This is a genomic window from Achromobacter sp. D10 (genome assembly GCF_035282245.1).
In the GTDB taxonomy this organism is placed as follows: domain Bacteria; phylum Pseudomonadota; class Gammaproteobacteria; order Burkholderiales; family Burkholderiaceae_B; genus Achromobacter; species Achromobacter insolitus.
The window spans coordinates 619,708-674,707 of record NZ_JAYJLE010000001.1 but is presented as its reverse complement, the minus strand read 5'-3'; the positions used below and the strand labels follow the sequence as shown (position 1 = coordinate 674,707).

The following is a 55,000-nucleotide window of genomic DNA, read 5'->3' as shown; positions in this document are numbered from 1 at the left end:
CGTCGTCGGGAAAATGCCAGCGGTTGCCCGAAAACGCTTCCGGCGCGGCCCACGCCGCCACGACTTCGCCGATGAAGAGATCGTAGGCCTGCTGGTTGTGCGGTTCGGGCACGACGCGGCATTCAAGCCAGCCCAGGCAGCCGCTGATGAGCGGAGCGCCGATCTTGCTGGCGGGAAAAGTCGTCAGGCCGCTGGCCTGGAACTTATCTTCGTCGCGGCCGGAATTCGTGCCCACCAGCAGCGTGGCGCGGGCCTGTGCCCGCGACGGGATGCACAGCGCGAATTCGCCCGACGCTTCGATCAGGCCGCGCGTGTAGGTGTTCTTATCCACAACCACCAGCATCTTGGGCGGACTGAAATCCAGTGGCATGGCCCACGCCGCCGCCATGACGTTGCGCGCATCGCCGTGCGCGCTGGTCACCAGCACCGTGGGACCGTGGTTCAGCAGAAGATAGGCGCGGGACAGTTCTACGGGTTCGATGCTGGACATGCGGCGCTTCCTAGAACATGCCGTTCTTGTTGGCCGGATTCTCGGGGATTTCCTGGCTCACGTCCCAGTGCTCGACGATCTTGCCGTTATCCACACGGAAGATGTCCATGACGGCCTGGCCGCGGTCTTCCGGCGAATCGCGCCACAAGTTGTGGATAACCACCAGGTCGCCCTCGGCGATCACGCGCTTGATCTCGACGATGGACTGCGGGTGCTGCTCGAAATACGCGGGGAAGAAATCCACCAACGGTCCGACGCCGTCCTGCATGTAGGGATTGTGCTGCGTGTAGTTCGGGCTCACGTACAGGCGCACGGCCTCGTCGATGTCGCGATCCTGGAACATCATGCGAAAGAACGCCACCACGAGGTCCTTGTTGGACTGAGGCGGCGCGGCGCTTGCAGGCACGGCCGCTACGCACGAGACGGCAACCAGCATACAGAGGGCCAACGATTTCAACTTCATACGCATACGGAGCAAACTCAGGTGTCGGAACGCCGGCTGGCGGTGTGCCAGTTTACAAACAAAAACATGGATTCCGGCCCTTACCCCGAATGAAAAAGAGGCCTCTCATCGAGGCCTCTTCCTGCTTGCAGGCTGCTGTCGGCTGACCGATCAATAGCCGACGGTATAGCGGCGGCGCGAGTGCTTGGGCGCTTCAAGCTCATCGACCAGCGCGATGGCGTAGTCTTCCATCGAGATCCAGCTCTTGCCTTCGTCATCGGCCAGCAAGGTGTCGTCGCCCAGCCGGAACTTGCCGGTGCGCTCGCCCGGCTCGAACAGCGCGGAAGGCGACAGAAAGGTCCAGTTCAGCACTTTTTCTTGGCGCAAGGCGTCAAGGAAGACCACGCCGGCGCGGGCCTCGGGCTTGTAGGCGTCGGGGAATTCGGGAGTGTCGATCAGCATCTTGCCGGGCGCGACCAGCAGGCTGCCCGCGCCGCCCACCACCAACAGGCGCGGCACGCCCGCATCCTTCACCGCGCTCAACAGCGGCTTGGCATCGGAAGACACGAAGCGGGATGCGCTGATGACGGCGTCGTGGCCCGTCAGCAACGAAGTCAGCGCTTGCGGGTCGGTGGCGTCACCCTGCTTGACGGTCAGGCCGGGCTGAGGATTCACGTCGGACAGGTTGCGGGCGATGCCCGTGACCTGATGACCGCGCTTGAGCAATTCGTCAGCCACGCGCGAGCCCACGCGGCCGGTAATTCCGATCAATGCAACTTTCATGGTCTTGCTCCTTGGGAAGGGAAAGCCCGGGCCGCCGCGACTTGCGGCGTTACGCGCCCCGGCTCAGGCAAAGCCATACTATTCGTTCAAATCCGATCAAAAAACCCGTAAAACTGGACGAGTTTTTTGCATTTTGTGCATCAATAGCGGGAAAGCGCGGATGGAACGGGACAAAGCGGCGGTCTGCCGGGGCGGACCACGCCTGCCAGTGCCAGTGTGCTCCCGGCGGCCCCGGTTGAACAGGGGCCCCCGGGAACAGGCATCAAGCCGCGGCGCGGCGCGCCTGGTAGACCTGCAGATGCGCATATGCCGTGCGCAGCGCGGTCGCGTCCACGCCCAGGGTGCGGGCGCGGCGGACCATGTCGCCAACGATGTGATCCGCCTCGACGGGCAGGCCCTGGCTCAGGTCGCGGAACATCGAGGCCGTCATCGGTTGGGTGCGGTCGGTCAGCAGCTTGCGCGCCGACGCGTCCGCTTCCGCGCGCACCGCATGGCCCGAGGCGGCGGCAACCGCCTGCGATTCCTGCAGCAGCCCGGTCAGGATGTCGATGCCGTCGTCGGTGGAAGCGATCTGTCCGACCGTGCCGCGCATCAGGCAGGTGGCCGCGGCCAGCGTCGTCAGGAACACGTATTTTTCCCAGATGTCCTGGTAGATGTCGGTGCTCAGGCGGCTGACGTATTCGCCGCCGGCCAGGGCCTGTTCCAATGCTTCGCAGCGCGCGCTGCGGGCGGGGCCGGCGCGCTCGCCGAAAACGATGCTGGCATGCTTGCCCAGGTGCACCACCTCGCCATCCGCGCCCAGCGTGGCGTTGATCTGGCACAGGCCGCCCAGCACCCGGTGCGGCTCGAACTCGCGGTCCAGCACGTCGTACTGAAGCACGCCGTTCATGATGGGTAGCACCGCGGTATCCGGACCGACCGCGGGGCGGATGGCCTCGATGGCGCTGGCCAGGTCATAGGCCTTGCAGCTCAGCACCACCACGTCGTAGCTGCCTTGCAGGGTCTGGTGCGTGACCAGCTGAGGATGCAGCGTGGCGTCGCCCAACGGGCTTTTGATGCGCAGGCCCTGTTCGCGGATCCGTGCGGCGCGCGGCTCGCGCACCAGAAAGGTCACGTCCGCGCCCGCCTGGGCCGCGCGCCCGCCGAAATACCCGCCGGTGCCGCCGGCGCCCAAGAACAAAATCCGCATGCCTGTCTCTCCGTGTTGGCTGCCCGCCGTCCGCGCGGGCTCATGGCGGAATTATGCGCCTTGCGGGGGCAGCGGGTGTTCGTGCTCCTGCCAGGCTTGGTAACCGCCGCGCAAGGCCCAGGTCTTGGGATAGCCCGCGGCGCGCAGCCGCGACGCCAGCAGCGCGGCCGACACCTCGTTGGGGCAGGCGCAGTACACGACGATGTCCGAATCCAGCGCCTCGGCATTTAGTGACGGCAAGGGCGCCTTCAGATCCACGGCGATGGCGCCGGGGATGCGCTGCTCTTCGCGCAACGCTTCGGGACGCACATCGAAGACCAGCGCGTTGCGGCCGTCCTGGCGCCATTGCATCAGTTCGTCCACCGACAGGCGTGGAATCACACGCAGGCTGCGCAGCAGGATACGCCGGCGCAGGAAGCGCGCCAGGATGTACAGCGCCAGCACGGCCGCAAGCACGCCCAGTCCCATCGCGCCGTAGGTGCCCAGGATCTCCAGGACGTCATTCACCACGTTATGGAACAGGCCGCCCAGCAGCAGGGCCGAGCCCGACCAGATCAGGGATCCAACCAGGTCGTAGCCCAGGAAACGACGGTAGGGCGTGCCCGTCAGTCCCGCCATGACCGTGGACAAGGCGCCCGCGCCCGGCAGGAATTTGCACACCAGCAACGCGCGCACGCCGATGCGCAAGTACAGGCGCTGCGTCTGCCGGATGCAGGAATCCTGCGATAGCGACATCTTGCAGATCACGCCCAGCAGGCGCGAGCCGTAGCGCTGGCCCGCCGCATACCAGAGGCTGTCGGCCAGCAGGCAGGCGACGGTGGCGGCCAGCCAGGGAGTGAGCCACCCGCCCGCGCCAGCCAGCGCCCCCGCGGCGATCAGCATGGGGTAGGCGGGCACCGGCAGGCCGGCCTGCTCGACCAGCACATTGGCGAACACCAGCCACCCGCCGTACTGTTCCAGCAGCAGTTGTATATCTTGCATCGGGTCTTCCAGCTTGCCGCGCCACGCGCGCGGCTCATGTATGCGATTTTAGGCGCGCGGACCCTGGATGGGGGGGCTGGCGGCCGCAACGGGGCGTTCCACGCGCGTCCTGTCCACCCCGTGGGACGGCGCGCACCGCCGTGGTGCCACCAATCCCCGCCAGGGTGCCTATAATCCTGCCCGGCCATCAGGTTTCCCCGACTTGTCGCGGGAACGCCCCATGGCATACAACTTGCTTCGCCAGGGCTGGCTGCGAACCCGACCATTCGGATGGGGCGCGTCTCCTGGCGCTCCCATCCGATGACCGATCCCACGCCTTCGTTTCCGTACGCTAGTCCCGGCACGCCTGCCGGCGACCGTCTTATGGAACCGGGCCGGGGCAACGCGCGCGCTCACGCCGCGCGCGGGCCGGCGCCAAGCGCGCATCGTCTCCAATCCCTATCCCTTTCCCTTTCCCTCCCCGCGTAGGAGTCACCCGCATGAAAGCCTTTTCCACCCCGTCCGTCGCCGGCATCGCCCGCCGCGGCCTGCTCAAGCTGGCCGTGGCCGCCGCTGGCGCGCTGCTGTTCTCGGGCGCAGCCCAGGCCCAGGCGCCCGCCAAGACCAAGGTTGCCGCCATCTACACGGTGCCGGTCGAACAGCAATGGGTGTCGCGTATCCACAAGGCGCTGGTCGCGGCGCGCGATCGCGGTGAGATCGAATACACGTTCTCGGAAAACGTCACGAACGCCGACTACGAGCGCGTGATGCGCCAGTATGCCGAACAGGGCAACAAGCTGGTGGTGGGCGAGGCCTTTGCGGTGGAAGCCGCTGCCCGCAAGGTGGCCAAGGACTATCCGCAAACCGCTTTCCTGATGGGATCTTCGGGCAAGCCTCAGCAGCCCAACTTCTCGGTGTTCGACAACTACATCCAGGAACCCGCCTACCTGACCGGCATGATCGCCGGCGGCATGAGCAAGACCGGCAAGATCGGCCTGGTGGGCGGCTACCCCATTCCCGAAGTGAACCGCCTGATGCACGCCTTCATCGAAGGCGCCAAGGAAGTGAACCCGCAGAGCGAATTCACCGTAACCTTCATCGGTTCGTGGTTCGATCCCCCGAAGGCCAAGGAAGCCGCCTTCGCCATGATCGACAAGGGCGCGGACGTGCTCTATGCCGAACGCTTCGGCGTTTCCGACGCCGCCAAGGAACGCGGCAAGCTGGCCATCGGCAACGTGATCGACACGCAGCAGCAGTATCCCGAAACCGTGGTGGCCTCGGCGCTGTGGAGCATGGAGCCCACCATCGAAGAAGCGCTCAAGCAGGTGCGCGCCGGCACGTTCAAGGCCGATGACTACGGCCAGTACTCGCTGATGAAGCACAAGGGCTCCTCGCTCGCCCCCCTGGGCACCTTCGAAAGCAAGATCCCCGCCGACCTGATCGCCAAGGTGCAGGCCAAGCAGAAAGCCATCCTGGACGGCAGCTTCGCCGTCAAGGTCAACGACAAAGAACCCAAGTCCTCGGCACGATGAACCAAGCGCCTCTCGCCCTGCAACTCGCAGGGATCACCAAACGCTTTGGCAGCCTGACGGCCAACGACGACATATCGCTCACGCTGCGCCAGGGCGAAGTGTTGGCCTTGCTGGGTGAGAACGGCGCCGGCAAATCGACCCTGGTATCCATCCTGTTCGGCCATTACGTGGCCGACGCGGGCAGTATCGAAGTCTTCGGCCTGTCCCTGCCCGCCGGCCGGCCCGACGCCGCGCTGGCGGCCGGCGTCGGCATGGTGCATCAGCACTTCACGCTGGCCGACAACCTGACCGTGCTCGACAACATCATGGTCGGCACGGAATCGCTGTGGAAGCTGGCGTCCGGGCGCGGCAAGGCGCGGCAGCGCCTGGTCGAACTCGGCCAACGCTTCGGCCTGGGCGTGGATCCGGATGCGCGCGTGGGCACGCTGTCGGTCGGCGAGAAGCAGCGGGTGGAAATCCTGAAGGCGCTGTATCGCGGCGCGCGCATCCTGATCCTGGACGAGCCGACCGCCGTGCTCACGCCGCAGGAAGTGCAGGACCTGTTCGCGACCTTGCGCGGCTTCGTCGACGAAGGCCTGGCCGTGATCTTCATCTCGCACAAGCTGGACGAGGTAATGGCGGTGTCCAGCCGCGTGGCGGTGCTGCGCCAGGGCAAGCTGGTGGCCGAACGCGAGACCGCCAGCACCAGTCCCGCAGAACTGGCCGAACTGATGGTGGGCCGCAAGGTTGTCATGCCGCATGCGGAAGCCGTGGCCGCCGCCGAGCAGGCTGCGCCTGTGGTAACGCTGTCGCAAGTCACCGTGCGCGACGGCCGCGACGGCGCGACGCGCCTGGATAGCCTGGACCTGGTTATCCACAAGCATGAAATCGTGGCGATCGCGGGCGTGGCCGGCAACGGCCAGCAGGCGCTGGTGTCGGTGCTGACCGGCCTGCGCCAACCCACGGACGGCACAATCCGCCTGGGCCCCGAACATGCGGCTGCCCCCACAACGCCGGCCGGCTGGACCGCCGCGCACGTGGGCCGCATTCCGGAAGACCGCCACGGCGAAGGCGTGATCGGCGACAGCCCGTTATGGGAAAACGCCATCGTCGAAGACCTGAAGGACCCGCGCTTCGCGCGCTGGGGCCTGATCCGCGCGCGCGCCGGCCGCGCCTACGCCCAGGCCCTGGCCAAGCAGTTCGACGTGCGCGCCGCATCGCTCGACGTGCGCACGCGCAGCCTGTCCGGCGGCAATATGCAGAAGCTGATCCTGGGCCGCACGCTCGCGCGCGAACCGCGCTTCATCGTGGCCGACCAGCCCACCTGGGGCCTGGACATCGGCGCGGTTGCCTATGTGCGCGAACAGCTCCTGGCGGCGCGCACGCGCGGCGCTGGCGTGCTGCTGGTCTCCGAGGACCTGGAAGAGATCTTCGCGCTTGCCGACCGCATCGCCGTGCTTTGCGGCGGCAAGCTGATCGCCGTGAAACCGGTGTCCGAATGGACGCCCGCCACGGTGGGCCTGGCCATGACAGGCACACGGGGATGACAGCCCGTTCCCTTCCGCGCGACTCCACCTCCTATCGAGCATTACTCGCATGAAACTGATCCTGGAACGCCGTCCGGAGCCCAGCCGCCTGGCGCTGGCCGTGGCGCCCTTCGCGGCCATCGCCTTCACGCTGGCGGTCTGCACCCTTCTGGTGGCCTGGGCCGGCGCCCCCGTGGGCCGCACCTACGCCTTGCTGTTCGAAGGCGCGTTCGGTTCGCGCTTCGCGTTGTCGGAAACGCTGACCCGAGCCACCCCGCTGATGCTGACCGGCCTGGCTTGCGCCGTGGCGTTCCGCGCGCGCTTCTACAACATCGGCGCCGAAGGCCAGCTGTACCTGGGCGCGCTCGCCGCGGTCGCGGTGGGCGGCCTGCACGACGGCACAGGCTTCGACCTGCCCGTGCCGGCGCTCTTTGCCGGCATGATGCTGGCGGCGGCGCTGGCTGGCGCCTTGCTGCTGCTGATTCCCGCCCTCCTCAAGACCCGGCTGGGCGTGGATGAAGTGGTGACGACGCTGCTGGGCAACTTCATCGTGCTGCTGTTCGTATCGATGATGCTGGACGGCCCCATGAAGGATCCCATGGCCATGGGCTGGCCGCAGTCCGTGGCCCTCAATGGCGATCTGGAACTCGGCAAGCTGATCGAGCGCACGCGCGCCCACACCGGCCTGCTATGGGCGGCGGGCCTGGCGCTGGGACTGTGGTTGTTGAATCGCTACACGGTATTCGGTTTCCAGATGCGCGCGGTCGGCGCCAATGCGCATGCCTCCCGCTTCCTGGGGCTGCCCGTGAACCGCGTGATGCTGGGCACCGCCATGCTGTCGGGCGCGCTGGCCGGCCTGGCCGGCGCGATCGAAGTGGCCGGCCGCACGGGCTACGTCACGCTGGACATGTCTCCGGGCTATGGCTACACCGGCGTGGTGGTCGCCATGCTTGCCGGCCTGCATCCGTTGGGCGTGATCCTGGCCAGCCTGTTCGTCGCCGGCATGCTGGTGGGCGCGGACAGCATGAGCCGCGCCATCGCGGTGCCGAACTACATCGCCGACGTCATCGTCGCCACTTCGTTGCTCGCCATGCTGGTCGCGACGCTATTCGCGCAGTACCGCCTGCGCCGCAACCGGGCCTGAGGAGCGCGCCATGGAATGGATGGATCTGATGAGTTCTTCGGCGTTCTGGGTGGCGGTGCTGCGCCTGGCGACGCCGCTGATACTGGGCACGCTGGGTGTCCTGCTGTGCGAACGCGCGGGCGTGCTGAACCTGGGCATCGAAGGCATCATGGCCGCTGGCGCCTTTACGGGCTGGCTGGTGGTGTACCTGGGCGCGCCGTTATACGTGGGCGTGCTCGCCGCCGCACTGGCAGGCGCGGTGTTCGGGCTGCTGCACGCCGTACTGACCGTTCCGCTGGGCCTGTCGCAACACGTGTCGGGCTTGGGCGTGACGCTGCTGGCCACCAGCCTGAGCTACTTCGCATACCGCGTCACCTTCCCCAGCGTGAACACGCCGCCCACGATCACGCCGTTCGCCGAAATGAAATTCCTGGATGGCATTCCCATCATCGGACCGGTGCTCGCGGGACAGACGCCCATGACCTTGCTGGCCTTGGCCGCGGTCCCGTTGCTGGCCTGGGTACTGAACCGCACGCCGGTCGGCCTGGCGATCCGCATGGTGGGTGAGAATCCGGCAGCGGCCGAAGGGCAGGGCCTGTCGGTGACGCGCCTGCGCATGGGCGCCATCGTTGCCGGTTCGGCGCTCATGGGCGTGGCAGGCAGCTTCCTGACGCTGGCGGCATTCAACGCCTTCTTCTTCAATATGGTCAACGGCCGCGGCTGGGTCTGCGTGGCGCTGGTCGTGTTTGCCTCATGGCGGCCCGGCAAAGCCCTGCTGGGCGCGCTGATCTTCGCCTTCTTCGACGCGCTGCAATTGCGCATGCAGCAAGGCGGCGCAGCTCTGCCCGGCCTGCCGGAGTTGCCGTACCAGGTCTATCTGATGCTGCCCTACGTCCTGTCTATCCTCGCCCTGGTGGTGATGGCGCGCCGCGCCGCCTACCCGCAAGCGCTGATGAAGCCCTACCGCAAAGGCGAAAGATAGAGAAGGGCCCACCCCCGAAGCGCTGCGCGCTTCCCCCTCAAGGGGGCGTCGCTACGGACCGGCGGAGCCGGCTCCGTGCGACCCGGATCGGGTACGCCGGTTTGCTGTGGCGGGGGCGCAGTACCATGAACAACAGAAACCTTCCGCAAGGAATTCCATGCTCGATCTGATTCTTAGACATTGCACGCTGCCCGATGGCCGGCAGAATATTGACATCGGCATCGCCAATGGCCGCATCGTGGCGTTGGAGCCGGCGCTGAAGGCCGAGGCCGCGCAGACCGTGGACGCGGGCGGCCAGCTGGTGTCGCCGCCTTTCGTGGACGCGCACTTCCATATGGATTCCACGCTGTCCTTCGGACTGCCGCGCGTGAACCAGTCGGGCACGCTGCTCGAAGGCATCGCGCTGTGGGGCGAACTGAAGCCGCTCTTGACGCAGGAAGCGCTGGTCGAGCGCGCGCTGGCCTATTGCGACTGGGCCGTTGCCCGCGGCCTGCTGGCCATCCGCTCGCACGTGGACGTGTGCGACCCGCGCCTCCTGGCCACCGAAGCGCTGTTGCACGTGCGCGAGAAGGTCAAGCCTTACCTGGACCTGCAACTGGTGGCTTTTCCGCAGGACGGCGTGCTGCGCGCCCCCGGCGCCCTCGACAACCTCAAGCGCGCCCTGGACATGGGCGTGGACGTAGTGGGCGGCATTCCGCATTTCGAGCGCACCATGCAGGACGGCGCGGAATCGGTGCGCATCCTCTGCGAACTGGCCGCCGAACGCGGCCTGCGCGTGGACATGCACTGTGACGAAAGCGACGACCCGCTGTCGCGCCACATCGAAACGCTGGCCTACCATGCCCAGCGCCTGGGCTTGCAGGGCCGCGTGACCGGCTCGCACCTGACGTCCATGCATTCCATGGACAACTACTACGTTTCCAAGCTGATCCCGCTGATGCGAGAAGCCGGCGTAGCCGCCATTGCCAACCCGCTGATCAACATCACGCTGCAGGGCCGCCATGACACCTATCCCAAGCGCCGCGGCATGACGCGCGTGCCCGAGCTGCTGGCCGCCGGCGTGCCCGTGGCCTTCGGCCACGACTGCGTGATGGATCCCTGGTACAGCCTGGGCTCCGGAGACATGCTGGAAGTGGCGCACATGGGCCTGCACGTGGCCCAGATGACGGGGCAGGACGCCATGCGCGCCTGTTTCGAGGCCGTGACCACCACGCCCGCGAAGATCCTGGGCCTGGACGAAACCGGCCTCGCGGTCGGCAAGCGCGCCGATCTGGTGCTGCTGCAGGCGCGCGATGCCGTCGAGGCCCTGCGCTTGCGCGCCACGCGCCTGATGGTGCTGCGCGCCGGCCAGGTGGTGGCTACCACGCCGCCCGCCACGGCAACGCTGAATCTGCCCGGCCGTCCGGCGCAGGTCAGCTTCCAGACCCCGGCCCGCTGAACGCACCAGGCGCGGCGCGGCCGCGCCTCACTTCAGCGGCAGGCAGATGCGCGTCTGCAGCTGTGCGGGCGGCGTCGTGCGGGGATCGTTCAGGTACTGCTCGAACATGGGGAAGTCCGCCGGCACCTCGCCGCTACCCGGCAGCCATTCCGAAAACATCCAGTTATAGGGCTTGTCCATCTCGTTGTATGGCCCGGTGTAGGTCAGTATGGCGCAACGGCCTTCTGGAATCTCGAAGCGTTCCAGTTCGCTGCCCAGGTCCGCATCGGGCGCCACCGACATGCCGGCCATGGAGCGCAATTGGCTGGCCGGCACTTGCTCGGGGTCGTCGAAGTACACGCCGTAGCCAATGGAATCCGGCTGTGCGATACCGCGGCTGATAGCGAGCATGAAGGCTCGCGAAAACAGCGGGCCGATTTCCTGATAGCTGCCCCGATGCGGCAGAACCGCTAACGTCGCGCCGGGAAAGGTTTCGATCTTGATGGGATACATGCCTAGCTCCTTTGGGTCGAAGGGACGGGAGCGGGCCGCCCGGTAGCGCCCCGGCGAAATGCCGAAGGTCGCGCCGAATGCCCGGTTGAACGCCGCGTCCGACTCATAGCCGGCGCGCTGCGCCACCTCGCGCAAGGAAGCCTCGGAATGCCCCAGCGCCACGGCCGCGCGGTGCATGCGGATACGCTGCACGGTGGCGTTCACCGTTTCTCCCATCATGGCGCGGTAAACGCGATGGAAGTGATACGGCGACAGGCAGGCCAGCTCCGCCAGCCGGTACAGATCCGGATCGGCATCGGGATGGCTTGCCAGCCAGCGCAGGACGGGCTCAAGGCGCTGGCCATAGTGATTCAGGGTTGCGGGCTTCATGCGGTCTCCTTGGAGGGCAATGTAGCGAGCCGGCCTTTGCAGATTTTGCGCTTTTTAGCGCGTATCCTCGGCGCGGCCCTCAGCGTCCGATTTCCCGATTCCAGCGAGCGTTGAACGCAGGCCGGGATTCATTGATCTGATCCCAGTTCGGGATCCTGGCGTTCGACATATAGCCCTGGAAGCGCTGCAGCGCATCCGCGTGGCCGGCGGGCGCCAGCACATTGCGGTTGGACGGAAAGTGTCCACCCATCTCCAGCGCTTTCGTCTGCGCCTGCGCCGACAACAGGTACAGCGCCAGCTTTTGCGACAGTTCCGGTTCGCTGTTCCCGGCGACGACGCACTCGCCCACCATCAGGATCATCGCTCCCTCCCTGGGTTGCGCGTATTCCACGTGCACGCCCCGCCTCTTCAGGCGGGAAATGGCCGTGGGCGTCCAGGGAAACAGCGCAGCCCGGTCCGCCTGCACCATGTCCGCCAACCGCGCCGAATCCGGGATGTATTCGCGCACATTGGGTCCGATGGTGGCCGGCCATTGCGCGAAACCCGGTTCGTAGTTCCGGTCGTCGCCGCCCAGGATGCGGTTGACCATCAGGAACGCGTGCAGGCCGAAGGTGCTGCTGGCAGCCGACTGCACCACGACCTGGCCCTTGTACTTCGGGTCCGCAAGATCCATCCAGGAAGTGGGCGGGGCCCAGCCCCGCTCCGCGAACACCTTGGTGTTGTAGCCCAGACCGGTCATGCCGATATCGATGCCCGCGGCCATGCGGTCCTTCTTCAGCGCGGTGGGATACAGCTCTTTCAACACCGGATCTTCATTGAGCGGCGCGCACAGGCCCATGGATATCGCGCGCGCCATGATGCCGTCGTCCAGGAACATGAGGTGCAGCCGCGGCTTGTCCTTGTCGGCCTGTGCCCGCGCCAGCACCTCCGTGGACATGCCCGGCTCAACCACGATCCTGACGTTATGGGCGCGCTCGAATTCCGGAAACACGTGCTGCGAGAAGGCGCGCGCCATGTCGCCGCCGTTCATCCCGACGTAAAGCGTCTTCTGTTGCGCCACGGCTGCGGCCGACAACAACATCGCCAGTACAGCGCCCAGCAGCGGCATGCCCGCGCCCAGACGGCGCGGACCAACTTGTTTGTTACGCGTCATGGAGCTTCCGCATTTGCTCATGTGTCCTCCCAGGCCGGCGCGCCAACGAAAAAAGCCTGGCACTAATGTGTCCAGGCTTTTGTCCATGGCCCGCGGAACCATTCAGTTCGGGTAGGTTCCGGGCAGCAGTATGCTGCGGTCGCCGGGCTCGATCGAGCGACGGCCGCACAGCGCCATCGTCGTGTCCATTTCCTTGTACAGGATCTCCAGCACGCGGGTAACGCCGGCTTGACCGTATGCGCCCAGGCCGTAGAGGAAAGCGCGGCCGATCATGGCGCCGCGCGCGCCCAGCGCCACGGCCTTAAGGATGTCCTGGCCGGAACGCACGCCGCCGTCCATCCACACTTCGATCTTGGAGCCGACGGCGTCGGCGATCGAGGGCAGGGCGGCGATGGACGACATGGCGCCGTCCAGCTGGCGGCCGCCGTGGTTGCTGACGATGAGCGCATCGGCGCCGCTATTGGCGGCCATCTGCGCGTCTTCGACGTCCAGGATGCCCTTGATGATGAGCTTGCCGCCCCAGCGCTGCTTGATCCACTCAACGTCGTCCCAGCTCAGGCGCGGGTCGAATTGTTCGGCGGTCCACGACGACAGCGAAGACAGGTCGCTCACGCCCTTGGCGTGGCCGACGATGTTGCCGAAGGTGCGCCGCTTGGTGCCCAGCATGCCCATGCACCAGCGCGGCTTGGTGGCCAGGTTGATGAGATTGCGCAACGTGGGCTTGGGCGGCGTCGACAAGCCATTCTTGATGTCCTTGTGCCGCTGGCCCAGGATCTGCAAGTCCAGCGTCAGCACCAGCGCCGAGCAGCCAGCCGCCTTGGCGCGGTCGATGAGGTTGGCGACGAACTCGCGGTCGCGCATCACGTAGAGCTGAAACCAGAAGGGCTTCTTGGTCGCAGCGGCCACGTCCTCCAGCGAGCAGATGCTCATGGTGGACAGCGTGAAAGGGACGCCGAAATCCGCCGCGGCCTTGGCCGCCAGAATTTCTCCGTCGGCGTGCTGCATTCCGGTCAGGCCGGTAGGCGAAATCGCCAGCGGCATGATGACGTCGTGGCCCACCATGGTGGTGCGCAACGACCGGCCTTCCATGTTCACCGCCACGCGCTGGCGCAGCTTGATCTTCTGAAAATCGCTTTCATTGGCGCGGTACGTGCCTTCTGTCCAGGCGCCGGAATCCGCGTAGTCGTAGAACATGCGCGGCACGCGCTTCTGCGCAATGGCGCGCAGATCTTCGATGCAGGTGATCGTAGAAAGGTTAGCGGTCATGGAGTGGTCTATGGAGTGTTGGGGCGCCAGCTGCGGCTCGTTATTTTTAGACGCCGGGCCGCCAGCTGCGGGCAGCTCCAGCGATTGCGCGGGCCTCGCACGGCCCGCAACGCCGCCCAGTATACGCGCCGAGGCCGGCAAGCGTCGCTTGCCGGCCTCGTTCGCCCCCCTGTCGCAGGGACTCTTGCGGCCCCCTGCGCCCCCTTATCGCGGCCAGACCTTGGACACGGCCCGGATCGTCGCCCATGCCACCCAGCGCGGGCTTGTCAGTCGCGCTCCGGGCAGGCGCCGCATCACGTCCACGGCCAGGCCGCCGCGCTTGTGCCACTGCTTCTTGCGCGTCTGGCTGTCCGTCCAGCGGCCTTCCAGCCACGGGAACTCCCGGCGGCCCGGCTTGTAGACCGGCGGCGTGTTGTAGATCAGGATGTACGCCAGGCGCGGCGACTGCGAGGTATTGGGCCCGGTAAAGTGCAACGTGCGGGCGTCGTGAACGGTGATGCCGCCCGGATCCAGCGGTTCCGGCACCGCCTGGTCACGCGGAAAGTCGCCGCAGCACTCCAGCGGATGCAGGGTCTTGTCGCCACCCGGCGAGCGATGCTCCAGCACATCCCATTTGTTGGACCCGGGGATGAACTGCATGCAGCCGTTTTCCGTGGTGGCCGGCTGCAGCGCCAGCCAAATGCTGAGTTCGTTATAGATGAAGTCCGGCGAACGGAAGGCCTCGTCCTGGTGCCATGGCGTTTCCGGCCCGTGCGGGCCTGGCTTGAGCAGGGCATGCTCGCCGTACAGGGCCGCCTCCGGTCCCAGCAGCTGGCGGGCCAGTTCCAGCGTGCGCTCGTGGTACTCGGTCTTCAGAAGACCCGGGGCATAATGGCGCGGATCGTGCAAACTGGGAAACTTGGCGGGTTTGGACGGGTCGTCGCGGCTTACAAAGTCATACTGCGCGCCCTCGTTGTAGCCGGTTTTGTTCGCGAACAGGTCGAGCAGCGTCCTGCGGATGTAACCCACCTCGTCCTGCGGGCACATGTCCTTCAGGGCCAGGTAACCCTGCTCCCTGTAGCGCGCTGTCTCAGCTTCCGACAACAAACTGGTCTCTTCCATAATGGCTTCTCCAAGCTCTGGTAACGGGTGTTCCCGCTGGCACGTTTTGACATGAGCTCTAACGTATCGCCAGGGGCCGTCCGGGCCTATAGACCATCCGCCGTAGCCATTACCGCCTACGTACATCGCCGCGTGCGGCGCCTCATCCGAGAGAGAATCGATGCAAGACCCTAAAGCCGATACCCATATCGAGACCGTGCACGTCACGATCACCGGCACCGTGCAAGGTGTGGGATACCGCCACGCCACGGTCCGGCGCGCCCATATGCTGGGCGCCAAGGGCTGGGTGCAGAACCTGCCGGACGGCACGGTCGAAGCCATGGTGCAGGGCACCGCCGACCAGGTCGATCACATGCTGGAATGGCTGCGGCGCGGCCCGCCGGGAGCCAGCGTGCAGGAAATAACCACCCGCCGGGAGTACACCGATAAGCGTTACATCCGTTTCGAGCAATTGTGAGCTCGACGCGTCTGTTCGCCGTTATGGATTAGTCTGCTCGGCCGATACGGGTGGAGGGCTCAGCGCGTGCGCAGCCAGCGGCCGCCCAGCTGATTGAAAAGCAGGCCCGCCAGCACGCCGGCCACGCCCAGCCATTGCATGGGCTCCAGGCGTTCGCCGAAGGCCACGGACGCGGCCCACAAGCCCACCACGGGAACCAGCAGCGAAAACGGCGCGATCTTGGCGGCGGCGTGGCGCGTCAGCAACTGCGTCCACAAGGTGTAGGCCAGCAACGTAGCCAGCCCCGCCAGGTACAGCACAGACAGGATCTCGCCCCAGCCCATGCCGAGAATCATGCCCGTTACTGGCTCCCACCCGTCGATCAGCACGGCCAGCAACAGGAACGGCAGCACCGGTGCGGCGCTGCTCCAGGCGATGAAGGCGAACGGGTCGTAGCCTGGCGACTTGCGGCTGGCCAGGCGCACGATAATGTTGGACACCGCCCACATGAACGCGCCGCCCAAGGTCAGCACGAAGCCCAGCATGGTCATCTGGCCCGGCCCTTCACCGCGGCCGCCGGCAATGACCGCCAGCCCTAGCGCCGCCACGCCCAGCCCGATCCAGTGATGGCGTTGCGCGCGCTCATGCAGGATGGGGGCCGCCAGCAGCAGCGTGAAAAAAGCCTGCGTCTGGATGACCAGCGAGGCCATGCCGGCCGGCATGCCGAATTTCAAGGCGGTGAACAACAGCCCGAACTGGCCCAGGCCCTGGACCAGCCCATAGGCCGCGACCCAGCGCCACGGCAAGCGCGGCGCGCGCACGAAGAGAATCAATGGAAAGGCCGCCAGCGCGAACCGCAGAGCGCCCAAGAGCATGGGCGATAAGCCCCGCATGCCGACTTTCATTGCGACGAAGTTGGTGCCCCAGATGACCACGACCGCCAGTGCGCAGAGATAGTCTTTTCGGGAAAGATGGGTCGTGGTCATGCGGCATTATCGCATCGGCGACGCCCGGCGAACGGAGCAGATCAGCGGCCGTTCAGCACCGTTTCGAAGGCCAGCACCGCCGCGTCGATGTCCGCGTCGCCGATGTGGCGATGAGTCACGCAGCGCAGCCGCGTGCGGCCCCATGGGCGCACCAGCAGGCCCGCCGTCTGCAGCGCCGCTACCCACTCCGTATTGCTCAAGCCGGTGCCCGCGGTTTCGACCTGCACGATGTTCGTCTGCGGTTCGGTCGCCGAGATGGCCGGTCCCAGCCGGTTGACGCCCACGCTCAGGCGGCGTGCGCGCGCATGGTCTTCGACCAGCCGGCCGCCCATGGTCTGCACGCCTTCCAGTCCGGCCGCGGCCATGATGCCCGACTGTCGCTGCGTGCCGCCCAGCATGCGGCGCAGTACGCGGGCACGAGCCATCACGGGTTGGCTGCCCGCCAGAACCGCGCCCACCGGCGCGCTCAAGCCCTTGGACAGACACAGCGACACCGTGTCGGCATGCCGGGCGATTTCCTCCGCCGCCACACCCAGCGCCACGGCCGCGTTGTACAGCCGCGCGCCGTCCAGATGCACGGGGGCGCCGGCCGCCTGCGCCAGGCTGCGGACCGCCTGCATGTGATCCAGCGGCAGCACCGCGCCGGCGGCATTGTTATGCGAGGTTTCCATGGTCACCAACGCGGTCTTCAGCCTGTGGCCGCCGGGCAGCAAGGTCTCTTCCAGCCGGTTCAGGTCCATGGCGCCGTCCGTCCCCGGCACGCCCAGGTAAAACACGCCGGTGAACGTGGCGGCGCCACGTTCGGACGTGTACATGTGCGCGGCCGACTCCAGCACGACCTGTTCATTGCGCTGCGTCTGCGCCAGGACCGCCAGCAGATTGGCCATGGTGCAGCTGGGCACGAACAGCCCGGCTTGCTTGCCCAGCTGCGCGGCCACATAGGCCTCGAGCTCGCGCACGGTGGGGTCGCCGTCCAGGCCGTCATCGCCAATGGGGGCGGTGCGCATCCGTTCGTACATGGCCGCGGTGGGATGGGTGACCGTGTCGCTGCGCAGGTCGACGGGTGCGTGCGCGGCGGCGGAAGAGGTCTGGTTCATGGCTATCAGTGCTGCAGGATTTTGGAAAGAAACTGGCGCGTGCGCGGCGCACGCTCCTCCACATCGCCGAAAAACTGCTCCTTGTCGCAGTCCTCCACGATTTTGCCGCCGTCCATGAAGATCACACGGTCGGCGACGCGGCGGGCAAACCCCATTTCATGGGTCACCACCATCATCGTCATGCCTTCTGCGGCGAGGTCGGTCATCACGTCCAGCACCTCGTTCACCATCTCCGGGTCCAGGGCCGAAGTCGGCTCGTCAAAGAGCATGACCACAGGGTCCATGGACAGCGCGCGCGCGATCGCCACGCGCTGCTGCTGGCCCCCCGACAATTCCCCGGGATGCTTGTCTTTGTGCGCCGACAGGCCCACGCGCTCCAGCAACGCCAGCGCGCGCTGGCGGGCTTCTTCCTTGCCGCGCTTAAGCACCTTGAGCTGGCCCAGGCACAGGTTCTCGGTCACCGACAAGTGCGGGAACAGCTCGAAGTGCTGGAACACCATGCCCGCCACCGCGCGCAGCTTGGGCAGGTTGGTTCGCGGATCGCCCACCGAAATGCCGTTGACCAGGATCTCGCCCTTCTGAAAGGGCTCGAGCGCATTCACGGTTTTGATCAGCGTGGACTTGCCGGAACCCGAAGGGCCGCAGACCACGACGACCTCGCCGCGGCCGACGGCGGTGGAGCAATCGTCCAGCACCTGAAAATCGCCGTACCACTTGCTGACCTGCCTGATCTCGATCATCGAGGGAGTGGAAGAGAGTTGCATCGTTGAAACCTGTGGATAACTGGAAGGTCCGCGCTAGCGCAGCACCCGCGTGCGCTTTTCCAGCAGCTTGACCAGGCGGGACGCCGTGAAGCAGATCACGAAATACACCACCGCCACGAACAGATAGAGCTCAACCAGGCGCCCGTCGCGCTGACCGATCTTGGCGGCCGCGCCCAGGAAGTCGGTCAAGGACAGCACATACACCAGCGAGGTGTCCTGGAACAGAATGATGATGCGCGTCAGAAGCGCCGGCAGCATGTTGCGAAACGCCTGCGGCAGCACCACGTAGCGCATGCCCTGCCAGTGGTTCAGCCCCAGCGCCATGCTGGCCGACACCTGGCCGCGCGCGATCGACTGTATGCCCGCGCGCATGATTTCGCAGAAATACGCGGCCTCGAACAAGGTGAAGGTGATCACGGCCGAGTTGAACGCCCCCACGCGCAGCGGCGTGGGCGAACCCACCACCCAGGCGGCAATGTAGGGCACCAGGAAATAGAACCAGAAGATCACCAGCAAGAGCGGGATCGAACGCATCACGTTCACGTAGATGCCCGCCGGCACCGACAATATCCTGAACCGCGACAACCGCATCATGGCCAGCAGCGTGCCCAGCGCGAGGCCCATTACCGCGGCCAGCACCGTCAGTGTCAGCGTGAACGTCATGCCCGTCTGGAACAGATAGGGCAGCGCTGTCCATATCACGTCGAAATCGAATTTGCCCATGTCGCTTCCCTAGGGCCTTTTCGCCGAACCGATCAGTCCGGGCACCGCGACATGGCGCTCGAGCATGCGCATGCCCAGCACCACCATGCCGTTGATGATCAGGTAGATCACCGTGGCCGCGGAGAATGCCTCGAAGATGTGGAAGCTGAATTCCGCCATCGAACGGGCCTGGCCCGTCAGCTCCAACAGCCCTATCGTCAGTGCCACCGACGAATACTTGATGGTGCCCATGAACTCGGAGGTCAGCGGCGGCAGCACGATGCGGAACGCCTCCGGCAGAATGATGTAGCGATACACCTGCGCCTCGGTCAGGCCCAGGGCGGTGCCCGCCTGGAATTGGCCCCGCGGCAGGGACTGTATGCCTGCGCGCAATTGCTCGGCCACGCGTGCCGACCCGTAAAACCCCAGGCACAGCACGGCGGGCACGAACTGGCCCCAAGGCTGCGGCATCTGCTTCATCGCCAGGCCCCAGGCATGCGGCAGCAATTCCGGCAGCACGAAATACCACAGGAACATCTGCACCAGCAGCGGGATGTTGCGAAACACCTCTACATAGGTTGCGCCCAGCGCATTCATCAGGCGCGAACTGGCCGTGCGCATCACCCCCAGCCACGACCCCAGCAATAGCGAGAACACCCATGCGCTCAGGGCCAGCGCCAATGTCCAGCCCACGCCGATGAAGATCGTCTCCAGGAAGGTATGCACGCCGTCCGGCGACATATCCAGGAAGACGCTCCAACTCCAGTTGTAGTTCATGCCCGTCCCTTGATGGCGATGCCGGCCGCGCGGCTGGCGGCCGGCGTCTGGCCCGGCGGCAGCGGGACGCCCCGCGCCCCGCCGCCAGCCTGCTTACTCGTACGCCTTGGGGTCGCCGGAATCCGTCGGATTGGCCAGCGCGCGCTTCAGGGCATCGCTCATGGGGTACTTCAGGTTGATCTGCTTGGGCGGGATCGGCGAATTGAAGTACTTGTCGTAGATGGCGGCTACCTTGCCCGACTTGATCAGGTCGCGCACGGCATCGTCCACTACCTTCTTGAAGGCGGGATCGTCCTTGGGTTCCATGATGCCGTAGGGTGCCATTTCCAGCCCCTTGGTACCGATCACGAAGGCGTCGGGATTCTTCGACGAAGCGACCGCGCCATAGGCAATGCCGTCGTCGTTGGCCGAACCCGCGGCGCGGCCCGACTCCACCATCAGGATCGTCTCGGCCGTGTCCTTGGTGGGCGCCATGGTGATGCCCAGGTTGCCCTTGGCATTGAGCTGCGAGATCAGGCGGAAGGTCTGTCCGCCGGCTTGCGCGGCAATGGATTTGCCGCGGAACGACTCCAGGTTGTTGGGGTCGACGCCGCCGTCCTTGCGCGCCACCAGCACCACCTGTGCCACGAAGGTCGTGGGCGCGAACGACACCAGCTTGTGGCGTTCGAGGTTGTTGGTGGTGTTGCCGCATTCCAGGTCGATGGTGCCGTTGGCCAGCAGCGGGATGCGTGTGGCCGACGTGGTCGGGTTGTAGCGAACCTCAAGCTTCGGCAGCTTCAACGCGGCCTTCACGTATTGCGCGACTTCCTGGCAGATCTCCACCGTGTAGCCGATCGGCTTCTGGTTGCCGTCAAGATAGGCGAAGGGGACCGAGGTCTCCGGATGGCCCAGCGTGATCACGCCGGTTTCCTTGATCTTGTCCAGGCGGCTGGGGCCTTCGGCGTGGGCGGATGCGGCGCTGCCAAGTAGGGCCGCGGCGACGGAGATCGCAGCAAGTGCTTTCATCTGATTCCCTTGGCGCCGTTCGAGCGGCGCATGCTTATGTTCACGATCAGCGGCTCCAGCGTGGCTGAAGACCGCCTCGTCCCGCGATGAGCCCCGCGGCTGGCGAAAAGTATCAACTAGCGGTATGGTTTTATCCAGTTCCAATCGAGTATTCCTCTATACGGATTTGACATGGCCATTCCACGGATGGGCCTGAGGCACATCGAGGCGTTCCGCGCCGTCATGATGACCGGCTCAATGACCGCCGCCGCGCGGCGCGTGCACACCTCGCAGCCGCACGTTAGCCGCTTAATTGCGCAATTGGAAGCCATTACCCAGTTCGCCTTGTTCGACCGCAATGGCAGCCGCCTGACCCCCACTCAGGACGGATCGCGCTTCTTTCAGGAAGTGGAGAAAACCTTCATCGGCCTGGCCGGCCTGGAATCGGCGGCGGCCAGCATCCGCTCGTTCAGCGCCAGCCGCCTGAGCGTGGCCGCCATGCCGCGGCTGGCCGGCGGCCTGCTGGCGCGCATCGTCGCCGCCTTCAAGACGGAGTATCCGGACGTGATGGTGTCCATCCATTCCGGCAATGCCAGCACGGTGCACAACTGGATCAGTTCGGGGTTCTGCGACACGGGGCTGGCCATGCTGTCGGGAGACTCCCCAGGAATCCAGGTCGAACCCGTGCTGACGATGAGTTGCGTGGCGGTGGTGCCCAAGGGCCACCGCCTGACCAGGCTGAAGAAGCTCAAGCCCGCCGACTTCGCCGGCGAGCCGTTCGTGGCCTTCACCAGCGGCACCCCCCTGCGCGAAAAGATCGACGCCGTGTTCAAGTCTGCCAAGATCGAACGCCAGATCGTGGCCGAAGCCGGCCTGGGTTCGTCCATCTGCGCCCTGGTGGGCGCGGGCCTGGGGGTGGCGCTCATCAACCCGCTGGCCGCGCGCGAGGAATACGCCGCGCACAACGTTGAAATCCGCCCCTTCAGCCCCGCCGTGCCCGTGACGGTGGCGCTGTTGTATCCGCCGTACCACACCCGCACGCGGCTGGTCAGCGTGTTTTCACGCTACGCACACCAGCTCATGCTGGAAGAGATGGGGGACCTGAAGGCGCGGCCGGGGCGGTGACGCCCGCCCGGGTGTTTCCCGTTCTAGATCTTGCCTTGCTCCAGATACCGCTCGGCCTCCCCGGACTGCTTCAGCGCTTCCCATTGCGCCAGCGTCAGCTGGGGCATCTGGAAGTCCGCCTGCGGCCGACAGTACCAGCCCGGGTTGTGCAGGCGCGCCAGCAGGTCCATCGCCGGGCCATTCAAATACAGGTGTTCCCGGTCCGCCACCACGTCGTCACGCACGTGCATGGCCGCCACCTGCGCGACGATCAGGCTGCGGCGGTCGATGCGCATCAATTCATGCACGCGGCATTCGAACGCCACCGGAGACTGCGCCACCCAGGGCACTTCGATACGCCGTGATGGTGACAGCTCCAGGCCGGCTTCGCGGGACTCGTCCACGCCCGCCGGAAAATCCACGGCGGTCACATTCATGCGTCCTGCCTGCGGCGCGGAAACCAGGCTCACCGTGAACTCCCCGCGTTCGGCGATGTTGCGCGCCGTGTCCTTGGGCGCGTCGCCGCGCACCCCGATGCCGACGCAGATCAGCGGAGGATCGCCGGACATCAGGTTGAAAAACGAGAACGGCGCCACGTTCGTCGTCCCTGCGGCGTCGCGCGACACGATCCAGGCAATGGGCCGCGGCACGATGGCCGCAGTCAGCAGCTTGTAGCGCGCCGGGCCCGCCAGGTCATTCAGATCGATGAACATGGCTTATCCCCAGGCCCCTCAACCCCGGCCCTGCGTGGGCGCGGCGCCTTGCGCGGCCTTGGCGTCGGCAAAGGCGCGGTCGCTGCGCTTGCAGCGGCAGCGGCCAATCTGATGCAGCTCGATCAGGTTGCCCACCGGATCGCGCAGGAATAGCTGCATGAGCTCGGGCGCCGCGACGTTGTCCAGCTTCCAGTAGTCCACGGCGAGGCGCTGCAGTTCCGTCTCGGCCGCCGCGATATCGCGCACGGCCAGCGCCACGTGGTTTTCCACAGGATCACAGCCCGGGCCTTGGGAATAGGGCGAGGGGCCGTCGCTGCCCAGCAGGTGGATCTGGCAGTCATTGCCCATGTCCAGGAAGTACCCGGCGATGCCCGGAATCTCCCAGCGGCCACGGTCCGTGTCCAGTCCCAGCACGTCTCCATAGAACGCGCCCATGGCCGCGACCTTGTCCAGCGACATGCGCACGGCGTGATGATGCAGTTCCAGAACTTCCAGCGCCATTTGTCTCTCCTTGGTTTTCATCGGCCCGCATCCACGCGCGGCCACGGCTCGAATCTTGGTCCCGGACGCAACGCTGGGGAATGCCGCCCGGCGCAATCCAGAAGTGCATAAGACGCAACCCTGGAATGGCCGCCTCGTTTACCCGCCGCGCTATGCTTGGCCACATGAAACCGCTAGACCTGAACCTGCTGTTGACGCTGGACGTGCTGATCCAGGAAGGCAGCGTCGTCGGCGCGGCGCGCCGGCTGAACCTGAGCACCCCCGCCATGAGCCGCAGCCTGGCGCGCATCCGGGAAGCCGTCGGCGACCCTGTCCTGGTGCGCTCCGGTCGCGGCCTGGCGCCCACGCCCCGGGCGCTGGCGCTGCATGCCCAGGTTCGTCACGTGATCGAACAGGCGCAGGCCGTCTTCACCGCCTTCGGCGAGGACGTCAATCTGGCGACCCTGACGCGGGCCTTCACCTTGCGCGCCAATGACGTTTTCGTCGGGGGCTACGGCGGCCGGCTGCGCGAGCACCTGCGCCGCTATGCGCCGCGCGCCGTGCTGCGTTTCGTCTCCGAGGGCAATCATGACGCCGACGCGCTCAGCGGCGATGCCGACCTCTATATCGGCTCTTCCCAGAAATTCGGCGCCGACATCAAGGTGCAGACCCTGTTCACCACCGCCTTCTGCGGTCTGGCGCGCAAGGAGCATCCTATCTTCAAGGCGCCCATCACCCCGCAACGCTTCTGCGCCTATGACCATGTCAGCGTGTCGCGCCGCGGACGTGCGCGGGGACCGATCGACGACACCCTGGAAGAACTCGGGCTGGCGCGCCACGTCTCGCTGATCACGCCCACCTTCCATGCCGCCATCTTCGCCCTGGCCGATTCCGACCTGGTGCTGCCATCCATGCCCGAAAACCTCATGCCCGGCGTCGAACGCCTGGGCTTGAAGCTGCACGCCTTCCAGGTCCCGGTGCCGATGCGCCCGGTCACGCTCGTGCAGGCCTGGCCCCCGCGGCTGGACAGCGACCCCGCGCACCGGTGGCTGCGGCAGACCATCAAGCAGGTCTGCGGCACGCCTCCCGAAGCTCTCTCGACCCCATAAAAAGAGGGTTCCCGGCCTGTTTCTCTCCTGTATACTGCCTCACAATTGTTCAACAATCCTGGCATCGGATCCAGGAGGGTTTTCAGGAGGCAGGACATGTCGAATTACCCCGCGGCGTACCAGGTGAGCAAGGGTTCGGTATTGAATGTGGACCGGGATTTCTACCGGACACTCGTCGCCGACCCAGCGCAACGCAAACTCGTTGAATCGCACATCGTTCCTATCCGCAGCGGATTTGCCTGGAAGGTTCCCGCGGGCCATGTCTTTCGCATCGTCACGCTCGAAGGCCCGCAAGTGGCGGACTTCAATATGTGGAACCTGCACAATCCGCGCGAACGCATGTGGGCGTCCCGGACCCGCCAATTGCAGCAGGCACATGTCAGCACGCACGACCGCATCTGGTCCACGCTGCCGTACCTGCGCCCCATGGTCACGATCACCGACGACACGCTGGCCGGCTACGGCAAGGACAGCGATGGCGGACGGGTGCACGATCTGCTGGGCACGCGTTGCGACCCCTACGTCAACAAGCTGCTAACGGGCGAGGACTTCCACTTCCATTGCCATTCCAATCTGACACGCGCCGTGGCGCCGCATGGCCTGACGGAATTCGACGTCCATGATGTGCTCAACGTGTTCCAGGTCACCGGACTGAACGACGACGACAAATACTTCATGAAGGCATGTCCGGCCAAGCCAGGCGACTACCTGGAGTTCTTTGCCGAGATGGACCTGCTCTGCGCGATGTCGACCTGCCCCGGGGGCGATTTGTCCGTGCCAATGTGGGGCCCCGATGCGCGCGATCCCATCGACGTATGCCGCCCTCTGGGCGTGGAGGTCTATGCGTTGGACCCAGCCCTGCTGCAAGGCTGGACACCGCCCGAGGTTTCACCGTATAAGGGCGTCCACGGACTGCACCCTGAAAGGGTCGAGTGGAAATAACAACAAGAGGCGCCCGGCCACGCCGCGGCGCCTTGCAAGGAGCCCATGCCATCATGCCCGCCGAACGCGACACCGGAATCTCGATCGCCGAACGCATCAGCCACCAGCTGCGCGATGACATCATGGAAGGCAAGCTGCCCCCGGGCACGCAATTGGTCGAAGTCGATCTGGCCGCTGACTATGGCGCGTCGCGCAACACCATCCGTGAAGTCCTGCACCAGCTGGGCCGCGAAGGGCTGGCAACATTCATCCGCCATAAGGGGGTGGTGGTCCGCCGCATGGAACGCAAGGATCTGCGCGAGATCTACGCGGCCCGCCGCGCCCTGGAACTGCAGGCCATCTCCGGCAGCCTCCCGTTGCAGCCTGCGTTGCTGGACAAGATGCTCACAGCCATTGATGCGGCCGAACGCGCGCTTGCCAGGAAGAAATGGCGCAATGTCGGCACGCTGAGCCTGCAGGTGCACCAGCATATCGTCGCGCAGCTCGGCAGCCGTCTGCTGGACGAGTTCTTCCTCACGCTTTGTGCACAGCTACGCCTGGTATTTGCATCGGAGGTCGATGAAAGCCTTATCCAGACCCCCGACTGGATCGAACGCGAGCGCCGCATCCACGGCCTATTGGTGGAGGGCCGGCGCGACCTGGCCGCACAAGCGCTCGCTGACTATCTCGACGACTCCGAACGCACGCTGATGGCCGTACTGACGCGCCTGAAGCAGCAGGCCAAGTAGGACGCGCCGCGGGCCGACAAGGCCCTAGGCGCGCGCGTCTGCTACAGGTTCGGCATAGCTGCCGTCCTCCCGGTGCGTTTCCTCTCCGCTCAACGGTGGATTGAACACACAAACCAGGCGCAGATCGCCCTTCACTGCCCGAAGCACATGTTGATCGTTCTTGTCCAAGGCGTATAAGGTGCCCGGCCGTATGGCGTGCGTGGCGCCCGTGGCCACGTCCAGCACCTCGCCTTCGCCTTCCATGCAATAGTTTGCCTCGTAATGGTGCTTGTAGTGCAGGTGCAGCTCTGCACCTTCGAAGACTCGCGTTTCATGCACTGAATACCCGATGCCGTCGCGCTTGACGATCATGCGTCTGCTTTCCCAGCCCGGCCCGCGGGCGTGGCGTTCGGTGTTGGTGAGTTCGTCGCTGTGGATAACTATCATAGGTGGGATCCGGGAACAGTTGGATGAAAGTCGATGTCTGCGTCACGAGGATCCGAGGGCATCCTCAATCTGCATGGCTGCCAATAACAAGGCTCGGTCGCCGCGACGCAGGCCGGTCGCCATCAGGCCCACAGCCTGCGGCGTCGCCAGACCGCCTGGCAAGGAAATGCTGGGCAGGTCCAGGCGATTGGCAAATTCCGTCAGGCTGAATGCACGCGCGTTCTCGCGTAGATAGATGTCGTCGTCAGCCAGCAGCGCGACCGGCGGAGGCAGCATGGGCACCGTCGGCGTCAACACGGCGTCCGCGCCTGCGACAGCATCGTCGTACTCCCGGCGCAATTCCGCCAGCCGGCGTCGCGCAGCGATATAGACGTGCGCCGGCACTTGCGCCCCCAACAACATGCGTGGTCCCACGCGAGGATCGTAGCGAGCAGCGTCCGCCGCCAAACGGGACGCATGCAGGGCGTAGGCGTCGGCCGCGATGATCCCGCCGTCCCGCGCCACGCGGCCAGCCTGCGCCAGACAAGGCATCGGTATGCGGCGCAGCACAGCGCCGGCATCCATCAGGCGCTCCAACCATATGGCAAACGCGGTCCTGACGTCTGCGTCCAGCAGCTCCTCTACGTGGTCCGGCACCACGAACACCCTGCCTGTCAGCGGCTTCGCGCCGCAGTCGCCCGATGCAGACGCCGCGGTATCCCATGGCGCCAGCACCTTGTCCACACGCAGGCATTGAGCGGCGCTTGCAGCGATGATGCCGGGCACATCGAAGGTAGGCGACAGATACATCATGCCCGCGTCCTCGTATCGCCCATGCGACGGCTTGAAGCCCGCGACACCGCAAAACGCCGCGGGAATGCGTGCCGACCCGCTCGTGTCCGACGCTAGCGCTACGTTCACCATGCCCCGTGCCACCGCAACCGCTCCGCCGCTACTGGAGCCTCCGGCGACGCGCGGCACATCGGTCAACAGCGGCGACAACGGCGTGCCGAACCGGCCATTCAGTCCCAGCGCGCCATAGGCGAACTCGGTCATATTGTTCTGCGCCAGCAGAACCGCTCCCGCACGCCGCAGCCCACGCACCAGCGCGGCATCCCTGCTGGCCGCCGGCGCGTCGGCCAGCACCCGCGAACCCGCGTGCGTCGTCCACCCCCGCACATCGAAACAGGCCTTGACGCCCAGCACCATGCCGGCCAGGGGCTCGTCGTCCGGAGTTAGCGCGCGCAAAGCGTCGCGCGCCCGCGCTTCGGCCAACGCAACCTCGTCGCGGCGCGACACCATGGCCAGGGCGGCGCTCGCGGGGTCGGCCGCCGCCCGTTCCAGGCAAGCGGACACCGCGCGCAGCGCAACGTCGCGCCGTTCAGGAAACATGGACATGGCTTAGAAAGTCCTTGACGCGCGGGTCCGCGCTTGCCAACACCTCGGCCGGCGGCGCGTCCAGCAGCACGCGTCCACCCTCCATGAACACCACGCGATCGGACACCTTGAACGCGAACCCCATCTCATGCGTCACTGTCAGCATCGTCATGCCTTCGCGCGCGAGCGTTTCCACCACTTTGAGAACTTCGGCGACCAACTCCGGATCCAGTGCCGACGTTGGCTCGTCGAACAGCATGATGGAAGGGCGCATGGCCAGCGCGCGGGCGATCGCCACGCGTTGCTGCTGGCCACCCGAAAGTTGATGTGGATATTTGTGCGCGTGATCCAGCATGCCCACCTTGTTGAGCAGCACCAGCGCTTCGCGGCGCAACACCTCTGCGTTGCCGCGCCGGTGGTATTGCGGCGCCAACATGACGTTCTGCAGCACTGTCTTGTGCGGAAACAGGTTGAAGCTCTGGAACACCATGCCAATATCGAGGATGCGATCCCCAGGGCCCGCCTGCGCACCGGTCCGCGACGATCCCAGGAAGGGTTTGCCATGCAACAGCACTTCGCCGCCGTCCAGCGTCTCCAAGCCATTCAAGGTTCGTATCAAAGACGTCTTGCCCGAACCGGACGGACCGATGATGCTGATGACTTCCCCGGCCTTGACCGTGAGGTCTATGCCCTTGAGCACCTCATGGTCGCCAAAGCGCTTGCGGGCCTGCCGCACCTCCAGGGCGGGCGCGTCGCCCGTGGCCGTCAGTGCTGGTCCGGACTGTCCTTCCTGTATCTGCCGCCGCGCTTCTTCGTTCAATGCCAGCGGCTTGGGCGCGCGCCGCAAGATGTTCATGTGCGACTCCAGCCAGCCCAACAGCTTGTCGAACAGCGTGACGATCAGCACGTAGTACAACGCCACGGCCAGCATGGTCTCGAACACCAGGAAATTCTGCGTGTACAAGCGCTGGCCTACCAGCAGTATCTCTGCCAGCGAGATTACCGAGACCAACGACGTCAGCTTGGCGATCGTGATGAACTCGTTGCTCAAGGCGGGCAGGGCGATTCGCAGTGCCTGCGGAATCACGATCATGCGCTGGATGCCGGCATAGCGTATGCCCAACGCGCGCCCCGCCTCTATCTGCCCGCGCGGCACGCCCAGGATGCCACCGCGGTGGATCTCGGCGATGAAGGCCGTTTCGCTCACGACCAAGGCGGTCAGCCCGGCGTAGAACGGGTCCGACAATAGCGCACCTGCTGCGGGGAATACCTGCGGCAGGTTGTAGATGAACACCAGCAGCACCAACAGCGGCAGGCTGCGGAAGAACCAGATGTACAGACCCGCCAGACGGCTGATGAAAGGGTTCTTCGCTTGCTTGCCCAGCGCCAGCAGAAAGCCCGCCGCCACGCCTATCACCCACGTTGCCGTGCTCAGCTTTACCACCACCCAGCACGCCTTCCAGAAGTCGGTGTCCCAGAGCAGGCTGACGGCATAGTCCCAGTCGAAATGCATGGTCGCGGATCCTGTCGCGGCGTTAACGCGCCGGACCCGCCAGGGCGGCCTGGATTTCCGCGGCGGACGGTTCCTCCAGCCCGTAACGCGCCAACAGCGCCTGGTACTCGCCGCTGTCGCGTGCGCGCTGCAGCGCCCCGTTCAGCGCGCCCTGCAGTTCTTTCGATTCCTTGTTGATCCCCAGCCCGATCACGATCGGATAAAGCAGGGAAGTCGAGGTCACTTTCAAGCTGTCTTTGGACTGCGTCAGCATGCCGTGCACCACCGCGGCGTCCTCGATCATCGCGTCCGCCGCCTGCGAACGCAGCGCCATCATCGCCTCGGGAGAGGTCGGAAATTCCAGTACCTTGATCTCTCCCTGGCCCTTGGGCACGCAAGTCTCGCGCGAGACCTTCTGCAGCTTCGGCGTCCACGAGGCCCCCTTGATTGAGGCCACACGCTTGCCGCAGAGCGCCTCCGGCCCCGCAGGGGCGTACTGGCTACTGGCCAGCACCAGCAGCGATGCACCGGTCTTCAGGTAAGGAATGAAATCGATCAACTTGGTGCGCTCAGGCGTAACGTAAAGCGCCGACGCGACGGTATCGAACCGGCGCGCCCGCATGCCCAGGATCAGGTCGGGAAAGCGCGTGTCGACGAACACGGGCTGCAGGGACAGCTTGGACGCCAGCAGCCGGGAGAAGTCCGCATCGAAACCTGCGGGCTTTCCGCCTTCCATATAGGCATAGGGCGGGTAGGTGAGATCGGAACCTATCGTCAGGCTGTCTGCCTTGATGGTGCCGGCGCCAAACACCACGGGAGTTGCCGTGCACAACATGAACGCGGCCAGTGCGAGAGCGACGCCTCGACGCGACGCCACCAGAATCTGAGTGAGCATGTTTTTCCCTTGGAACGCCCTGAGAGCCGCGACCAGACTGAATCTGCCTATACCGGGAGGTATTTTTCGCATCAGGATTGTTGAACAATTTTTGCGATTTTCCGGCAACGCGAACACAGCGGATATGGGTATTTTCCCTAGCGTTTTCGCCAGGTGCGGCAGATTTCCCGGCTGTCGGCCCGTGCCCGCCGCACGACGAACAGGCGCGCGCAATGACGGCGATCGGAACCCGATCGACCAGGATCGTGCCAAGTAGGGGAATGGCTCGCGCAAGGCGAGCAATGGCCGTCTCTACGCAGCCAGTCAAGGGCCAGGGACTTCGGCCAAAGGCCGCTATCCGGACTGGCCCTTATCTCTCAGGACGCAGCGCCGCCGGACTTCGATACCCGCAGATCCAGCCACGCCACCAACAGCAAGCCGCCCGCCAGGCCCAGGTGCTCGAAAAACGAGTTGGCCGCCATGAAGCGCTCTTGCCCCGCGGGCATTTCCCAAAAGCGCAACGCGATGCCCGTCGCCACCAGCGTGAAGGCCGCCAGCGCCAAGGCGCCCAGCCAACGCAGCCGGCCGGCCAGGATCATGATGGAGGCCACCAGCTCCAACGCAATCACCAGCACGGCGAACAGCGGCTCGGGTGACAGGCCGAAGTGCGCCATTTCGCGCAGCGCTCCAGGAAAATCGGTGAGCTTCACCAAGCCTCCCTGGATGTAAGCGGCGCACAGCCCCAGATAAGCCAGGAAGCGGACCGCGGCCGCGCCGAACAGCGGACGAGCCCGGTCGGCCAGCCGCCGTTCCCATCGGAAGGAAGCATTCATTGCCTGTCCCCTCAGACGGCCCAGCAAGAGCAGCCCAGAGCGCCAAAAAAGCCCTGCAGGTCCGAGCTGGGCGCGTTCGACGCCCAGGCCCGGGCATGGTCATGTCCATGCAGACCGCAGGAGCTGGCGCACGCGCAGGCCGCCATATTGCGGTAGCCCAGCGAGTTGCGGCCGGCGCCGTCCGGATCGCCCCAGGCGGCATAGCCGCCAAACAACCGGGTAGGCGACCAGTCGGGCATGGCAGGTGGCAGCGGGTTGTCGTCCAGCGGCGCGAATTCGCCCGCGCCGTACACCACCCGGCCGCCCACCACCGTCAGGTCCGACGTCAAAAACGAAATCTCGTCCTCCGCGCAGCTGAAGTAGTCCTTGTCCGGCACGATGAAATCGGCAAGCTGGCCCGGTTCGATGCGGCCGCGCTTGCCTTCCTCGTTGGAGAACCACGCCACGTTCTCGGTCCACATGCGCAGCGCCGTCTCGCGGTCCAGGCAGTTGCGCGCGGGATAGAGGCGAGTGCCTCCAACGGTCTTGCCCGTGACCATCCACGACAAGGACACCCAGGGATTGTAGGAAGCAACCCGGGTCGCGTCGGTGCCAGCTGAAACCTTTACGCCGCGTTGCAGGATCTTGGCGACAGGCGGCGTGGCTTCGGCGGCTTTTGCGCCGTAGCGCTCAATGAAATACTCCCCCTGGTAGGCCATGCGGTGCTGCACGGCAATGCCCCCGCCCAAGGCGGCGATGCGGTCGATCGATTTATCGGAGATGGTCTCTGCGTGGTCGAAAAACCAGTTCAGCCCGGTCAGCGGCGTATCGCGATGCACTTTCTCGAACACGTCCAGCGCGCGCGCAATGGTCTCGTCATAAGTGGCATGCAAGCGCCACGGCCACTTGTTCTGCACCAGCACACGCACCACTTCTTCCAGCTCACCTTCCATTTCCGGCGGCATGTCCGGACGCTCGACGCGGAAGTCCTCGAAGTCCGCCGCCGAGAACACCAGCATTTCGCCCGCGCCGTTATGCCGGAAATAATCGGTGCCTTGCTTGTATTTCACGCTCGACGTCCAGTTGAGGAAGTCCTCTTTTTCCTGCTTGGGCTTCTGCGTGAAGAGGTTGTAGGCCAGCCGCACCGTCATCTGGTTGTCGTCGGCCAGCTTCTGGATGACGGCATAGTCGTCCGGATAGTTCTGGAAGCCGCCGCCCGCGTCGATCACCCCGGTAACGCCAAGGCGATTCAGCTCTCGCATGAAATGGCGCGTGGAATTGACCTGGTAGTCGAAGGGCAGCTTGGGGCCCTTGGCTAGCGTCGCGTACAGAATGGTCGCGTTGGGCTTGGCCAGCAGCAACCCCGTGGGGTTGCCCTGGGCATCGCGCATGATCTCGCCACCGGGTGGATTGGGTGTGGTCTTGGTATAGCCCACCGCGCGCAGCGCGGCGCCGTTGAGCAGCGCGCGGTCGTACAGATGCAGAAGGAACACCGGCGTGTCGGGCGCGATGGCGTTGATCTCCTCGATGGTGGGCAAGCGCTTTTCGGCGAACTGATGCTCGGTGAAGCCGCCCACCACGCGCACCCATTGCGGCGCGGGCGTGATGGCGACTTGGCGCTTGAGCATGGCCATGGCGTCGGCCAGGGAACGCACGCCATCCCAGCGCAGCTCCATGTTGTAGTTCAGGCCGCCGCGCACTACATGGGTATGGTTGTCGAACAGGCCAGGCAGGGCCGCTCGGCGCTTCAGGTCGATGACCCGCGTGCCTGTGCCGGCCAGCGCCATGACTTCGGCATCGGTGCCGACAGCCACGAACCTGCCGTCCTTGATCGCGACCGCGCTGGCCTGAGGCCTGGCGCGGTCCAGCGTGGTGATGCGGCCATTATGGAAGATGACATCCGGTGTTGCGTTGGACATGGCGGGAACTCCTTGGGAACTGGCGATGGCGTGGCGCCCCAACATGCCGTTGAGGGCCAGGGCGGAAGCTACACCGATAAGGTCGCGGCGGGTAGGCATACGAGGTCTCCTTGGGTGCAGGGACAGGTTCAGCTTTGTTCTTTATCCCGGGGCTGGCGGCCGGGCAGTTGCCCGAACACGTGGGCCACGGCTTTTTCCTTGTCGCAGGCGGCGACGAAAGGCGTTCCGTTGAGCAGCTGCCTGCCCACCGGAATGACCTGTTCGCCAACCAGGATGCCGAGCAAGCCGATCAGCGCCACGAGCGGCGGCGCGGGCGAACGGACTTGCAGCAAGCTGTAGACCACGCCGACCAGCAGTCCGGCGCCCAGGGAAAGCAGATAGATTTTCATGCGCGTCCTCGCGATATCAATAGGTGGTGAGTGGATGGGGTTCAGGCGTGCGTATCGGCCAGGAGGACCTCGGCGTCGTCCAGGGCCGTCAGGTGCAGGTCGATTTCGTCGCGGATGGCAGCGCCGTCGCCCAGGCCGATCTCCACGCCGTTGACTTCCAACCTGCCCTTGGAGGCAACCAGATAGCCGCGACGCCGGCCTCGCGCGAACCGATAGATGGCGGCTTCGCCCGCCTTCAAAGCCAGGGTGAGCACCCGCGCATCGCTGCGGATGGGCAACGCGTCTTCGTCGCCGTCGATGCCGCTGGCCAGCGTAAGGAACCGCCCCCTGCTGGCTTCGCGGGTAAAGGACTTTCGGCCCCAGCTAGGCGGCGCGCCGCGATGGTCCGGCTCGATCCAGATCTGGAACACGTGCGCGGGTCTGCCTTCCATATTGAACTCGGCATGCGTAACCCCGCTGCCCGCGCTTATGACCTGCACCTCGCCAGCGTTCGTGCGCCCCCGGTTGCCCAGGTCGTCTTCATGAGTGAGCGCCCCTTCCCGCACGCAGGTAATGATTTCCATGTCCGCATGCAGCGAGGGAGGAAAGCCCGCGCCCGGCGCTATCGTTTCGTCGTTCCATGCGCGCAACGCGCCCCAGCGCATGCGGGCGGGATTCTGGTAATTGGCGAAGGAAAAATGATGCTTCACGTCTAGCCAGCCGCGGCGGGCATGGCCCAGGCTTGCAAGAGGGCGGCGCTCAATCATCGCGCGTCTCCCAGGCCGGGCAATGGCAAATCGTGGCGACATGGTTCGTGTGGTTCATGAGCTAGCTCCCGCCGCGGTCCGTCAGTGCTTGAGGGCCAGGAAGTGATGCACTTCGGGCTTGTCCGGACCTATGTGAAAGCGCAGCGCTTCGGCCTGCAGATCGGCGTCGGCGTGGGAAACCCGGTGATGCTGGCGCAGGTGTTCGGCCCAGGATTCCACGAAGAACCACTCGACCACCCGCTGCGGATCGCCGGTATGTTCCACGACTCCCCACGCGTATGCTCCGTCGCGCAACCGCTCTTGCGACAGACGTTTCATGGCGTCGAGAAAGGCTGGCCGATCCTCCTGGCGGATGCGGTACTCAACCTGCACCAACACCGGCCCACGGTCATTGGCGACGGGCTCGGCCACCAGCGGCTCCGGCCAGTGGTTCGAGGCCTGAAGGTCCGCTTCACCAATGGGCAGGCGGGCACGGTGGAACAGCAGCGCAACCACGACCAAGCCGGCGGCGCTTACCGCCAAGGCGTAAGGCACGCCGATCTCCCGCGCGACCAGGCCCCAGCCCAAGCTGCCGGCCGCCATCGCGCCGTTGAAGACCATCAGGTACACCGCCAATCCGCGGCCTCGCACCCAGTTTGGCAGTACGGCCTGGGCCACGCCGTTGAACGTGGTGAGCGCAGTGATCCAACCCATGCCCAAAAAGACCAGCATCAGCACGGCCAGCCATTGGGGCGGCGCAAACACCAGCACGGCCATGACCGCCGCGCTGGCCACGGACGCCGCCAGCACCAGCCCGTCGGCATTCAGACGGGCGCTGAGCTTGGGCATGACCAGCGCGCCAATGATCGCGCCCGCGCCTACCGCGCCCAGCAGCACGCCGTAGAAGCCCGACGAGCCGCCCAGCATCTGCCGTGCCACCAAGGGCAGTAATGCCCAGACGGCGCTGGCGAACAGGAAGAAGACGGCTGCGCGCAATAGCACGCGATGCAGTTCCTTGCTGGCCCGCGTATAACGCAGCCCCGCGCGAAACGCCCCAAAGAAGTTCTCCGACAGCGCGCTATCGACGGTCGCGGGGCGTTTCCACCACAGCAACGCCGCAATGACGAACACGTAGCTCAGTACGTCCATTCCATATGTGACCGCCGCGCCAAAGCTGGCCAGGATCAAGCCGCCAGCCGCCGGACCGATGGCCCGGGCGATATTGATGCCCAGCGAATTCAGCGCGACAGCCCCCTTGAGCTCTTCGCGCGGCACGAGTTCGGGGACGATGGATTGCCAGGTCGGTCCCATCAGGGCGGCGCCAATGCCGCCGACGAAGGTCAGCGCAATCAGGTAGTCGACGGTCAGGGCGCCAAAGTGCGACAGCAGCAGCAGCGTGCCGCTGACACAGGCAAGCAGGACCTGCACGAATATCAGGAAACGGCGGCGGTCCAGGATGTCGGAAAGCACGCCCGCCGGGATCGCCAGCAGGAATATCGGCAGCGTCGCAGCCGTCTGGATCAGCGCCACGGCAGTAGGGCTGGCCGACAGGTCCGTCACCAGCCAGGAGCTGGCCACGTCCCGCATGAAACTTCCAACGTTGCCCAGCACCGTCGCGGCCCACAGCACGGCGAACACGGACTGGCGCAAGGGCGCAAAGGTGCCTGGCGCTTTGGTCTTTATTTCTGGCATGGGACTCTCCTAGATCGCGCGAGGCTGCTCCGGACTAAAAGTCCCGCCGCCCGCCGTACTCAAAAGCAAAAGCCGGGCTGCGCCGAGCATTGGTCTCGGCGGCCCGGCACGCGGTTTACTGAGCGGGGTTGGGGCCAATGCGTTCGCCGTGCTTGACGCGCTCTTCGAGCTTGTGCACATGCGTCACCGCATAGTCGATGCCCATGCCGTACGCGCCGGAGTGTTCTTTGACGATGCCGGTAACGGCGTCATAGGTTTCCTTGCGCGCCCAGTCACGCTGCCATTCCAGCATCACTTGCTGCCAGGTCACCGGCACGGCGCCGGCCTGCACCATGCGGTCCATGGCGTACTTGTGCGCATCCACCGACGTGCCGCCCGAGGCGTCAGCCACCATGTAGATTTCGTAATCGCCTTCGAGCATGGCGCAGAGCGCGAAAGTGGTATTGCAGACCTCGGTCCACAGTCCGGCAACGATGACCTTCTTGCGGCCGTTGGCAGCCAGCGCATCGCGCACGTTCTGATCGTCCCAGGAGTTCATGGAGGTGCGCTCCAGGATCTTGTGCTCGGGGAACACGGCCAGCAACTCAGGGTAGGTGTTGCCCGAGAAGCTGTCGGTTTCGACGGTGGTGATGGTGGTCGGGATGTTGAACGCGCGAGCGGCCTTGGCCAGGCCCACCACGTTGTTCTTCAGGGTCTGGCGATCGATGGATTGAACGCCAAACGCCATTTGCGGCTGCTGGTCGATGAAGATGATCTGGCTGTTCTGCGGGGTCAGGACTTCGAGGTACTTGTTGGCGGACATGGCAGGTCTCTCTTTCAGGAAAACTAGCGGGGAATAGGGTCGGCTAGGGCCGGTTCAGCGACCACCGGGAGTGCATCTGGAAGAATCCGGCACGCCCTGTTTGTCGGTGTGTTCATAGTAGGGAGAGGCCGTGGTCCTGAGAACCCGCAGCGCGGAATTCCATCCTTTCCATTTTTTGCATGATGCTGGCCGCGGACCGGGTTTTGCTGCGCCGCGTTCACCACCGTTCTTGTCCATGCCATAGGCAACGGCTATCATCGGCGCGAGCATTTCCCGAGAGCAAGAGATGAACAAGCTGCCAGATCTGGAAGGTTGGGCGATATTCGCCAAGGTCGCCGAGACCGGATCGTTCGCCAAGGCGGCGGCCGAGTTTTCCCTGTCGCAAGCCACGGTTTCCAAGACCATCAGCCGTCTGGAAGCCCGCATGAAAGCCACCCTGTTCCATCGCACTTCCCGCAGCATGACGCTGACCGAGTCCGGGTACGCGGCGCTTGAACGCGCTGCCCGCATCCTTGAAGAAGGCGAAGCGGTCGAAAGCGAAGTACGAGAAAAATCAACCAGCCTGTGCGGCAAGATCAGGCTGTCCGCGCCCATGTCTTTCGGCGTCACGCATCTGGCGCCCATGCTGCCGCCATTCATGCAGGCCAATCCCGACGTGGCCCTGGAAATCGAATTCAGCGACAAGCAGGCCGACCTGGTCTCGGAACGCTTCGATCTGGCCCTGCGGATCTCCAACCTGGTGGACTCCACGTTGCTGGCGCGGCGCCTGTGTTCCGTGCGCATCCTGCTGGTAGGCGCGCCGAGCTATTTCAAGCGCGCGGGGCGTCCCAAGCATCCCAAAGACCTCGCGCAGCACACCGCGCTGCAATACATGTATGCGCGCAATGGATCCAGCTGGCGCTTTCGCCATGAGAAGCATGGCGAGTTCTCGCAGTCCATGCCCGTGCTTCTGAACGTGAACAACGCGGAAGCCCTGACACCGGCATTGCAGGCGGGCATGGGGCTGGCCCTGCAGCCGGAGTTCCTGGCCTGGCAGGACCTGCAATCGGGCGCGCTGGAAACCGTCATGGACGACTGGCAAGTGGACCCTATCGCCCTGCACATCGTCACTCCCCCCGGGCGCCGGCGCCCGGCCCGGGTACAAGCCTTCATCGAGTATCTGGCCGAGCGCCTGACGGCCGAGCCCTGGGCCAATGATGTGCAGGTGTAGGTGATGAGCGCGACGACATTTACCCTGCCGCTGGGATACTCCGACGTCCCGGCAGGCCATATCGCAAGCGTGGTGACCGACCTGGAAATGCGCGCGCCACCGGCGCCTTCCCCGGACCGCCTGCCCGAGGGCCTGGTCTTGGCACCCATGGACCAAGCCGACCCCGGCGCCTTCCGCGCCTTGTTCCGCAAGATAGGCGCGGACTGGCTCTGGTATTCGCGCCTGCTGATGCCCGATGACGAGTTGGCCGCCATCCTGGACGACAGCCAGGTCGAGACCTTCGTCATTCGGCAAGAAGGCGAGGATATCGGCCTGCTCGAACTGGATTACCGGCAGCCGCACAGCTGCGAACTCACCTTCCTGGGATTTATCGCGGGACTTACCGGCAAAGGATATGGACGCGCCGTAATGAACGCCGCTGTCCGGATGGCTTGGTCGAAGGATATTCGCCGCATGTGGGTGCATACGTGCAGCTACGACCACCCGGCGGCGCTCGCCTTCTACATCCGATCCGGATTCCGCCCCTATGCGACTCGCATCGAGGTTCAGGTCGACCCCAGATTGACGGGCCACCTCCCGCGCAATGCCGCCGCGCATGTGCCCATCATCGAACCAAGGCCAACCGCGGAATGAAAAAAAGGGCTGCCCTGGAGCAGCCCTTTTTAACCTCGGACGGGGTCTTGCCGATCAGGCGTCGATATTGCCCGCCGACAGCGCGTGCGTCTCGATGAAGTTGCGGCGCGGTTCGACGTCGTCGCCCATCAGCGTGGTGAAGACTTCGTCGGCCGCGATGGCGTCCTCGATCTGCACACGCAACAGGCGGCGCACCTTCGGATCCATCGTGGTTTCCCACAGCTGATCCGGATTCATTTCACCCAGGCCCTTATAGCGCTGCTTGGAAATGCCGCGTTCGGCTTCGCTGCGCAGCCACTGCATGGCTTCACGGAAATCCGACACGGTCTGTTCCTTGCGCTTCTCGCCTTCGCCGCGCGCAACCAGCGAGCGTGCGCCGACCTTGCCGGAGAAGCTCTTGGCAGCCTTGGACAGCACGGCATAGTCGGAGCCGTTCACGAAGTCCGCATCGATGATGCTCACGCGCACGTTGCCGTGGTGCATGCGCTGCACCGACAGGCGATGGCGTTCCGTTGTTTCGTCGAACTGCGGCACGACTTCCACGCCGTTGCCGCTGACGGGGTCGCGCATGGCGTCGGCCAGGCGGCGGGCGGACTCGGCGGTGGATTCGGCCGTTTCCAGGTTGATTTCCACGCCTTCCGCCATGGCCGACAGCGCGGCCACGTCGAACACGCGCGACAGGCGCGCGATCACGCCGTCGGCGGCCACGTACTGGCGGGCCAGTTCGTTCAGTTCGTCGCCGCGGATGATATTGCCGCCCGAGATGATCTCGGCGTCCTTCAGCGCCAGCGACAGCATGAACTGCGCTTCTTCCTGGTCGTCCTTCAGATAGCGTTCTTCACGGCCGACCTTGACCTTGTACAGCGGCGGCTGGGCGATATACACGTAGCCACGCTGCACCAGCTCGGGCATCTGGCGGTACAGCAGAGTCAGCAGCAGGGTGCGGATGTGCGCGCCGTCCACGTCCGCGTCGGTCATGATGATGAGGCGGTGATAGCGCAGCTTGTCCACGTTGAAATCGGGACCGATGCTGGTGCCCAGCGCGGTGATCAGCGTGGCGATCTGTTCGCTGGCGATCAGGCGGTCGAAACGCGCCTTCTCCACGTTCAGCACCTTGCCGCGCAGCGGCAGGATGGCCTGGAACTTGCGGTCGCGGCCTTGCTTGGCCGAACCGCCTGCGGAGTCACCCTCGACGATGTAGAGCTCGCACAGCGCGGGATCCTTTTCCTGGCAGTCGGCCAGCTTGCCGGGCAGGCCAGCGCCTTCCAACACGCTCTTGCGGCGGGTCATCTCGCGCGCCTTGCGCGCGGCTTCGCGCGCGCGGGCAGCTTCGACGATCTTGCCGCACAGCGCCTTGGCGTCGTTCGGATGCTCCAGCAGCCAGGTTTCCAGCGTGCGGGCCACCGCTTCTTCAACAGCCGGACGCACTTCACTGGAAACCAGCTTGTCCTTGGTCTGGCTGCTGAACTTGGGCTCGGGCACCTTGACCGACAGCACGCAGGCCAGGCCTTCACGCATGTCGTCGCCGGAGGTCTCGACCTTGGCCTTCTTGGCCAGTTCGTTATCGGTGATGTACTTGTTGATGATGCGGGTCATCGCCGCGCGCAAGCCGGTCAGGTGCGAACCACCGTCACGCTGCGGGATGTTGTTGGTGAAGCACAGCACGCTTTCGCTGTAGCTGTCGTTCCACTGCATCGCCACTTCCACGCCGACCGGCACGCCGCCCGCCGAGGACTCGGTGGTGACCGAGAACACGTTCGGGTGCAGCACGGTCTTGCTGCGGTTGATGTACTCGACAAAGCCCTTCACGCCGCCGGAGAACGCGAAGTTCTCTTCCTTGCCCTGGCGCTGGTCGATCAGGCGGATCTTCACGCCATTGTTCAGGAACGACAGCTCGCGCAGGCGCTTCGAGAGAATCTCGTAGTGGTACTCGATGTTGGTGAAGATGATCGGGTCGGCCAGGAAGCGCACTTCGGTGCCGCGCTTGTCGGTCGTGCCGGTCACGGCCAGAGGCGCGACGCGCTCGCCCTGGCGGAACTCCATCTGGTGCACCTGGCCGTTGCGGCGGATAGTCAGCCGCAGCCATTCGGACAGCGCGTTCACGCAGGACACGCCCACGCCGTGCAGGCCGCCGGACACCTTGTAGGAGTTCTGGTCGAACTTGCCGCCGGCATGCAGTTCGGTCATGACGATTTCCGCCGCGCTGCGGTGGAATTCGTCGTCCTTGTGGATGTCGGTGGGAATACCCCGGCCGTTGTCGGTTACCGAGATGGAGTTGTCGGTGTGGATCGTGACGACGATATCGTCGCAGTAGCCGGCCAGGGCTTCGTCGATGGCGTTGTCGACGACCTCGAACACCATGTGGTGCAAGCCGGTACCGTCGGACGTGTCGCCGATGTACATGCCGGGGCGCTTGCGCACGGCCTCCAGCCCCTTGAGCATCTTGATCGAGTCAGCGCCGTAGCCGCTGTTCTCGGGAGTGGTGTTCTGCTGATCTGACATGTCTGTATCGATAACGCTTTAAAGAACGGCCTGGCGGCCGGACCGCCCACGAGCCCTCAGGCCCGCAAGCGGCACAAACCCACGATGGGTGCGGATCAAATCCGCATGGGCATGACGACGTACTTGAACTGGTCGTCTTCGGGCAGGGTGATGAGCGCCGACGCGTTGGCATCGGGCATGACCGACCACTGGATGCTGTCCACCTTGACGTTGGACAGCACGTCGAGCAGGTAGCCGACGTTGAAACCCACATCCAGCGGCTCATGGCCGTAGTCGATGTCGATTTCTTCCTGCGCCTCTTCCTGCTCGGCGTTGGAGGACGAGATCTTCATCTGGTTCTGCGCCAGTTGCAGGCGCACGCCCTTGAACTTGTCGGTGGTCAGGATGGCGGCACGCTGCAGGCTGCCCTGGAGCGCTTCGCGGCCAACCAGGAAGTGGCGCGTGTAGTTCGTCGGAATCACGCGCGTGAAGTCGGGGAATTTGCCTTCCACCAGCTTGGACACCAATTCCACGTCACCGAAGCGGAAGCGGATCTGGCCCGGCGCCACGTCGATGGAAACCGGCTCGTCGGAGTCTTCCAGGAGGCGCTGCATTTCCAGCACGGTCTTGCGCGGCACGATCACTTCGTGGCGTTCGCTGATGCCATCGGCTTCAGTCGAGCAATGCGCCAGGCGGTGGCCGTCGGTGGCGACCGCGCGCACGCGGCCCGGTTCGAACACCAGCAGCATGCCGTTCAGGTAATAGCGGATGTCCTGTTGCGCCATGGCGAAGTGCACCATGTTGAACAGGTGGCGCAGCGTGCGCTGCGGCATGGTCAGCGACACGTCCCACTGCTCGGGCTGAGCCACGGTGGGGAATTCGCTGGCAGCCAGCGTCTGCAGCGCAAAGCGGCTCTTGGCCGACTGCACCGACAACTTGTTGCTGGCCAAAGCCAGGCGGACGTCGCCCGTGTCCGGCAGGGCCTTCAGGATATCCAGCAGCTTGCGCGCCGCGACCGTGGTGGATTCGTTGTCTTGACCCACGCCGAAGTCGGCATGGGTGGTGATCTGTACTTCCAGGTCGGTCGCAATGAAAGCAACCTTGTTGCCTTCCTTGCGCATCAGGATGTTCGCCAGGATGGGCAGGGTATGGCGTCTTTCGACGATGCCCGCCACAGTCGACAGCGGTTTCAGCAATGCATCGCGTGTGGTTTGTACGAGTTGCATGTTCATCCTTTTAGAGTTTGTTCCAACACGTGCAGGGTATGGTTGAGCTCCGCTTGCTTGGCGCGGGCGTCGGAAATCTTGCGTACGGCATGCAGCACGGTGGTGTGATCACGGCCACCGAACAGATCGCCGATTTCCGGCAGGCTTTTCTGAGTCAGCTCCTTGGCCAGGTACATCGCCACCTGGCGCGGCAAAGCGATATTGGCGGGCCGGCGTTTCGAGTACATGTCGGCCACTTTGATCTTGTAGAAATCCGCCACCGTTTTCTGGATGTTCTCCACGGTGATCTGTCCGTTGGACACCGACAGCAGGTCCTTCAGCGCTTCCTTGCAGACATCCACCGTCAGCACGTCGCGGCCGTGGAAGCGGGCGTAGGCCAGCACCTTGCGCAGCGCGCCTTCAAGTTCGCGCACGTTGCTGCGCAGATGCTTGGCAATGAAGAAAGCCACTTCCTCGGGCATGGGCACGCCTTCGGATTCCGCCTTGCGCAGCAGAATCGCCACGCGCATTTCCAGTTCCGGCGGCTCGATGGCCACGGTCAGCCCGGAATCGAAGCGCGAGATCAGGCGGCTGTCGATGCCGGACAGCTCCTTCGGATAGGTGTCGCTGGTGATGATGATCTGCTTGCGCTGCGCCACCATCGCTTCGAACGCATAGAAGAATTCCTCCTGCGTGCGGTTCTTGCCGGAGAAGAACTGGATATCGTCGATCAGCAACAGATCGAGCGAGTGGTAGTAGCGCTTGAAATCGTCGAACGCCTTGCGCTGGTACGCCTTCACCACGTCGGACACGTATTGGTCGGCATGCACGTAGCGCACGCGCACACCCGTGCCGGCAGCCACCATCGCGTTGCCGATGGCATGGATCAGGTGGGTCTTGCCCAGGCCCACGCCGCCATACAGGAACAACGGGTTGTAGGACGTGCCCGGGTTCTCGGCCACCTGCAGCGCAGCCGCGCGTGCCAACTGGTTGGCCTTACCCGTCACGAAGTTCTCGAACGTCAGATCCGTGTTCAGGCGCGAGCGCTCGTACACGATGCTGGCTGCATCGGCATTCACCGCCTGCGCGGCCGCCGTCGTCGCGGGCGCGGCTACAGGCGGAGCGGACACTGCCGCAGGCGCTGGTGGCGGCGCTCCGCCTGAGGGCGAAGCAGCGGACGGATGCGTGGGCACGGCGGGCGCGGCGCGTACCGGGGCGACCGGCATGCGCGGCGCGGCGCCTTGCGTGGGCAACTCGAACAGCACCTGCACCGGACGCTCGAACCACTCCGCGGCCAACGCTTCGATCTGGTGGGAAAAGTTCTTGCGCACCCAATCCAGCTTGAACCGGTTGGGAGCGGCAACGCGCAGCACCGCCTGCGTTTCGTCGTACGCAAGCGGGACCAGCGGTCGTATCCACGCGCTGATTTGTTGGGGGGGGAGTTCCTGCTCAAGACGACTGACGCAGGTCTGCCAGAATTCTTTCATGTCGCTCTTATTCAAACCTCGATTCTACCTTGCCTGGGCTGGGGTTATCCACAGGGTAGGGCATAAGAGTCCACGCCCCCCGGTCTTAACTGTTTGACAAGACAGGGAAAACTTGCTGAAATGGTGGGCTTTTCCGAATTCTGTCTGTCAGAAGGTTCCAGAAAGAGCTTAGCCGCGCTTTGTTGGCAGTGGTTTGTAATGACTCCGCCGCCCACGCAACTGCCTCGTCTTAGCTTCTATAGGTCGCCCGGGATTTCCCCGGTCAGAGCCCCGTCTACGAGCTGATTTTTTGCACCTGTTGCAAAAATGCTCATTAGATACCCGCTTCCTGAATACGCGACCAGGAACCCTCCGGGCAGGTCCCTTCTGACTTTTGTTCTTTTTGTGGATCGTCCATGAAACGTACCTACCAACCTTCCGTTACCCGCCGCAAGCGCACCCATGGCTTTCGCGTGCGCATGAAAACCCGCGCTGGCCGCGCCATCCTGAACGCCCGCCGCGCCAAGGGCCGCAAGCGTCTGGCCGTCTAAGTCCTGGTTTTCCGGCTCGTCCGGAAACCTGACGCCTGATTTGCAGTCCATGCCGCGCTCCACGCTTCCGCCGGAGGCGCGGCTGCATCGCCCCTCCGAGTTCGCCGCTGCCCTCAAAGGCAGGCGTCTTGCCCGAGGGGCGTTCTTCATTGTGAGCGCGGCTCCCAATGATCTGCCTCCGGGCCAGGATGCCTGTGCGCGCCTGGGCCTGGTGATCGCCAAGCGGTTCGCCGCCCACGCCAGTACGCGTAACGCCATCAAGCGGGTCATCCGCGAGGCGTTCCGCCATCGGCGTCTGGGGTTGCCGGCAAAAGATTATGTCGTGCGCCTGCATAGCAAGGTTGCGCCCGCCACGCTCACCGCGCTGAAACGCGCGGCCAGAGCCGAAGTGGACGCTCACTTTGAGCGGATCGCGCGATGATCAAGGCTTTACTCATTGCCCCGATCCGGTTCTACAGGTTTTTCCTGAGTCCCTGGATCGGCAGGCAATGCCGCTTTACCCCGACTTGCTCGGCGTATGCGATCGAAGCGATCGAGCGCCATGGCGCCTGGCGCGGCTTCTGGCTGGCAGTCCGGCGCATTGGCCGCTGCCACCCGTGGTCGCCCGGCGGATTGGATCCGGTTCCGCCGGCCAAGGGAACCAATGGCCCCTCGTGCTGTTCCCACAGCCACCGCACCGAGCATGATTGACGCTAAACTGGCGGGCTTTGCTGGCCCGTATTCACTTCAGTAGGCACCATGGATATCCGACGAACCGTCCTCTGGATGATTTTTTCCTTCTCGCTGTTGCTCCTATGGAACAACTGGCAGATCCATAACGGCAAGCCGTCGCTGTTCGGCCCCACGCCGGCCGCCACCACGAGCGAACCGCAAGCCGCCGCGAACAACGCGACGCCCTCGGTGCCCAACGCGCCCGTGCCTGCAACGGCCACTCCGTCCGCGGTGCCCGGCGCCGCCGCGCCCGCTGCTGCGGCGCGCTCGGAAGAAGTCGTCGTCACGACCGATGTGCTGCGCCTGACTTTCGACACCATGGGCGCCCAGCTGGTGCGCGCCGAACTGCTGAAATACCCGGCCACCGGCCAGCCCGACAAGCCCACGGTCCTGCTCGACCGCGCCGCCGGCCTGAACTACGTGGTGCAGACCGGCGTGGTCGGCGCCCCCAACGGCCAGAGCTTCCCCACGCACCAGACGCCTTTCCGCGTTGTGTCCTCGGATCGCCAGCTGTCCGGCGACAACCTCGTGGTGGCCTTCGAAGGCGAATCGGGCGGCGTGAAGGTCACCAAGACCTTTACCCTGCACCGCGGCCGCTATGACATCGACGTGCGCCACGACCTGGCCAACGTCGGCGCCGCCCCGGTGTCGCCCGCCCTGTACCTGCAGCTTGAACGCGACGGCAACGACCCGGCCGACACGTCCAGCTTCTATCACACGTTCACCGGTTTCGCCGTCTACTCGGAACAGGACAAGTTCCAGAAGATCACCTTCAGCGACATCGAGAAGAAGAAGGCCAGCTACATCAAGCAATCGGATAACGGCTGGATCGCCGTGGTCCAGCACTATTTCGCCACCGCCTGGGTACCCCCGCAAGGCAAGCAGCGCACCAACGAGCTGCTGGAAGTGCAAAAGAACCTGTACGCCGCTCGCAGCATCGAAGCCGTAGGCGAGATCGCCCCTGGCGCGGCCACGCGCGTCGATTCGCACCTGTGGGTCGGCCCGCAAGACCAGAAGGCCATGGCGGCCCTGGCCCCCGGCCTGGAGCTGGTGGTCGACTACGGCTGGCTGACCATCATCGCCAAGCCGCTGTTCAAGCTGATGACGTGGCTGCACTCCATCCTGGGCAACTGGGGCTGGACCATCGTGGCGCTGACCGTGCTGATCAAGGCCGTGTTCTACCCCTTGGCCGCCGCCAGCTACCGCTCCATGGCTCGCATGAAGCAGGTGGCTCCGCGCCTGCAAGCGCTCAAGGAAAAGTACGGCGACGACAAGCAGAAACTCAATGCGGCCATGATGGAGATGTACCGCACCGAGAAGATCAATCCGCTGGGTGGCTGCTTGCCCATGGTGGTGCAGATCCCGGTGTTCATCTCGCTGTACTGGGTGCTGCTGGCCAGCGTGGAAATGCGCGGCGCGCCGTGGATCCTGTGGGTGCATGACCTGTCGATCCGCGACCCGTTCTTCATTCTGCCCGCCATCATGATGGCGACCATGTTCCTGCAGATCAAACTGAACCCGACGCCCCCGGACCCCGTCCAGGCCAAGGTCATGATGATCATGCCCCTGGTGTTCGGCGGGATGATGTTCTTCTTCCCGGCCGGTCTGGTGCTCTACTGGTGCGTCAACAACATCCTGTCGATCGCGCAGCAGTGGTCCATCACGCGCGCCATGCAGCGCAAGGCGGAAGCCGCGGCCAACCGCTGATATCCGCTTCCTGCGAAAAACCGGTCCCATGCGGACCGGTTTTTTTTCGCCCGCGCCCCGGTTATCAGGTCCATTCCAAGCGTTCTTGATAGTTATTATTTATCAATTTTTGTGAATCAATCAACTTCACATAGTAAGACAAGACCCCTATGATGTGTCGGAGATAGCCCCTTGGCCGGCAATGCCGGGGCTGTCCCAGACACAGCGCGGGTCCACTGCGGACCCCGCATTCCAGGTATTTCATAGGGAGTGTGCTATGACCGATAAGAAGCATCTGACCACCGCCGCAGGCGCGCCCGTGGCCGACAACAACAACACGCTGACCGCAGGCCCCCGCGGCCCGGCGCTGTTGGAAGACTTCTGGCTGATTGAAAAGCTCGCCCACTTCGATCGTGAACGCATCCCCGAACGCGTCGTGCATGCCAAGGGCTCCGGCGCCTACGGCACCTTTACCGTTACCCACGATATCTCCCGCTACACCCGTGCCAGCCTCTTTTCCCAGGTTGGCAAGCAGACTCCGCTGTTCCTGCGCTTTTCCACCGTGGCCGGCGAACGCGGCGCGGCGGACGCCGAACGCGACGTGCGTGGCTTTGCCATCAAGTTCTACACCGAGGAAGGCAACTGGGACCTGGTGGGCAACAACACGCCGGTGTTCTTCATCCGCGATCCGCTGAAATTCCCGGACTTCATCCATACGCAGAAGCGCGACCCCAAGACCAACCTGCGCAGCGCCACCGCCGCCTGGGACTTCTGGTCGCTCAACCCCGAATCCCTGCATCAGGTCACGACACTGATGAGCGACCGCGGCATTCCCGCCAACTTGCGCCAGCAACACGGCTTCGGATCGCACACGTTCAGCTTCATCAACAAGGACGGAGAGCGCTTCTACGTGAAGTTCCACTTCAAGTCGCAGCAAGGCATCGCCTGTCTGACCGACGAGGAAGCCGCGCAAGTGGTCGCCCATGACCGCGAAAGCTCGCAGCGCGACCTGTTCGAAAACATCGAGAAGGGCAATTTCCCCAAGTGGACGCTGAAGGTGCAGATCATGCCCGAGGCCGAAGCCGCGACCTACCACATCAACCCGTTCGACCTCACCAAAGTCTGGCCGCACGGCGACTACCCGCTGATCGAAGTGGGGGTTCTGGAGCTGAACAAGAACCCCGAAAACTATTTCGCGGAAGTAGAGCAGGCGGCCTTCACGCCCGCCAACGTCGTCCCGGGCATTGGCTTCTCACCGGACAAGATGCTGCAAGGCCGTCTGTTCTCGTATGGCGACACGCACCGCTACCGGCTGGGCATCAATCACCACCAGATCCCGGTGAACGCGCCACGCTGCCCCTTCCACAGCTTTCACCGCGATGGCGCCGGCCGCGTCGACGGCAACGCAGGAGCGACGCTGAACTATGAGCCAAACAGCTTCGGCGAATGGAAGGAAACACCGTCGGCAGGCGAGCCGCCGCTGGCCTTGGACGGCCAGGCCGCGGCGCGCTGGAACCATCGCGTGGATGATGATTACTACTCGCAGCCGGGCGCGCTGTTCCGCCTGATGACGCCGGCACAGCAGGAGTTGCTGTTCGGCAACATTGGCCGCCACATGGCGGGCGTGCCCGAAGAGATCCAGCGTCGACAGCTGGAACACTTCCGCAAGGCCGATCCGGCCTATGCCGCCGGGGTAGCCAAGGCGCTTGGACTGAAGCTGTAGTCCGCGACTACATCATGAGCAAGGCGGCCCGCAAGGGCCGCCTTTTTCGTTGATGCGATGCCGCTGCAGCGAAGAATCAGCGCTGCATGCCCCAACGCCTGACCGTGAAACGCTCAACGGTGTCGAACACCAGGTTTTCCACAAGCAGGCCAATGATCACCACGGCCGCCAGACCCGCGAACACACGATCTGTGTATAACTCGTTGCGGTTCTGGAAGATGTACCAGCCCAGTCCGCCCTTGCCGCTGGAAGCCCCAAACACCAGTTCCGCCGCGATTAGCGTACGCCACGCAAACGCCCACCCTATCCTCAGCCCCGCCAGGATGGCCGGCAGCGCCGCAGGCACAAGTATCTGCAGCACATAGCGCAAGCCGCTCAAACCGTAATTGCGGCCCGCCATGCGCAGGGTCTCCGATACCCCCAGAAAACCCGCATACGTATTCAGCGCCAATGCCCACAACACCGAGTGGATCAGCACGAACACCAGGCTGCCTTCACCGAGGCCGAACCACAGCAACGCCAGCGGCAATAGCGCGATCGCGGGCAGCGGATTGAACATGGCGGTCAGCGTAGACAGCAGATCGCGTCCGAAGCGCGTCGACACCGCTAGCGTGGTCAGCACGAAGGCCAGTGCCACGCCCGCCGCATAGCCTTGCGCCAATACACGCAATGATTGGCCGGCCCGCGCCAGCAACTCGCCGCCGGCGATCCCCTCCACGAAGGCCACAGCGGTTTGCGATGCGCTGGGCAGCAGCAGATCGTTATCGGTGTAGCGCGCCGCCAACTCCCAGATGGCGGCCAGCAACGCCAGTATCGCCAGCTTGCGCAGGCCGGCGTGTTGCCATAGGCGCTCGTGCCAGGGCAGGGGCGTCTCGGCGGCCTGCGGCGGCAACGGCGGCAGTTCGTACTCGGCTTCGGGGCGGACGGGCACGGCGCCCACGTAAGCATTGCTCATGCGTCTATCCCTCAGGCCGCGGCACGTTCGGCTGCTTGCTCCGCCGGCGCCGTGTCGAACAGCAGGTCGTGGATGCGTCTGGCAGCCGACTGGAAGGCCGCCGAGCCCTGGCTATGCAGCCCGAAGGCATGAGCATTCAGCTCCGCGCGCACACGTCCGGGATGCGGCGACAGCAGCAGCACTCGACTGCCCAGCACCAGGGCCTCTTCGATCGAATGGGTGACAAAGAGCAGCGTGAAGCGCACCTCTTCCCATAGCGCCAGCAACTCTTCCTGCATGCGCCGCCGGGTCAGTGCATCGAGCGCAGCGAAGGGTTCGTCCATCAGCAACACGCGCGGCTGCATCGCCAGCGCGCGCGCAATGGCCACGCGCTGCTTCATGCCGCCCGACAAGGTGTGCGGATAGGCATCGGCAAATGCAGACAGGCCTACCTTCTCCAAGTAGTGCATCGCGCGCTCGTCCGCCTCGCGCCGTCCCAGCTTGCGCGAGGCCACGAGCGGAAAAGCCACGTTCTGGCGCAGCGTTTTCCACGGTGGCAATTGGTCGAATTCCTGGAACACCACGATGCGGTCGGGCCCGGGTCCGCGCACAGGCTTGCCATCGAGGGCGATGCGGCCTTCGGTCGGGTCGATGAAGCCCGCAACCGCCTTGAGCAGCGTGGACTTGCCGCAGCCGGATGCGCCCAGCAGGATGAATCGCTCCGCATCATGTACCTCGAAACTGACCTGATGCGTGGCACGCACGCGCCGTTCGCGCGTCTTGTATTCGATCGACACCTTATCCACAGCCAGCAAAGGCGTGGCCTTTTCGGTGTTATCCACAGGGGCGGCGGCGCTCAGTCCCATCTCAGCTGCCTTGCGCCGTGACGGGATCGTCGAAGAAGTAGTCGCGCCAGCTTGCGGGCGCGTTCTTGATCGCGCCCACCTTGTGCATGAACTCGGCCAGCGCATAGGTGTTCTGCGGTTCCAGCTTGAACTGCACGTCGGGGTTCTTGATCACCTTGATCAGGAAATTGCGATCCAGCTTGGCGCCGGTGACGCGCAGATAGGTGTCCGCGGCCTGCTCGGGATTGGCGGCGGCGAATTGCGCGGCTTCCTTCAACGCAGCCTGGAACGCCTTGTAGGTCTTGGGATTGTCCTTGCGGAATTTCTCGGTCGCAAACAGCACCGTCGACGAGCTGGGTCCGCCCAGCACGTCATAGGAATTGAGCACGATGCGCGCCTTGGGATTTTCGGCCAGCTCCTGCTCCTGGAAAGGCGGATTGCCGAAATGCCCCGTGATTTCCGTGCCGCCGGCGATGATGGCGGCTGCCGCATCCGGATGTGGCAAGGCAACGGATATCTTGTCCAGCTTGTTGAACTGCGCATCGCCCCACAGTTTGGCGGATGCCAGCTGCAGCACGCGCGATTGCACCGACACGCCTACCGCCGGCACTGCGATCCGGTCCTTTTCGGTGAAATCCGCAATCGTCTTGACGTTGGGATTGTTGCTGACCAGGTAATAGGGGAAGTTGCCCAACGAAGCCACGCCCTTCACGTTCTGCTTGCCGCGCGTGCGGTCCCAGATCGTCAGCAGCGGCCCCACGCCGGCCCCCGCGATATCCACAGCGCCCGACAACAGCGCGTCATTCACGGCCGAGCCGCCAGACAGCTTGGCCCATTCGACCGAGATATCCACACCTTCGGCCTTGCCGTGCTTTTCAATCAACTGCTGGTCGCGCGCCACGTTCAACAACAAGTACACGATGCCGTACTGCTCCGCAATGCGGATGCGGCCTTCGGCCATGGCTGGCGTGGGCGAAGCCAGGGCCAGTACGGCAAGTATCAGCGCCAGGCCCGCGCCGGTGGCGGTCTGGACCAAGCGATCACGTAGAGCGGAAGAAAAACCCATGGCGTACCCTGTGGATAATTGGTTTGCGCGAAATTGCAGCGGCCCCGAAATCAAAAGGGCGTGTCGCCTTCGATCGTGGTGCGGTACAGCTTGCGGCGCAGGTGATCCGGCGTGCCGCCGGCCAAGTGGATCAGCGACCGGTTGTCCCAGAAGACCAGGTCTTGCGGCTGCCACTGATGGCGGTAGATGTGTTCGGGCCGGATGCTGTGGGCGAACAGTTCGTCCAGGATCTGGCGGCTTTCGTCGTCAGGCAGGCCGACAATGCGTGTCGTGAAGCCTTCGCTCACGAACAGGGCGCGGCGTCCCGTTTCCGGGTGCGTCCGTACCACCGGATGCACCACCTCCTGCACCTGCGCGACCTGCTGCGCGCTGAGGTTGGGGCGCCAGGCGCCTTCCTTTTGCAGTTGGCCGTATTTGGCCAGGTAGGAATGCACGGCGCGCTTGCCCTCGATGGCATCGCGCAAGGCCGCGGGCAGGGTGTCGTACGCTACATGCATGTCGGCGAACAGCGTGTCGCCGCCTTGAGAAGGTAGTTCCTGCGCATGCAGCAGCGACCCCAGGCTGGGCAATTCCTTGTACGAGATGTCCGAATGCCAGTACTTGCCGGCGTCGCCCAGCCCTATTGGCTTGCCGTCCTCAACGATGTTGGAGACGATCAGGATTTCGGGGTGCCCGGGCAGATGGAACTGATGCAGCACATGGATCATCAGCCGGCCGAAACGGCGGCTGAAGTCGATGTGCTGTTGCGGCGTGATGCGCTGGTCGCGGAACACCAGCAGGTGGTGATCCAGATGCGCGCGATGCACCTTGGCGAAATCGGCTGGTGCCAGCTCGCGCGACAGATCGATGCCGACGATTTCAGCGCCCGTCACGGCTTCAAGCGGACGAATCGAAAAATCTTGCGTCGCGGGTTCGGCATACGCCTCGGACCGGCGCAGCGCGTTGCTCTGGGACATGGATCGCTCCTTGCGCGAATGCCGCCGGCCAGGCCGGCTCAGGAACGATCCATTATGAAAACGCGCAACCCCTACGCAAACGAATTATTCGGCCTTTGTTCAAGCCTGCGCGTCATATGGCGCGCTATCGCATTGCAGCTATAAGCTTATCCGCGCGAGGGGCTCCCGCCATGCGCGGAGCACCGGAAACTGCCTGTGCCAGGCCTGTGGATAAGTCTTGGGATAAGCCTGGTGGCAAGCCAGGGAAAAGCGGTGGATTGTCAGGGGATATCCCGGTGGATACCCGGTGAATAGCAGGTGGACAGCCTGTGCATAACAGGCCTCCAGCATGAAAAAAGGCGCGGACCGCCGAGGGTCCGCGCCTTTTAAATCAATGACTTGCGCTGATCAAGCCTTAGGCAAGAATGCCTGCACCAGCTTCACCCAATAAGTTGCGCCCACCGGCAGCAGGGCGTCGTTGAAGTCGTAATTCGGGTTGTGGAGCTGGCATGGACCCATGCCGTGATAGGTTTCCATGCGGTGGTCGCCATCGCCATTACCCAGGAACAGATATGTTCCCGGCACCGACTCAAGGAAGAAAGAGAAGTCCTCGGCGCCCATGAAAGGCGGCATTTCGCGCTGCACGTTTTCAGCGCCGAACGCGTCTTCGGCCACTTGGGCGGCAAAGGCGGTTTCCTTTTCCCAATTGACCAGGGGCGGATAGGCGCGAACGAAATCCAGTTCGCCCGTGCCGCCGTAGACTTGTGGCAAGGTAGTCGCGATGCGGCGCATATCCGCCTCGATCTTGTCCAGGGTCTCCACCGAGTAGGTCCGCACGGTGCCGCGTAGCACGGCCTCGCCCGGAATCACGTTGTAGGCATCGCCCGCGTGGATCTGCGTGATCGACAGCACCGCCTGCTCCAGCGGATTCTTGCTGCGGGAAATCACCGTCTGCAACGCATGCACCATGTCGGCCGCGACGATGATGGGGTCGACCGAGGCATGCGGCTGCGCCGCATGGCCGCCCACGCCCTTGATGACGATGTCCCAGCGGTTGCTGGAGGCCATCGTCGGCCCTGCACGGAACCCAAACTGATTGACCGGCATGCCAGGCATGTTGTGGATGCCGAATACCGCATCGCAAGGGAATTTATCGAACAGCCCGTCCTGCATCATGGCACGCGCGCCGGCGTTGCCGCCTTCCTCGGCCGGCTGGAAGATGAACACCACCGTTCCATCGAAATCGCGATGCGTGGACAAGTACTGCGCCGCCCCCAGCAGCATGGTCGTGTGCCCATCGTGGCCACAGCCGTGCATGCGTCCACTGATGGTCGATTTGTGGGCAAATCGATTGTGTTCGGGCATGGGCAGCGCATCCATGTCGGCACGCAGGCCGATAGTCTTCTTGCCGCTCCCGGCGCGCAAAACGCCGACCACACCAGTTTTCCCCAGCCCGGTGTGGACTTCCAGTCCCCAGCCGCGCAAGCGCTCCGCAACCAGCGCGGACGTGCGCGTCTCCTGGAAAGCCAGCTCGGGATGCGCATGGATATCCCGTCGCAACGCGGTGAGGTCGCCGTGGGCGCGTTCGATTTCGTCTATGGTTTTCATGGCTGTGGATAAACCGTAAGAGTTGAAGTCAGTAGCCTGCCGATACGGGAATTCTCGCTGTCTGGCCCTGCGAGGTCCAGTGGATGCGCCATCCTGGCTAGGCCATATCGTTCAGATGGCAAGCGCTGAACTGGCCGGGCGCGACCTCCCGCAGCAGCGGCCGCTCCGTTTTGCAACGGGGCATGGCATGCGGGCAACGCGGGTGGAACGCGCAGCCCGCAGGCGGATCCAGCGGCGAGGGCAGTTCGCCCTTGATGGGCTGGTATGCGCGCCGCCCCGGCTGCAGCGTCGGCAATTCCTTCAGCAGGGCCTGCGTGTAAGGATGGTTGGCGTGCTGGAAGACCGTGTCGGTGGGCGCCAGCTCCACGACGCGGCCGAGGTACATGATCGCCACGCGGTCCGATATGTGGCTGACCACGCTGAGATTGTGGCTGATGAAAAGATAGGTCAGGTCCAGGTCGGCGCGCAACTGTTCAAACAGATTAAGCACCTGCGCCTGGATCGACACATCCAGCGCGGCAACCGCCTCGTCGCAGACGATGACCGATGGCTTGAGCGCCAAGGCCCGCGCAATTCCTACGCGCTGCCTCTGGCCGCCGGAGAACTGATGGGGATAACGCTGTGCAAAAGCAGGATCCAGTCCCACCTGGCGCATCAAGCCGGCAACGTACTCGGCCTTGTCGCGAGAGCGCACCAGGCCATGCGCCACGGGCGCCTCGCCGATGATCTCGCGCACGCGCATGCGCGGGTTGAGCGAAGCGTAGGGATCCTGGAAGATCATTTGCACGCCAAGCTCGTAGGCCCGCCGCTCCTGACCCGTCATGGCCTTGACCGGCTTGCCCTTGTAGCTCACCTCGCCCGCGGTCGGCGGCAGAATGCCCGACACGATGCGGCCCAGCGTGGACTTGCCGCAACCTGATTCGCCCACAATGCCGATCACTTCGCCAGGGCGCACGTCCAGGTCCACACCCGCCACTGCATGCACGACCTGCGTCTTCAAACCCGCGCCCAGCAGATTGGCAATGCGGCCCGCCAGGTCCACAGGCTGCACAAAGCGCAGCTCGACCTCGCGCAGCGACAAGATGGGAATGGCGGGATCGCGTTCTGCGGCGTTCATTTGATGTCTGGCCCTCCGGCGTGCCAGCAACGCACCCATTGCGCCGGACGCACCTCCACGGGCTGCGGTTCGACCAGACAGGCTTCGGTCGCGCGCGGACAACGGCCGCGGAACGCACAGCCTTGCGGCAGGTTGAGCAGCGATGGAGTCATGCCGGGAATCGGAACCAGCGGCCTGCCGCGGGATTCCGGCGTGGGAATGGAAGCGATCAAGCCATGCGTGTACGGATGCATGGGATGGCTGATGACGGCCTGCGTGGTGCCGGTCTCCACCACGCGTCCCGCATACATGACCGCCACGCGGTCCGCCAGTCCCGCCACCACCGCCAGATCGTGAGTGATCCAGATAAGCGCGGTGCCGGTTTCCTGGCAGAGCTTCTGCACTTCGAACAGGATCTGCCCTTGTATGGTTACATCAAGCGCCGTGGTGGGCTCGTCCGCGATGATCAGGCGTGGCGAATTCAGCAGCGCAATCGCAATCGCCACCCGTTGCCGCATGCCCCCCGACAATTGATGCGGGTATGCGCGCAGGCGCTCTTCCGGCGACGGGATGCCCACCATGGCCAGCGTCTGCAAGGCGCGCTGGCGCGCCTGCTCGCGCGAGGCGTTGCCGTGCGCCTGCACCGCCTCGATCATCTGCGTATCCACGCGCAACACGGGGTTCAGGGTCATCATCGGATCCTGGAAGATCATCGC

The 55,000-nt window shown here is 64.7% G+C and carries 54 protein-coding genes (2 of these 54 running past the window's edge); 17 read left to right on the top strand and 37 right to left on the bottom strand.

The features are described 5' to 3' along the window. The 5 genes from VCS63_RS03250 to VCS63_RS03230 form a co-directional block, all read right to left on the bottom strand. Positions 1 to 490: the 5' portion of a flavin reductase family protein gene (locus tag VCS63_RS03250; protein WP_063639145.1), read on the bottom strand. It extends 80 nt beyond the left edge of the window; the window shows 490 of its 570 coding nt (coding positions 1-490); the start codon lies at positions 488 to 490; its stop codon lies off the left edge, out of view. Between the two features lie 10 nt (positions 491 to 500). After that, the gene (locus VCS63_RS03245) at positions 501 to 959 is read right to left on the bottom strand and encodes a nuclear transport factor 2 family protein (RefSeq protein ID WP_082884461.1); all 459 of its coding nucleotides are present in this window, start codon (positions 957 to 959) and stop codon (positions 501 to 503) included. Between the two features lie 144 nt (positions 960 to 1,103). Beyond that, positions 1,104 to 1,715, bottom strand: a complete 612-nt coding sequence (locus VCS63_RS03240; RefSeq protein ID WP_076816888.1) for an NAD(P)-dependent oxidoreductase — start codon at positions 1,713 to 1,715, stop codon at positions 1,104 to 1,106. A gap of 262 nt (positions 1,716 to 1,977) precedes the next feature. Further along, a complete protein-coding gene (panE, locus tag VCS63_RS03235) occupies positions 1,978 to 2,904 on the bottom strand; it encodes a 2-dehydropantoate 2-reductase (RefSeq protein ID WP_042795823.1) in 927 nt (308 codons plus the stop codon). 51 nt (positions 2,905 to 2,955) lie between these two features. Beyond that, on the bottom strand, positions 2,956 to 3,885 hold the full coding sequence (locus VCS63_RS03230; RefSeq protein WP_323878397.1) for a DedA family protein/thiosulfate sulfurtransferase GlpE: 930 nt from the start codon (positions 3,883 to 3,885) through the stop codon (positions 2,956 to 2,958). Between the two features lie 479 nt (positions 3,886 to 4,364). Between VCS63_RS03230 and VCS63_RS03225 the strand changes: the two genes are divergently transcribed. From VCS63_RS03225 to VCS63_RS03205, 5 genes are all read left to right on the top strand, one after another. Further along, the gene (locus tag VCS63_RS03225; RefSeq protein ID WP_323878395.1) at positions 4,365 to 5,396 is read left to right on the top strand and encodes a BMP family protein; all 1,032 of its coding nucleotides are present in this window, start codon (positions 4,365 to 4,367) and stop codon (positions 5,394 to 5,396) included. Next, the gene (locus VCS63_RS03220; protein WP_063639140.1) at positions 5,393 to 6,922 is read left to right on the top strand and encodes an ABC transporter ATP-binding protein; all 1,530 of its coding nucleotides are present in this window, start codon (positions 5,393 to 5,395) and stop codon (positions 6,920 to 6,922) included. Before VCS63_RS03225 ends, VCS63_RS03220 begins: the two co-directional genes overlap by 4 nt. Before the next feature lie 49 nt (positions 6,923 to 6,971). Further along, positions 6,972 to 8,045 (top strand): ABC transporter permease, encoded by a 1,074-nt coding sequence (locus VCS63_RS03215; protein ID WP_063639139.1) that lies wholly within the window; start codon positions 6,972 to 6,974, stop codon positions 8,043 to 8,045. A gap of 10 nt (positions 8,046 to 8,055) precedes the next feature. Beyond that, positions 8,056 to 9,006 (top strand): ABC transporter permease, encoded by a 951-nt coding sequence (locus VCS63_RS03210; RefSeq protein WP_042795824.1) that lies wholly within the window; start codon positions 8,056 to 8,058, stop codon positions 9,004 to 9,006. 157 nt (positions 9,007 to 9,163) lie between these two features. Next, positions 9,164 to 10,444: an amidohydrolase family protein gene (locus VCS63_RS03205; RefSeq protein ID WP_042795825.1), complete on the top strand. Its 1,281-nt coding sequence runs from the start codon at positions 9,164 to 9,166 to the stop codon at positions 10,442 to 10,444. 27 nt (positions 10,445 to 10,471) lie between these two features. Here the strand turns inward: VCS63_RS03205 and VCS63_RS03200 are convergent, their stop codons facing one another. The 4 genes from VCS63_RS03200 to VCS63_RS03185 all read right to left on the bottom strand — a co-directional run bounded on the left by VCS63_RS03200 (position 10,472) and on the right by VCS63_RS03185 (position 14,825). After that, positions 10,472 to 11,305: an AraC family transcriptional regulator gene (locus VCS63_RS03200; RefSeq protein WP_042795826.1), complete on the bottom strand. Its 834-nt coding sequence runs from the start codon at positions 11,303 to 11,305 to the stop codon at positions 10,472 to 10,474. 79 nt (positions 11,306 to 11,384) lie between these two features. Next, entirely contained in the window at positions 11,385 to 12,458 is a 1,074-nt protein-coding gene (locus tag VCS63_RS03195; RefSeq protein ID WP_042797471.1) for an extracellular solute-binding protein, read from the bottom strand. Positions 12,459 to 12,560: 102 nt separating this feature from the next. Continuing rightward, positions 12,561 to 13,724 (bottom strand): alpha-hydroxy acid oxidase, encoded by a 1,164-nt coding sequence (locus VCS63_RS03190; protein WP_042795827.1) that lies wholly within the window; start codon positions 13,722 to 13,724, stop codon positions 12,561 to 12,563. 204 nt (positions 13,725 to 13,928) lie between these two features. Next, on the bottom strand, positions 13,929 to 14,825 hold the full coding sequence (locus tag VCS63_RS03185; RefSeq protein ID WP_042795828.1) for a phytanoyl-CoA dioxygenase family protein: 897 nt from the start codon (positions 14,823 to 14,825) through the stop codon (positions 13,929 to 13,931). Positions 14,826 to 14,985: 160 nt separating this feature from the next. Between VCS63_RS03185 and VCS63_RS03180 the strand changes: the two genes are divergently transcribed. Next, positions 14,986 to 15,282: an acylphosphatase gene (locus tag VCS63_RS03180; RefSeq protein ID WP_063961602.1), complete on the top strand. Its 297-nt coding sequence runs from the start codon at positions 14,986 to 14,988 to the stop codon at positions 15,280 to 15,282. Positions 15,283 to 15,341: 59 nt separating this feature from the next. Here VCS63_RS03180 and VCS63_RS03175 read toward each other — a convergent pair whose 3' ends face one another. From VCS63_RS03175 to VCS63_RS03150, 6 genes are all read right to left on the bottom strand, one after another. After that, the gene (locus tag VCS63_RS03175; protein ID WP_042795830.1) at positions 15,342 to 16,247 is read right to left on the bottom strand and encodes an EamA family transporter; all 906 of its coding nucleotides are present in this window, start codon (positions 16,245 to 16,247) and stop codon (positions 15,342 to 15,344) included. A gap of 41 nt (positions 16,248 to 16,288) precedes the next feature. Beyond that, positions 16,289 to 17,344 (bottom strand): threonine aldolase family protein, encoded by a 1,056-nt coding sequence (locus tag VCS63_RS03170; RefSeq protein ID WP_076816878.1) that lies wholly within the window; start codon positions 17,342 to 17,344, stop codon positions 16,289 to 16,291. 5 nt (positions 17,345 to 17,349) lie between these two features. Continuing rightward, entirely contained in the window at positions 17,350 to 18,084 is a 735-nt protein-coding gene (locus VCS63_RS03165; protein WP_323879043.1) for an amino acid ABC transporter ATP-binding protein, read from the bottom strand. Between the two features lie 57 nt (positions 18,085 to 18,141). Continuing rightward, positions 18,142 to 18,831, bottom strand: coding sequence for an amino acid ABC transporter permease (locus VCS63_RS03160; RefSeq protein ID WP_063639135.1), 690 nt, complete (start codon positions 18,829 to 18,831; stop codon positions 18,142 to 18,144). A gap of 9 nt (positions 18,832 to 18,840) precedes the next feature. Beyond that, entirely contained in the window at positions 18,841 to 19,587 is a 747-nt protein-coding gene (locus tag VCS63_RS03155; RefSeq protein WP_063639134.1) for an amino acid ABC transporter permease, read from the bottom strand. 93 nt (positions 19,588 to 19,680) lie between these two features. Next, positions 19,681 to 20,592, bottom strand: coding sequence for an amino acid ABC transporter substrate-binding protein (locus VCS63_RS03150; protein WP_042795834.1), 912 nt, complete (start codon positions 20,590 to 20,592; stop codon positions 19,681 to 19,683). A 171-nt stretch (positions 20,593 to 20,763) separates the two neighbouring features. Between VCS63_RS03150 and VCS63_RS03145 the strand changes: the two genes are divergently transcribed. Next, on the top strand, positions 20,764 to 21,696 hold the full coding sequence (locus VCS63_RS03145) for a LysR substrate-binding domain-containing protein (RefSeq protein WP_063639133.1): 933 nt from the start codon (positions 20,764 to 20,766) through the stop codon (positions 21,694 to 21,696). Between the two features lie 23 nt (positions 21,697 to 21,719). Here the strand turns inward: VCS63_RS03145 and VCS63_RS03140 are convergent, their stop codons facing one another. Then, a complete protein-coding gene (locus VCS63_RS03140) occupies positions 21,720 to 22,388 on the bottom strand; it encodes a flavin reductase family protein (RefSeq protein ID WP_042795835.1) in 669 nt (222 codons plus the stop codon). 18 nt (positions 22,389 to 22,406) lie between these two features. Beyond that, positions 22,407 to 22,889: a VOC family protein gene (locus VCS63_RS03135; protein WP_042795836.1), complete on the bottom strand. Its 483-nt coding sequence runs from the start codon at positions 22,887 to 22,889 to the stop codon at positions 22,407 to 22,409. A gap of 164 nt (positions 22,890 to 23,053) precedes the next feature. On the opposite strand from VCS63_RS03135, the gene VCS63_RS03130 reads away from it, so the two are divergent. The 3 genes from VCS63_RS03130 (at position 23,054) to VCS63_RS03120 (ending at position 25,647) form a co-directional block, all read left to right on the top strand. Further along, positions 23,054 to 23,977, top strand: coding sequence for a LysR family transcriptional regulator (locus VCS63_RS03130; RefSeq protein WP_063961655.1), 924 nt, complete (start codon positions 23,054 to 23,056; stop codon positions 23,975 to 23,977). Positions 23,978 to 24,073: 96 nt separating this feature from the next. Further along, positions 24,074 to 24,919, top strand: a complete 846-nt coding sequence (locus tag VCS63_RS03125) for an urea carboxylase-associated family protein (RefSeq protein WP_042795839.1) — start codon at positions 24,074 to 24,076, stop codon at positions 24,917 to 24,919. Positions 24,920 to 24,972: 53 nt separating this feature from the next. Continuing rightward, complete coding sequence (locus VCS63_RS03120) at positions 24,973 to 25,647, top strand: GntR family transcriptional regulator (RefSeq protein WP_063639132.1); 675 nt, start codon at positions 24,973 to 24,975, stop codon at positions 25,645 to 25,647. A gap of 24 nt (positions 25,648 to 25,671) precedes the next feature. Here the strand turns inward: VCS63_RS03120 and VCS63_RS03115 are convergent, their stop codons facing one another. The 10 genes from VCS63_RS03115 to VCS63_RS03070 form a co-directional block, all read right to left on the bottom strand. Then, a complete protein-coding gene (locus VCS63_RS03115) occupies positions 25,672 to 26,073 on the bottom strand; it encodes an ectoine synthase (protein WP_063961608.1) in 402 nt (133 codons plus the stop codon). A 42-nt stretch (positions 26,074 to 26,115) separates the two neighbouring features. Then, a complete protein-coding gene (locus VCS63_RS03110) occupies positions 26,116 to 27,450 on the bottom strand; it encodes an amidase family protein (RefSeq protein WP_323878390.1) in 1,335 nt (444 codons plus the stop codon). Continuing rightward, positions 27,434 to 28,942 carry an amino acid ABC transporter permease/ATP-binding protein gene (locus tag VCS63_RS03105; protein ID WP_323878387.1) on the bottom strand — a complete coding sequence of 503 codons (1,509 nt, stop codon included), beginning with the start codon at positions 28,940 to 28,942 and terminating at the stop codon, positions 27,434 to 27,436. The genes VCS63_RS03110 and VCS63_RS03105 overlap by 17 nt, the downstream gene beginning before the upstream one ends. Positions 28,943 to 28,964: 22 nt before the next feature. Then, complete coding sequence (locus VCS63_RS03100; protein WP_323878384.1) at positions 28,965 to 29,816, bottom strand: ABC transporter substrate-binding protein; 852 nt, start codon at positions 29,814 to 29,816, stop codon at positions 28,965 to 28,967. 356 nt (positions 29,817 to 30,172) lie between these two features. Continuing rightward, on the bottom strand, positions 30,173 to 30,628 hold the full coding sequence (locus VCS63_RS03095) for a DoxX family protein (RefSeq protein WP_323878382.1): 456 nt from the start codon (positions 30,626 to 30,628) through the stop codon (positions 30,173 to 30,175). Positions 30,629 to 30,639: 11 nt separating this feature from the next. Then, the gene (locus VCS63_RS03090) at positions 30,640 to 32,526 is read right to left on the bottom strand and encodes an amidohydrolase (protein WP_042797473.1); all 1,887 of its coding nucleotides are present in this window, start codon (positions 32,524 to 32,526) and stop codon (positions 30,640 to 30,642) included. Between the two features lie 128 nt (positions 32,527 to 32,654). Further along, positions 32,655 to 32,915 (bottom strand): XapX domain-containing protein, encoded by a 261-nt coding sequence (locus VCS63_RS03085; protein WP_042795845.1) that lies wholly within the window; start codon positions 32,913 to 32,915, stop codon positions 32,655 to 32,657. A 41-nt stretch (positions 32,916 to 32,956) separates the two neighbouring features. Beyond that, positions 32,957 to 33,661, bottom strand: a complete 705-nt coding sequence (locus tag VCS63_RS03080; RefSeq protein WP_323878380.1) for a pirin family protein — start codon at positions 33,659 to 33,661, stop codon at positions 32,957 to 32,959. Between the two features lie 81 nt (positions 33,662 to 33,742). Beyond that, complete coding sequence (locus VCS63_RS03075) at positions 33,743 to 35,332, bottom strand: MFS transporter (protein WP_042795847.1); 1,590 nt, start codon at positions 35,330 to 35,332, stop codon at positions 33,743 to 33,745. 115 nt (positions 35,333 to 35,447) lie between these two features. Beyond that, the gene (locus tag VCS63_RS03070; protein ID WP_042795848.1) at positions 35,448 to 36,134 is read right to left on the bottom strand and encodes a hydrolase; all 687 of its coding nucleotides are present in this window, start codon (positions 36,132 to 36,134) and stop codon (positions 35,448 to 35,450) included. Positions 36,135 to 36,420: 286 nt separating this feature from the next. Between VCS63_RS03070 and VCS63_RS03065 the strand changes: the two genes are divergently transcribed. Further along, positions 36,421 to 37,344 (top strand): LysR family transcriptional regulator, encoded by a 924-nt coding sequence (locus tag VCS63_RS03065; protein ID WP_042795849.1) that lies wholly within the window; start codon positions 36,421 to 36,423, stop codon positions 37,342 to 37,344. Between the two features lie 3 nt (positions 37,345 to 37,347). Further along, on the top strand, positions 37,348 to 37,977 hold the full coding sequence (locus tag VCS63_RS03060; RefSeq protein WP_323878377.1) for a GNAT family N-acetyltransferase: 630 nt from the start codon (positions 37,348 to 37,350) through the stop codon (positions 37,975 to 37,977). A 54-nt stretch (positions 37,978 to 38,031) separates the two neighbouring features. On the opposite strand, the gene gyrB is transcribed toward VCS63_RS03060, so the two are convergent. The 3 genes from gyrB to dnaA all read right to left on the bottom strand — a co-directional run bounded on the left by gyrB (position 38,032) and on the right by dnaA (position 43,150). Next, a complete protein-coding gene (gyrB, locus tag VCS63_RS03055; protein ID WP_076816864.1) occupies positions 38,032 to 40,479 on the bottom strand; it encodes a DNA topoisomerase (ATP-hydrolyzing) subunit B in 2,448 nt (815 codons plus the stop codon). A gap of 95 nt (positions 40,480 to 40,574) precedes the next feature. Then, positions 40,575 to 41,684, bottom strand: a complete 1,110-nt coding sequence (gene dnaN / locus VCS63_RS03050; RefSeq protein WP_063639534.1) for a DNA polymerase III subunit beta — start codon at positions 41,682 to 41,684, stop codon at positions 40,575 to 40,577. Between the two features lie 2 nt (positions 41,685 to 41,686). Continuing rightward, entirely contained in the window at positions 41,687 to 43,150 is a 1,464-nt protein-coding gene (gene dnaA / locus VCS63_RS03045) for a chromosomal replication initiator protein DnaA (protein WP_042795852.1), read from the bottom strand. Positions 43,151 to 43,545: 395 nt separating this feature from the next. On the opposite strand from dnaA, the gene rpmH reads away from it, so the two are divergent. From rpmH to VCS63_RS03020, 5 genes are all read left to right on the top strand, one after another. Next, complete coding sequence (rpmH, locus tag VCS63_RS03040; protein WP_003816025.1) at positions 43,546 to 43,680, top strand: 50S ribosomal protein L34; 135 nt, start codon at positions 43,546 to 43,548, stop codon at positions 43,678 to 43,680. A gap of 49 nt (positions 43,681 to 43,729) precedes the next feature. Beyond that, a complete protein-coding gene (locus VCS63_RS03035) occupies positions 43,730 to 44,101 on the top strand; it encodes a ribonuclease P protein component (RefSeq protein ID WP_013397083.1) in 372 nt (123 codons plus the stop codon). After that, positions 44,098 to 44,370 carry a membrane protein insertion efficiency factor YidD gene (gene yidD, locus VCS63_RS03030; protein WP_013397082.1) on the top strand — a complete coding sequence of 91 codons (273 nt, stop codon included), beginning with the start codon at positions 44,098 to 44,100 and terminating at the stop codon, positions 44,368 to 44,370. Before VCS63_RS03035 ends, yidD begins: the two co-directional genes overlap by 4 nt. 48 nt (positions 44,371 to 44,418) lie before the next feature. Beyond that, the gene (yidC, locus tag VCS63_RS03025; RefSeq protein WP_042795853.1) at positions 44,419 to 46,098 is read left to right on the top strand and encodes a membrane protein insertase YidC; all 1,680 of its coding nucleotides are present in this window, start codon (positions 44,419 to 44,421) and stop codon (positions 46,096 to 46,098) included. A gap of 256 nt (positions 46,099 to 46,354) precedes the next feature. Next, on the top strand, positions 46,355 to 47,800 hold the full coding sequence (locus VCS63_RS03020) for a catalase (protein ID WP_063639121.1): 1,446 nt from the start codon (positions 46,355 to 46,357) through the stop codon (positions 47,798 to 47,800). Between the two features lie 76 nt (positions 47,801 to 47,876). Here the strand turns inward: VCS63_RS03020 and VCS63_RS03015 are convergent, their stop codons facing one another. From VCS63_RS03015 to VCS63_RS02985, 7 genes are all read right to left on the bottom strand, one after another. Next, positions 47,877 to 48,755: an ABC transporter permease gene (locus VCS63_RS03015; RefSeq protein WP_149065385.1), complete on the bottom strand. Its 879-nt coding sequence runs from the start codon at positions 48,753 to 48,755 to the stop codon at positions 47,877 to 47,879. Positions 48,756 to 48,766: 11 nt separating this feature from the next. Beyond that, a complete protein-coding gene (locus VCS63_RS03010; protein ID WP_042795855.1) occupies positions 48,767 to 49,600 on the bottom strand; it encodes an ABC transporter ATP-binding protein in 834 nt (277 codons plus the stop codon). Between the two features lies 1 nt (position 49,601). Continuing rightward, the gene (locus tag VCS63_RS03005) at positions 49,602 to 50,645 is read right to left on the bottom strand and encodes an ABC transporter substrate-binding protein (protein ID WP_063639119.1); all 1,044 of its coding nucleotides are present in this window, start codon (positions 50,643 to 50,645) and stop codon (positions 49,602 to 49,604) included. Between the two features lie 50 nt (positions 50,646 to 50,695). After that, positions 50,696 to 51,601: a TauD/TfdA family dioxygenase gene (locus VCS63_RS03000; protein WP_323878336.1), complete on the bottom strand. Its 906-nt coding sequence runs from the start codon at positions 51,599 to 51,601 to the stop codon at positions 50,696 to 50,698. Between the two features lie 387 nt (positions 51,602 to 51,988). After that, complete coding sequence (locus VCS63_RS02995; RefSeq protein WP_042795857.1) at positions 51,989 to 53,188, bottom strand: M20 aminoacylase family protein; 1,200 nt, start codon at positions 53,186 to 53,188, stop codon at positions 51,989 to 51,991. Between the two features lie 97 nt (positions 53,189 to 53,285). Beyond that, the gene (locus VCS63_RS02990; protein ID WP_042795858.1) at positions 53,286 to 54,305 is read right to left on the bottom strand and encodes an ABC transporter ATP-binding protein; all 1,020 of its coding nucleotides are present in this window, start codon (positions 54,303 to 54,305) and stop codon (positions 53,286 to 53,288) included. Next, on the bottom strand, positions 54,302 to 55,000 hold the 3' portion of the coding sequence (locus VCS63_RS02985; protein ID WP_323878333.1) for an ABC transporter ATP-binding protein. Its footprint extends 309 nt past the window's final position; the window shows 699 of its 1,008 coding nt (coding positions 310-1,008); the start codon falls outside the window, past its right edge; the stop codon is at positions 54,302 to 54,304. The genes VCS63_RS02990 and VCS63_RS02985 overlap by 4 nt, the downstream gene beginning before the upstream one ends.

What these genes read in the sequence shown, in the direction of transcription:
- VCS63_RS03245 (WP_082884461.1), bottom strand. Translation starts at nt 959, where the DNA reads ATGCGTATGAAGTTGAAATCGTTGGCCCTCTGTATGCTGGTTGCCGTC.
- VCS63_RS03240 (WP_076816888.1), bottom strand. Translation starts at nt 1,715, where the DNA reads ATGAAAGTTGCATTGATCGGAATTACCGGCCGCGTGGGCTCGCGCGTG.
- panE (WP_042795823.1), bottom strand. Translation starts at nt 2,904, where the DNA reads ATGCGGATTTTGTTCTTGGGCGCCGGCGGCACCGGCGGGTATTTCGGC.
- VCS63_RS03230 (WP_323878397.1), bottom strand. Translation starts at nt 3,885, where the DNA reads ATGCAAGATATACAACTGCTGCTGGAACAGTACGGCGGGTGGCTGGTG.
- VCS63_RS03225 (WP_323878395.1), top strand. Translation starts at nt 4,365, where the DNA reads ATGAAAGCCTTTTCCACCCCGTCCGTCGCCGGCATCGCCCGCCGCGGC.
- VCS63_RS03220 (WP_063639140.1), top strand. Translation starts at nt 5,393, where the DNA reads ATGAACCAAGCGCCTCTCGCCCTGCAACTCGCAGGGATCACCAAACGC.
- VCS63_RS03215 (WP_063639139.1), top strand. Translation starts at nt 6,972, where the DNA reads ATGAAACTGATCCTGGAACGCCGTCCGGAGCCCAGCCGCCTGGCGCTG.
- VCS63_RS03210 (WP_042795824.1), top strand. Translation starts at nt 8,056, where the DNA reads ATGGAATGGATGGATCTGATGAGTTCTTCGGCGTTCTGGGTGGCGGTG.
- VCS63_RS03205 (WP_042795825.1), top strand. Translation starts at nt 9,164, where the DNA reads ATGCTCGATCTGATTCTTAGACATTGCACGCTGCCCGATGGCCGGCAG.
- VCS63_RS03200 (WP_042795826.1), bottom strand. Translation starts at nt 11,305, where the DNA reads ATGAAGCCCGCAACCCTGAATCACTATGGCCAGCGCCTTGAGCCCGTC.
- VCS63_RS03195 (WP_042797471.1), bottom strand. Translation starts at nt 12,458, where the DNA reads ATGACGCGTAACAAACAAGTTGGTCCGCGCCGTCTGGGCGCGGGCATG.
- VCS63_RS03190 (WP_042795827.1), bottom strand. Translation starts at nt 13,724, where the DNA reads ATGACCGCTAACCTTTCTACGATCACCTGCATCGAAGATCTGCGCGCC.
- VCS63_RS03185 (WP_042795828.1), bottom strand. Translation starts at nt 14,825, where the DNA reads ATGGAAGAGACCAGTTTGTTGTCGGAAGCTGAGACAGCGCGCTACAGG.
- VCS63_RS03180 (WP_063961602.1), top strand. Translation starts at nt 14,986, where the DNA reads ATGCAAGACCCTAAAGCCGATACCCATATCGAGACCGTGCACGTCACG.
- VCS63_RS03175 (WP_042795830.1), bottom strand. Translation starts at nt 16,247, where the DNA reads ATGACCACGACCCATCTTTCCCGAAAAGACTATCTCTGCGCACTGGCG.
- VCS63_RS03170 (WP_076816878.1), bottom strand. Translation starts at nt 17,344, where the DNA reads ATGAACCAGACCTCTTCCGCCGCCGCGCACGCACCCGTCGACCTGCGC.
- VCS63_RS03165 (WP_323879043.1), bottom strand. Translation starts at nt 18,084, where the DNA reads ATGATCGAGATCAGGCAGGTCAGCAAGTGGTACGGCGATTTTCAGGTG.
- VCS63_RS03160 (WP_063639135.1), bottom strand. Translation starts at nt 18,831, where the DNA reads ATGGGCAAATTCGATTTCGACGTGATATGGACAGCGCTGCCCTATCTG.
- VCS63_RS03155 (WP_063639134.1), bottom strand. Translation starts at nt 19,587, where the DNA reads ATGAACTACAACTGGAGTTGGAGCGTCTTCCTGGATATGTCGCCGGAC.
- VCS63_RS03150 (WP_042795834.1), bottom strand. Translation starts at nt 20,592, where the DNA reads ATGAAAGCACTTGCTGCGATCTCCGTCGCCGCGGCCCTACTTGGCAGC.
- VCS63_RS03145 (WP_063639133.1), top strand. Translation starts at nt 20,764, where the DNA reads ATGGCCATTCCACGGATGGGCCTGAGGCACATCGAGGCGTTCCGCGCC.
- VCS63_RS03140 (WP_042795835.1), bottom strand. Translation starts at nt 22,388, where the DNA reads ATGTTCATCGATCTGAATGACCTGGCGGGCCCGGCGCGCTACAAGCTG.
- VCS63_RS03135 (WP_042795836.1), bottom strand. Translation starts at nt 22,889, where the DNA reads ATGGCGCTGGAAGTTCTGGAACTGCATCATCACGCCGTGCGCATGTCG.
- VCS63_RS03130 (WP_063961655.1), top strand. Translation starts at nt 23,054, where the DNA reads ATGAAACCGCTAGACCTGAACCTGCTGTTGACGCTGGACGTGCTGATC.
- VCS63_RS03125 (WP_042795839.1), top strand. Translation starts at nt 24,074, where the DNA reads ATGTCGAATTACCCCGCGGCGTACCAGGTGAGCAAGGGTTCGGTATTG.
- VCS63_RS03120 (WP_063639132.1), top strand. Translation starts at nt 24,973, where the DNA reads ATGCCCGCCGAACGCGACACCGGAATCTCGATCGCCGAACGCATCAGC.
- VCS63_RS03115 (WP_063961608.1), bottom strand. Translation starts at nt 26,073, where the DNA reads ATGATAGTTATCCACAGCGACGAACTCACCAACACCGAACGCCACGCC.
- VCS63_RS03110 (WP_323878390.1), bottom strand. Translation starts at nt 27,450, where the DNA reads ATGTCCATGTTTCCTGAACGGCGCGACGTTGCGCTGCGCGCGGTGTCC.
- VCS63_RS03105 (WP_323878387.1), bottom strand. Translation starts at nt 28,942, where the DNA reads ATGCATTTCGACTGGGACTATGCCGTCAGCCTGCTCTGGGACACCGAC.
- VCS63_RS03100 (WP_323878384.1), bottom strand. Translation starts at nt 29,816, where the DNA reads ATGCTCACTCAGATTCTGGTGGCGTCGCGTCGAGGCGTCGCTCTCGCA.
- VCS63_RS03095 (WP_323878382.1), bottom strand. Translation starts at nt 30,628, where the DNA reads ATGAATGCTTCCTTCCGATGGGAACGGCGGCTGGCCGACCGGGCTCGT.
- VCS63_RS03090 (WP_042797473.1), bottom strand. Translation starts at nt 32,526, where the DNA reads ATGTCCAACGCAACACCGGATGTCATCTTCCATAATGGCCGCATCACC.
- VCS63_RS03085 (WP_042795845.1), bottom strand. Translation starts at nt 32,915, where the DNA reads ATGAAAATCTATCTGCTTTCCCTGGGCGCCGGACTGCTGGTCGGCGTG.
- VCS63_RS03080 (WP_323878380.1), bottom strand. Translation starts at nt 33,661, where the DNA reads ATGATTGAGCGCCGCCCTCTTGCAAGCCTGGGCCATGCCCGCCGCGGC.
- VCS63_RS03075 (WP_042795847.1), bottom strand. Translation starts at nt 35,332, where the DNA reads ATGCCAGAAATAAAGACCAAAGCGCCAGGCACCTTTGCGCCCTTGCGC.
- VCS63_RS03070 (WP_042795848.1), bottom strand. Translation starts at nt 36,134, where the DNA reads ATGTCCGCCAACAAGTACCTCGAAGTCCTGACCCCGCAGAACAGCCAG.
- VCS63_RS03065 (WP_042795849.1), top strand. Translation starts at nt 36,421, where the DNA reads ATGAACAAGCTGCCAGATCTGGAAGGTTGGGCGATATTCGCCAAGGTC.
- VCS63_RS03060 (WP_323878377.1), top strand. Translation starts at nt 37,348, where the DNA reads ATGAGCGCGACGACATTTACCCTGCCGCTGGGATACTCCGACGTCCCG.
- gyrB (WP_076816864.1), bottom strand. Translation starts at nt 40,479, where the DNA reads ATGTCAGATCAGCAGAACACCACTCCCGAGAACAGCGGCTACGGCGCT.
- dnaN (WP_063639534.1), bottom strand. Translation starts at nt 41,684, where the DNA reads ATGCAACTCGTACAAACCACACGCGATGCATTGCTGAAACCGCTGTCG.
- dnaA (WP_042795852.1), bottom strand. Translation starts at nt 43,150, where the DNA reads ATGAAAGAATTCTGGCAGACCTGCGTCAGTCGTCTTGAGCAGGAACTC.
- rpmH (WP_003816025.1), top strand. Translation starts at nt 43,546, where the DNA reads ATGAAACGTACCTACCAACCTTCCGTTACCCGCCGCAAGCGCACCCAT.
- VCS63_RS03035 (WP_013397083.1), top strand. Translation starts at nt 43,730, where the DNA reads ATGCCGCGCTCCACGCTTCCGCCGGAGGCGCGGCTGCATCGCCCCTCC.
- yidD (WP_013397082.1), top strand. Translation starts at nt 44,098, where the DNA reads ATGATCAAGGCTTTACTCATTGCCCCGATCCGGTTCTACAGGTTTTTC.
- yidC (WP_042795853.1), top strand. Translation starts at nt 44,419, where the DNA reads ATGGATATCCGACGAACCGTCCTCTGGATGATTTTTTCCTTCTCGCTG.
- VCS63_RS03020 (WP_063639121.1), top strand. Translation starts at nt 46,355, where the DNA reads ATGACCGATAAGAAGCATCTGACCACCGCCGCAGGCGCGCCCGTGGCC.
- VCS63_RS03015 (WP_149065385.1), bottom strand. Translation starts at nt 48,755, where the DNA reads ATGAGCAATGCTTACGTGGGCGCCGTGCCCGTCCGCCCCGAAGCCGAG.
- VCS63_RS03010 (WP_042795855.1), bottom strand. Translation starts at nt 49,600, where the DNA reads ATGGGACTGAGCGCCGCCGCCCCTGTGGATAACACCGAAAAGGCCACG.
- VCS63_RS03005 (WP_063639119.1), bottom strand. Translation starts at nt 50,645, where the DNA reads ATGGGTTTTTCTTCCGCTCTACGTGATCGCTTGGTCCAGACCGCCACC.
- VCS63_RS03000 (WP_323878336.1), bottom strand. Translation starts at nt 51,601, where the DNA reads ATGTCCCAGAGCAACGCGCTGCGCCGGTCCGAGGCGTATGCCGAACCC.
- VCS63_RS02995 (WP_042795857.1), bottom strand. Translation starts at nt 53,188, where the DNA reads ATGAAAACCATAGACGAAATCGAACGCGCCCACGGCGACCTCACCGCG.
- VCS63_RS02990 (WP_042795858.1), bottom strand. Translation starts at nt 54,305, where the DNA reads ATGAACGCCGCAGAACGCGATCCCGCCATTCCCATCTTGTCGCTGCGC.